This window comes from Novosphingobium sp. UBA6272 (assembly GCF_002440635.1).
GTDB lineage: Bacteria > Pseudomonadota > Alphaproteobacteria > Sphingomonadales > Sphingomonadaceae > Novosphingobium.
The window spans coordinates 1-57,671 of sequence record NZ_DJUW01000016.1 but is presented as its reverse complement, the minus strand read 5'-3'; the positions used below and the strand labels follow the sequence as shown (position 1 = coordinate 57,671).

The following is a 57,671-nucleotide window of genomic DNA, read 5'->3' as shown; positions in this document are numbered from 1 at the left end:
CTCCGGCAATATCGCGCTCAAGGCCGTCGAAGGCACCGCGCGGTTTGTCGCGGACCTGCTGCGCCGCGCCTTTGCCAGCTCGATCCGCTCGAAGTTCGGTTTCCTGGTTTCGCGCCCGGCGACCGAGTTGCTCAAGCATCACCTCGATCCCAACAATCATAACGGTGCGGTATTCCTCGGCCTCAACGGGGTGGTGGTGAAGAGCCACGGCTCGGCCAATGCGATCGGCGTCGCCAATGCCGTGGCGGTTACCGCGCGGCTGCTTGAGGAAAACCTGACAGAACGGATTGCGGCTGACCTGGCCCGGCTGGGCACCGGCAATCTGCGCTCCGTTCCCAAGGCTGCCGAATGACCCGTCGCTCGGTCATGATCGGCACCGGCTCGGCCCTGCCGCAGCGGGTGGTGACCAATCTGGAACTCGCCCAGACCGTCGATACCAGCGACGAATGGATCGTCGAGCGCAGCGGCATCCGCCAGCGTTATGTCGCAGGAGAAGGGGAAACCACTTCGACCCTGGCGATCTCCGCCGCTCGCCGCGCGCTTGAAGCCGCCGGTCTGGAGGGCAAGGACATCGGGCTGATCGTGCTGGCCACGACCACCCCGGACCAGACCTTTCCGGCGACCGCCACGATCGTCCAGGACGCGTTGGGTGCCAATGGCGGGATCGCCTTCGATGTCGCGGCGGTCTGCTCGGGCTTTCTCTATGGCGTTGGCGTAGCAGATTCGATGCTCCGCACCGGCATGGCCACTCGCGCGCTGGTGATCGGCGCCGAAACCATGACCCGCCTGCTCGATTGGGACGATCGCGCCACCTGCGTGCTGTTCGGCGACGGGGCCGGGGCGGTCGTGCTGGAAGCGCGCGAGGTGGAAGAAGACGGCCCCGGCGTACTGGCGACTCATCTTCATGCCGACGGCGCGCATAATGAGCTGCTCTATGTCGATGGCGGCCCCTCGACCACGCAGAGCGTCGGGCACTTAAGGATGAAGGGGCGCGAGGTGTTCCGCCATGCGGTGGTCAACCTTGCCGATGTGCTTTCCAGTATCCTGACCGAATGCGGCCTCAGCCCCGCCGATCTCGATTGGGTCGTGCCGCACCAGGCCAACCAGCGGATCCTTGATGCAACCGCCAAAAAGCTGGGTTTGCCGCCGGAAAAAGTGGTTGTGACGGTAGACCGCCACGCCAACACTTCGGCTGCATCAGTGCCCTTGGCGCTTGATACGGCGGTGCGTGATGGCCGGATCAAGCAAGGCGATCTGATCGTGCTCGAGGCGATGGGCGGTGGCTTCACCTGGGGCGCATGCTTGCTCCGAGTCTGAGCAACAGCGGATAACCTTCCGTAATCGCGCGATTGCGTTGCAATTTGGCGACGAATTTGTAAGCTCTGCGAATCTAGAGGTCGCGTCTCTGGCTATGGAAAGGTGCTGGTGCGCTCCATGACTACTCTTACACGAGCCGATCTGGCTGAAGCCCTCAATCGCAAGCTCGGCCTTTCACGGTCCGAATCGCTTTCGATGGTGGAATCGATTCTCGATCACATGAGCGGCGCGCTTGAAGGCGGCGAAAGTGTGAAGATCTCCGGTTTCGGCACTTTCCTGCTGCGCGACAAGGCCCAGCGGATCGGCCGTAACCCCAAGACCGGGGTCGAAGTGCCGATCACCCCGCGCCGGGTGCTGACCTTCCGGGCCAGCCAGATGCTCAAAGAGCGGATCGCCAAGGGATGAGCGAAGAGGGACTCTTCGACCGACCGGCACAGCCTGCGGGCTATGCCGACGGCAAGGATCCCGAAGCCCTGCGCACGATCGGCGAAGTCGCCAAGGCGCTTGGCATCCGTCAGCATGTCCTGCGCTATTGGGAAGAGCAGTTCCCGATGCTCAAGCCGCTCAAGCGCAGCGGCGGGCGGCGGTATTACCGGACCGAGGATGTCCGGCTGGTCGAAACGATCGACCGGCTGGTCCACCGTGAAGGCTATACCCTGAAAGGCGCCAAGAAGACGCTGCAAACCGGCGGGCGTCAGGCTGCGGCTTCCGTGGACGAGCCTACCCAACAAGCCTCGGTGGCAACCCCGCCGCTTTCGGCAATGAGCGCCAACTTCGCGCTGCGCGCGCGGTTGATTTCGCTGCGGACCACACTGGTCAACGCGCTGCACGAGGCTTAAAGCCTCCCTCACGAGAGTGAGGACCCCTTCCATGACGCAGACATACGACGCCGATCTTGCGCTGTTCATCAACGGCAGCTGGCAAATCGGCGAGGGCCGCGACCTGTTCCCCGTGGTCAATCCCGCCACTGGCGATGCGATTGCCGAAGTGCCGCTGGCTACCCCGGCCGATCTTGATGCCGCCCTGGCCGCCGCCGAAACCGGCTTCTCCCTGTGGAAGGCGACCCCGGTCGAACAGCGGGCAGCGGTGCTGCGCAAGACCGCGGCGCTGCTGCGCGAACGGGCGGATTCGATCGCGACCCTGCTGACCCTGGAGCAGGGCAAGGTCCTGGCCGAGGCCCGGGCCGAAGTGATGGGCAGCGCGCAGATTTTCGACTGGTGCGCCGAAGAGGCCAGCCGGATCTATGGCCGCGTCCTGGTCCGCCCGACGGGGCAGCGCTCGCTGGTTACGCGTCAACCGGTCGGTCCGGTCGCCACCTTCAGCCCCTGGAATTTCCCGGTCTACCTGATGGCCAAAAAGCTGGCTCCGGCCTTGGCAGTCGGTTGCTCGGTGATCGCCAAGCCGCCCGAGGAAACCCCCGGCTGCACCGGCGCGCTGATGCGCTGCCTGATCGATGCCGGTCTGCCGACTGGTGTTGCCCAGCTGGTCCATGGGGTGCCAGACATGGTCAGCCGCCACCTGATCGCCAGCCCGGTGATCCGCAAGGTCAGCTTCACCGGATCGACCCCGGTCGGCAAACACCTGATGCGGCTGGCGGCGGATAGCCTGACGCGGGTGACGATGGAACTGGGCGGCCACGCCCCGGTGCTGGTGTTCGAGGATTGCGATCTGGACAAGACGCTCGACATGGTGGTGCCGCAGAAGTTCCGCAACGCCGGCCAGGTCTGCGTCAGCCCGACCCGGTTCTATGTCCAGGAATCGATTTACCAGCGCTTTGTCGATGGCTTCGCGGCGCGGACGCAAAGCGTCACCCCGGGTTCCGGCCTTGATGCCGACAGCAAGATGGGGCCACTGGCCAATGTCCGCCGCCCGGGCGCGATCGAGGCGCTGGTCGAGGATGCCGCCGCCAAGGGGGCCAAGGTCATGGCTGGGGGCAAGCGCGGAAACGCCGGCTTCTTCTTCCAACCGACCCTGCTGGCCGACGTGCCCGACAGCGCCGATATCATGAACAACGAACCGTTCGGTCCGGTCGCCGTGGCGGCCCCGTTCTCAAACCTGGAAGACGCGCTGACCAAGGCCAACCGGCTGCCTTATGGCCTCGCCGCATTTGCCTTTACCGAGAACCTGCGCACCGCCAACCTGCTGGGCGACGGGATTGAAAGCGGGATGGTCGGGATCAACACCTTCGCGATCAGCGTTGCCGATGCGCCGTTCGGCGGGGTCAAGGATTCCGGCTTTGGCAGCGAAGGCGGGATGGAAGGCATGGACAGCTATCTGGTAACCAAGGCGATCCATCAGGCCTGAACTATCAGCTCGATCCGGGGCCAAGCTCCGGATCGAGATCGCGCGGGCGGGTCAGGTGGACCAGCCGTCCGCAATTGTCCTTGAGGTCAGACCATTTGTCGATGTCGAGTTCCAGCACCGCGAAGCTTGCGGTGGGGAACTTGACCTCGACCACGTCGCGCAGCGGGCTGGAGCCATCGTCGGGGACCAGGTCGAAGATCAGGTCTTCGAGACCCGGATTGTGGCCGACCATCATCACGGACTTGGGATCGCCCTCGGTCTCGCGCAGCAAATCGGCGAGGGTCGCGCTGCTGGCGAGGTAGATCCGCCGGTCCCAGTTGACCGCGACCGGGCGGCCCGCGGCCTCGCAGGCGATCTCGATCGTTTCGGCGCAGCGGATTGCGGGGGAGGAAATCATCCGGTCCCAGCGCACCCCGTGATCGCGCACGTGCCGGCCCATCACCGCCGCGCCCTTGCGTCCGCGCGCGTTGAGCGGGCGATCGAAATCGCGGGCGCGCGGATCTTGCCAATCGGACTTCGCGTGGCGGAACAGGCCGAGGATCTTCAAGTGGCGCTCTCTTGCTTGGCGGGCTGCCCTGAAACACTGGCAGCGACGTGTTGTAAAGCCTGATCGAGTGTCAACCGCGTGACAGGGGTGCCGGCCGGAAAGGCCGAGAGCAGCCGGCTGGGGAAGGCGGCAGACAAGACGACGAAGATCCCGTGATCGTCGCGGCTGCGGATCAGCCGTCCGAAAGCCTGGGCCAGCCGGGCGCGGATGATCCGGTCGTCGAAGGCCTGACCGCCGCCGGCGAGGCGCCGGGCGCGGTGCAGGATCGAAGGCTTGGGCCAGGGCACTTGCTCCATCACCACCAGTCGCAGCGAATGGCCGGGCACGTCGACCCCGTCGCGCAGCGCATCGGTGCCGAGCAGCGAGGCGCGCGGATCGTCGCGGAAAATATCGACCAGGGTGCCGGTATCGATCGGATCGACGTGCTGCGCGAACAGCGGCAGACCGCCGCGCGCCAGCCGGTCGGCGATCCGGCCGTGGACCGCGCGCAGCCGGCGGATTGCCGTGAACAGCCCCAGCGCGCCGCCGCCAGCGGCCTCGATCAGGCGGGCATAGGCCCCGGCCAGCGCGGCAAGATCGCCCTTGGGGACATCGGTCACGATCAGCACTTCGGCCTGGGAACCATAATCGAACGGACTGTCAAAGCTCGACAGGCGGGGAGCAATACCCAGTTCGCCCGCGCCCGAATGGGTCACGGCGCCCTCCCAGTCCGGCCCGTCCTTCAGCGTTGCGCTGGTCAGCATCACCCCGTGCGCGCCATCCAGCACCGTGCGCGCGAACGGCTTCATCGGATCGAGCCAGCGGCGGTGGATCCCGATATCAAACTCGCGCGCCTCGGCCCGCTCGACCGCCAGCCAATCGACGAACAGCGGGTCGGCCGGCCCGCCAAGTCGTTCGAGCAGGGCTTCCCATGCCGCCAGCAGGTCGATCCGCCAGGTCAGCGAATGGCGCGCGCCGTCGATCCGGGCGCGTCCCGGGCCGTCGAGCCAGTCGGGCGGTTCGGCCAGGATCGCTTCGAGCCGCACGCCGAGCCGGATCAACGGGGTGCGCAACTCGGCCAGAGCCTGCTGCGCGGCGCTGGCGCGTTCGATAAAGCTGCCGTCAAGCTGGGCGGCTTCGGTTTCAAGGCCATAGCCTGCTTCCTGCCCGCCGCTTTCATCGCGGGCATAAACCGTGGCACGGACTGCGGTGAGCAGCTCCTCGAGCGGTCCCGAAGGCGCGTTCTCGTTGATCCGTTGCAGCCAGCCATCGCCGGGCAGGGCCTCTGCCGCATGGCGGGCCGCGGCGATTGCCTTGCCGCCGGCCTCATCATAGCTGGCGATATCCGCCAGTCGTGCAGACAGCCCGCGGCGCCGGCCCTTGGATCCGCGTTCCGGGCCGATTACCCAGCGCCGCAGCTCGATCGTTTCGGCCCCGGTCAGGGCGGCGGCGAAGGTCGAATCCGCCGCTTCGAACACGTGGTGTCCTTCGTCGAAAACGATCCGGGTCGGGCGCTGCGCGGCATCGCGGCCGCGCGCGGCGTTGACCATCACCAGCGCGTGGTTGGCGATCACCAGATCGGCCTGGGCGCTGGCCCGCGCGGCGCGTTCGATGAAGCATTTGCGGTAGTGCGGGCAGCCGGCATAGACGCATTCGCCGCGCTGGTCGGTCAGCGCCTTGACCCCGCGCTGGCGGAACAGCGTGCCGAGCCAGCCGGGCAGGTCGCCGCCGATCAGGTCGCCATCCTGGCTATAGGCCGCCCAGCGCGCCACCAGTTGCGCCATGATCGCCGCTCGCCCGGTGAAGCCGCCTTGCAGCGCGTCTTCCAGGTTGAGCAGGCACAGGTAGTTTTCGCGCCCCTTGCGCACCACCACCGGCTGGCTTCCGTCCGCGCGGCGCCCCGGCCAGGCGCGGCTACTCTCGCGGCGGAGCTGGCGTTGCAGCGCCTTGGTATAGGTTGAAACCCAGACCGTGCCGCCCGACTGCGCCGACCAGGTTGAGGCCGGGGCGAGATAGCCCAGCGTCTTGCCGATCCCGGTCCCGGCCTGGGCAAGCAGCAGGTGCGGCTGGCCTTCACGGCGGCGCGGTTCGAACAGATGCGCTGCTTCCTGGGCATAGGCGGCCTGGGCCGGGCGGCTTTCCGCTCCGTCCCCGGTCAGGCGGCCCAATTCCGCCGCGATCGCAGCCGGATCGATCGCAACCTGCGCGGGCTGCGGACGCTCGGGCGCTTCCTCCCATTCGGGCAGGCGCGCGAACAGCCAGCGCTCGGCCTTGGCAGGTGCCGAAATGCGGGCGGTCAGCAATGGAGCCCAGGTCCAGCGCAGCCGGGTCAGGTTCTGGAGTGCAGACCAGGCGCCTTCACGCTCGGCCCAGTCGGGCTGCTGGCAGGTCGCCAGCAACTGCTCGGCGGCTTGCTGGAGCAGGGCAGGAACCGCATCGTCGCCGGTGGGCTCGGCCAGACCCAGCGCATGAGCGAGGCCTTTGGGCGTCGGCACCACAAACCGCGCTGGAAAAACGAAGGCGTAAAGTTCCAGCAGGTCGAGCCCGGACAGGTCGGGATAGCCAAGCCGCGAGGCAATCAGCGGCGCATTGAGCAGCAGCAGCGGGGTATCGGCGGCGGCAACGATTGCCTCACCCTTGGCCACCCCGCGCGTCGCGCCATGGCCATCGCGCAGCCAGCATCCGCCGTGGCTGGCGTGCAAGGCGGGAAGGGGCAGTGCGTCGCTCACGCGGTAGCGTTAGAACGGAAATGGAACACTCCGCAAGCGGTTGACCGGGCCTTTGCCCTGCGCCAGCGTCGCTCCATGACGAATCCCGCCCGCGCCGCGCTGATCGATCGCCTGCCCAAGGCTGAGTTGCACCTTCACATCGAAGGTTCGCTTGAACCGGAGCTGCTATTTGCCCTGGCCGCACGCAACGGCGTGGCGATCCCCTTTGCCAGCGTGGAAGAGGTGCGGGCGGCCTATTCCTTCTCGAACCTGCAGGATTTTCTCGACATCTATTACCAGGGCATGTCGGTGCTGCAGACCGAGCAGGACTTCTTCGATCTGACCTGGGCCTACCTCGAGCGCGCCCATGCCGATACCGTCCGCCACGTCGAGATCTTCTTCGATCCGCAGGGCCATACCGAACGCGGCGTCGCCTTCGAGACCGTGCTGGACGGTATCGAGCGCGCGCTGAAGGCAGGCGAGGTGCAGCTTGGGATCAGCTACCGGCTGGTCATGTGCTTCCTGCGCCACCTCAGCGAAGCCGATGCCGAGGCGACGCTCGACCAGGCTCTGCCGCATCTGGAGCGAATTCACGGTATCGGCCTCGACAGTTCCGAGGTCGGCCACCCGCCCAGCAAGTTCCAGCGCGTCTTCGCCCGCGCCCGTGAACTGGGCCTCCATGTCACCGCCCATGCCGGCGAGGAGGGGCCGCCCGAATATGTCCAAGAGGCTCTCGACCTGCTGGAAGTGGAGCGGATCGACCACGGCAACCGCGCGCTGGAAGATCCGGCGCTGGTCCGGCGGATTGCTGACGAAGGCCTGACACTGACGGTCTGTCCTCTGTCCAACCTGCGGCTCTGCGTGATCGGGGACCTGGCGCAAAGCCCGGTGCGGCGGATGTTGGAGCTTGGCCTCAAGGCGACGGTCAATTCCGACGATCCGGCCTATTTCGGGGGCTACATCAACGCCAATTTCCACGCCGTTGCCGAGGCGCTGGACCTGAGCGAAGCGGAGATCGTCCGGTTGGCGGAAAACAGTTTCACCGGATCGTTCCTGCCGATGGCCGACCAGATCCAGCACCTCGCCGAGATCGCCGAGGTGGCCGGTGGTCGATAAGGTCTATCTCACCGCCGACCGCTTGCTGGAGGACAGCTTCGCGCTGGCCAATCTGGTGCTCGAATCGGGCTTTCGCCCCACCCACATCGTTGGGATCTGGCGCGGCGGCGCGCCGGTCGGGATCGCGGTGCAGGAACTGCTGGCCTATCGCGGGGTCGAAACCGACCACATCGCGATCCGCACCGCCAGCTATTCCGGGATCGACCGGCAAGACAAGGAAGTGCGGGTCTATGCGCTTGGCTATCTGATCGACGTGCTGAACCCGGAAGATCGCCTGCTGGTGATTGACGATGTGTTCGATACCGGCCGTTCGGTCGAGGCGTTCCTCAAGGAGCTGAAGACCCGCTGCCGGCACAACACGCCCGACACGATCCGCATCGCCACAGCCTATTACAAGCCAAGCCGCAACCAGACCGCGCTGAAGCCCGATTATTTCGTCCACCAGACCGAGGAGTGGCTAGTCTTTCCCCATGAAATCTGCGGCTTGACGGAACAAGAGATCCGCGCGCACAAACCGGGGGCAGCGCTGATCCTGAAGGATCACGGCTAGGCAGCGGGAGGGGGCATGAGCGACTACGATCAGGGACTGGAAGAGGAAGCGGCGCACGATCGTCGTGGCAAGGTGCTGCTTCAGGCAGTGCTGGGCCTGCTGGTGGTGGTTGGGGCGGTCACCGGTCTCTATTTCTGGCATGACCGCTACAACATCACCAGCGAGGAGCGCTTCGAGCGCGAAGTGGCCGAGAACAAGGACGCGGCAGTGGTGCTGGTCCCGCTCCGCACGTTGTACCCTTACGAATACCGGCGGCTGCGCCAGGAAACGACCGAGGCTTATAACCTCGAGAAGGAAGGTCTGGTGCTGGACCGCCTGCCGTTCGATTTCCTCGACGGATTTCGCAAGCGCCATGCGGCCGAGGCCTTGATGGGCGGGGATGCGGAATCGCTCGCCTTTGCAGCGGCTTATGCCGCTCTGTTCGAAGAAGCTGCAAAGAACAAGGCGCTGTGCGAGGTGATGTTCGGCAATGAAGACAAGATTTCCGATCCGGCCGTGGTGCTGAAGCAGAAACCGTTCACCCGGATGTATGCCGCCTTCATCACCCTGGCCGCTTCAGGCAAGAAGCAGCAGATCCGGCGAGAGCAAACTAAGTTCGCAGATTTACAGGCCTTCTGGGGTGAGGTCCGCAAACTCAATCCCAAGCCGAAGTACACCTATCCGCTGCAACCGGCGGATCGCTGTCAGCAGGCCAATTTCACCGGAAGGGCGATCATGGCCCAGCCAGAAGAACGGCGGATCAAGCTGATTGCGATTCTGCTGCAGGGCTGGCGTTAGGCCGCGCTAGTTCCGCTGCCAGACGGTGCGCCCTTCCTTGACCGTCTGCATCACCCGGATCGAGCGGATCTGACCGACCGGGGTGGTCAGCGGGTTGCGATCGAGCACCACGAAATCGGCCAGCAGTCCGGCCTTGATCCGGCCCTTGCGGTTTTCCTCGAACGCCTGCCAGGCGGGGCCGGTGGTGAGCATCTGCAAGGCTTCATAGGCGCTCAGCCGCTGGTCGGCTCCCGAAACTATGCCGGTCAGCGAGGTACGCGCCATCGAAGACCAGAGCTGTGTCATCGAATCCAGCCGCGTCACCGGATAGTCCGAATGGTTTGATGCGATCAGCCCGGCGGCGCGGGCCGATTTGAACGGGCTGATGAAATCGACCACGGCGCGCGGGAAGTTGCTGCGGTGGATGTCGGCAAACAGGTACGTGTGGTTTGAGAAATAGGCCGGGCCCACTCCGATCCGCGCGTAGGCCTTGAGCTGGTCCGGGCGCTGGAACTGCGAATGGATCACCACCGGGCGGCGATCGTCCTTGGCCTTGATCCCCAGCGCGTCGAAGCCCTTGATGGCCATGTCGATCGCCGCATCGCCATTGGCATGGACGAACAATTGCCAGCCGCGCTCATGCGCCTGCCTGGCCTTGGTCTCGAACTCGGCCTGGGTCATGTTGGATTCGCCATGCCAGGGATGCGCGCCTTCGGGCGAGCCGAGCTTGTAGTCGCGGGTGAAATAGGCGGTGCGCGCTTGCGGCGAACCGTCCAGCACGAACTTTATGCCCTGCAGCTTTACATGGCCCGAATAGGTTCCGAATTGCAGGTCCTTGCGCTTTAGCAGCTCGGGCAGGGTGCCGTGGTAGGGCAGCAGGGCCAGGTCCAGCTTGAGTCGCTCCTTGGCGGCATCTCCGGTCAGGAAGGCGAGGTCTGGCAGCTGGGTCGCGCCGTCCTGCACGTGGGTATAGCCCTGCGAGGCATAGAGGGTTTGCGCCTTGTCGAGCATGGCCAGCTTGGCCGCTTCGCCCGGCTGCGGAATTTTGAGCGCGAGCGGCATCATCGCGTTTTCGAACAGCACCCCGTTGGGTTTGCCCGCGCTGTCGCGCATGATCACGCCGCCGGCTGGTGCGGGGGTGCTGTCGGTGATCCCGGCAAAGTCCAGCGCCGCACTGTTGCCGACCAGGCCGTGGCCGGTGAAGTGGACCAGCACGACCTTGTACCCCGGCAGCGCCGCATCGAGCTCTGCGCGGGTGATATGCTGCTTCTCGGACAGCGCGGCTTCAGCATAGTTCCAGGCGACAACCCAGTTTCCCGCTGGAATACCTTGCGCGGTCACATGTCGCTTCAGTGCCGCTTGCAGCGAGGCAAAATCCTTCACCCCCAACGCCGGATCGGCCAGGTCGATTCCGCCGGCAACCTGCATCGCCATGGCAAAATGCGAATGGGCATCGACGAACCCTGGCAGCATCGTCTTCCCGCGCAGGTCGTGGTCATCGGCCGGCTTGCCGGCCAGCTTGCGGGCCTGGGCGAGGGGGCCGGCGAAGACGATCCTGCCGTCACGTTCGACTACAGCTTCGACCCTCTGCGGACGCGGCCCGTCCATCGTGATGATCGGCCCGCCGTGCCACAGCGATGCCTTGAGGTCAGGGGAGCGCGCCGTTCCGGCCGTGCCGATCGACAGCAGCGCCGTGGCCGCCGCGACCAGCGCGGCGATGGTTCCCATTTTCCGCAATTTGCCCTCCCGAATCTCCCGCGCAGCACCATGCCTATGGCAGGGCGGGGAGGCAACTTGGCTCTTGCCAGCGCGGCGGCGCTGCCGTTCAATGCGGCATGGCTCTTCGTAACGTCCTGATCGCCGCGCTGGCACTGCTGACCTTGGCTGCCGCTCCGCCCGAATTCCTGCGCGAACAAAAGACCGTGACGGTCAATGGGAAGCCGGAGGTCTGGCAGCTGGTCTGGCAGGGCAAGCCGAAGCCGATCTGCGGGCCGCAGGACGTGGAAACGGCAGTAACCTGCCCTTGTACTGGCTTTGCCTATGGCGAGATGGGCAAGCTCAGCCTGGTGCGCAAGTCAGGCGGCAGGGTAATCGACCGGCTGGCGCTGGGGCCGTTTTTTACCGATCTCCCGGAAAGCAATTCGCAGGGGCTGGCGGCGATGCAGTGGCGCCCGATGGCACCCGGCGATTTCGATCGCGCCGCAGACGGTGCCAACCCGGCCTTTCTGGCCGCGGTTGCGCGCCGCCCGGGGCAGCGGGTGATGCAGACAGCCGACTATGACCGCGATGGCAATGCCTCGGAATTCCTCGTCCAGGTATCGGCGGGACCCTGCGGACACACCGAATACATGCTGTTCGGGGTGAGCAAGGCGCGGCCAAAGCTCCACGCATTCGGCACGGCAGATCATCCCGGCGACGTGCTGGTCATGCCCGGTTCGGCATGGCAGGCGTTGCTGACCAGCCGCGGCGCGGCGCGGGTCACCGCCTGGCCCTGCGGCGATCACGGCAGCGACGTGCGGCAGGAACTTGTGCTCAGCGCGAATGCCGGCGCGATCCGGGTCAAACAACGGACCTGGACCTGTCCGGAAAATGGCGAAGCGGAACGACTGTTGAAGGACGAGTTGCTTTAAGACCGCATTTGATTCCGCCGAACGCGGCTTGCGGGCCGCCGGGCTGCAATTCAGCCTTGCACAAAGCCCGCTCCTCCGCGAAAGCGCGGCGATCATGACCGATACCGAACTTCTCGCCGCCGCACAGGTTTCCAAGGCTTGGCCTTTCGAGGAAGCGCGCAAGCTGCTCAAGCGGTATCCCCAAGGCAAACCCGGCGGCGCTCCGGTGCTGTTCGAGACCGGCTATGGCCCCTCGGGCCTGCCGCATATCGGCACTTTTCAGGAAGTGCTGCGGACCACACTGGTCCGGCGCGCCTATGAAGTGCTGTCGGGCGGTGCGCCGACCCGGCTGGTCGCGTTTTCGGACGACATGGACGGGCTGCGCAAGGTGCCCGACAATGTGCCCAACCAGGGGCTGCTGACAGCCTACCTCGGTCATCCGCTCAGCCGGATCCCCGATCCGTTTGGCAAGTACGAGAGCTTCGCGCATCACAACAACGCGATGCTGCGCGAGTTTCTCGACCGGTTCGGGTTCGAGTACGAATTCGTCTCGTCGAGCGACATGTACAATTCGGGCCAGTTCGACGAAGCCTTGAAGAGCATTCTGCGCAACTGGCAGGCGATCATGGACATCATGCTGCCGACACTGCGCGAAGAGCGCCGGCAGACCTATTCGCCGGTCCTGCCGGTCAGCCCGAAGACGCACCAGGTGCTGCAGGTACCGGTGGAAGTGGTCGATGCCGAAGCCGGGATCGTCCGGTTCGAGGACCACGGCGAAATGGTCGAAAGCTGCATCCTGGGCGGCAATGCCAAGCTGCAGTGGAAGGTCGACTGGGCGATGCGCTGGGTCGCACTGGGCGTCGATTATGAGATGTGCGGCAAGGATCTGACCGATTCCGTGCGCGAAAGCGGCCGGATTACCCGCGCGTTGGGGGCCGTGCCGCCTGAGGGCCTGATCTATGAACTGTTCCTCGATGAAGAGGGCCAGAAGATCTCCAAGTCCAAGGGCAACGGGCTGACCATCGACCAGTGGCTGACCTATGGTAGCGAAGAAAGCCTGGGGCTGTTCCTCTATCGCGAGCCCAAGAGCGCCAAGAGCCTGCACACCGGGATCATCCCCAAGAACGTCGACGAATACTGGCAGTTCCGCGAAAAGCTGGCGAGCCAGCCGATTGAGCAGCAGCTCGGCAACCCGGTCTGGCACTTGCTGCGCGCCAATGGCTATCACGGCGGCGATGGCGACAGGCTGCCGGTGACCTACAGCCTGTTGCTCAATCTGGTCGGGGTGCTCGGCGCCGGGGCAACTCGCGAGCAGGTCTGGTCCTACCTGGCCAACTATGTTCCCGATGCCGATGCCGCGCAGCATCCCGAGCTCGACAAGCTGGTCACCAACGCGCTGGCCTATAACCGCGATTTCATCGCCCCGACGTTGCAGCGGCGCAAGCCCGAGGCAGGCGAGGCCGCTGCGCTGGCCGCGCTCGACGAGGAACTGGCCGCGACCAGCGATGATGCCACGCCCGAGCTGCTGCAGAACATCGTCTACGAGATCGGCAAGGATCCGCATTACGGTTTCGAACAGCTGCGCGACTGGTTCAAGTGCCTCTACGAGACCCTGCTCGGATCGAGTCAGGGCCCCCGCATGGGCAGCTTCATCGCGCTCTACGGGATCGCCAACACCCGCAAATTGATCGCCGAAGCGCTGGGCTGATCAGACCCGGCCGGCGGCAATCCAGCGGTCGATCTTGGCTTCCAGGACCGGCAGGGGGAGGGCACCCGAGCCCAGCACCTGATCGTGGAAGGCGCGGATGTCGAAGCGCGGGCCCAGCGCGGTGCGGGCCTTGTCGCGCAGCCGCTGGATCGTCAGCGCCCCGATCTTGTAGCCCAGCGCCTGACCCGGCCAGACGATATAGCGCTCCACCTCCGCGGTCGCATCGCTGCGGCCCATGCCGCTGTTGGCCAGCATGTATTCGATCGCCTGCTCGCGGTTCCAGCCCTTGGCGTGCAGCCCGGTATCGACTACCAGCCGCATCGCCCGCAGCATCTCGTCGTCGAGCGTGCCCCAATGCTGCATCGGGTCCCTGTAGAAGCCCATGTCGTAGCCCAGCGTCTCGGCATAGAGCGCCCAGCCTTCGACGTAGGCGGTATTGCCGCCAAAGCGCTGGAAATCGGGCAGGCTTTCGTCTTCCTGGGCCAGGCTGATCTGGAAGTGATGCCCGGGTGCGCCCTCGTGCATGTAGAGCGTGACCACCCCGGTCAGGAACCGGCTGGGCAGGTCATAGGTGTTGTAGAAGAAGGTCCCCGGTCGCGATCCGTCGGGCGAACCCTGGTTGTAGGAACCGCCAGCCTCGTACTTTTCGCGGTAGGCCGGGTAGGGTTCGATCAGCAGCTTGGTTTTGGGCACCTTGTTGAAATAGGTCGGAACCTGGGCGTCGACCGCCTTTGCGGCATCGGCAAAAGCCTTGGCGAATTCTGCCTTGGTTTTCGGATGATAGCGGGGGTTGGTGCGAATTTCCTCGAAGAAATCGCGCAAAGGCCCGGCAAAGCCGAGCCGCTGGCGCACCCCGTCCATCTCGCGGTGGATCCGCGCCACTTCGCCCAGGCCCAACTGGTGCACGGCTTCGGGTTCGAGCCGCACCGTCGTCTGGCTTTCGATCGCCTTGCGGTAATAGGCCGGACCGCCCTTCATCGCCGAAATGCCGACTGCTTCGCGCGCAGCGGGCAGGTATTCGTCGTTGAGGAAGGTACGCAGGCGGCGATAGGCGGGATAGACCTCGCGGCTGACCGCAGTCTCGTACAGCGCGGTCAATTCGGCCCGGCTACTGGCCGGAACCGCAGCAGGGAAGTCGCGCACGGCAGACGTAAAGGGCGACTCAGTAAGCGGCTGTGCCAGAATCGCATCGATCTGCGCGACCATGTTGCGGGTGGTCAGTTTCGTTTCGACCACGCCGCTTTCCAGCCCGTCACGGAACCGGGCAACCGCATTGTCGAGCACCTGTGGAAAGGCCCGCATCAGGTCCAGATTACGGCGATAATCCGCTTCGTTGGCATAAGGCAGTGCGCCGCCCTTGTTGATCAACGAGGGGAATTCAACGTGGAGCCCGCCGAAATGGGTCAGCGGGCGCACCGCGTCCAGGGCGACCATATCGGGCTGCAGCCAGGCCTGGGTCTCGCGCAGATCGAGCAGGAACACATCATAGGAAATCTGCCGCTCGGCGCTGAGCCTGGTCCGGTTGATCTTGCCAAGGCCGGCCATGGTCCAGCGCAGCACACCGCGACGCTGGCGGATCGGCAGGTCGGTAAAGATCTGGCGGAATGCCATCAGGTTCGGCTTGCCGCCGCGATAAACCAGGCCGATCGGATCGATCGCATCCTCGCGCCGCGCCGCCTCGCGGAACAAGGCCATCAACCGGGCATCCTCGCTGCCTTCGGGGGCTGCCGCAGCACGCGCGACACCGGCCGGGAGCAGGGCGAGGCCGCTGCCCCAGGCAAGACCGGCGATCATCCGTCGCCGGGAAATCAGGAAATCCATCGTTACCCCCATTTGCGCGACCGGTACCACTTGGTGAGGACGTATTTGACGCCCTGCACCACCGGGGTCCCGGCGTGCATCGTGTCTTCGTTCGGCATGCCGTTCGGCAGGTTGTTGTTCCAGATCAGTAGCGCGCCGCGCTTTGGCTTGACCGAGAGGCCCAGCGTTGTGAAGGCCGTGTCGCCGCCTTCTTCAACATCGTTGAGGTAGGCCATCGCGGTTATCGTGCGTTGGCCGCCGCGCGTGGCTTCTGTCTTCCAATAGTCCGACTTGGTCCAGAATACGTCCAGATGGTACTTGAATTGCTGCCCCACTTCGTAGCGCTGGCCCTGCATCGTCTCGCCGTATTCGTGTGGCAGGTCCAGCAATGCATCGATCTTGGATTCGATGTGCTGGATAAACGGCTCGTAGGGGTCGACGTTGCCCGAACTGCTGGTCCTCCACCCTTCGGTTTCGCCATGAGCGAGCACCTGCGAGGGGACGGCGGTGCGATCGATCATCGCAATCAACTGGCAGCATTCCTGTTCGTCGAACATCTCACCCACCGCCCAGATTTCGGCCTTGTCGGTTTCAAGGCGATAGGCACGCGGATCGGCATTCAGACGGCGACGAACATGTGCGCCTACCTTCAACAGGGCCTTCTTGTCTGGCGCCGGGGCATCGCGGAACGGGCTCATGCCCCAGTGCCTATCCGATTGGCGGGGCGAGGCAAATGGCCAATACGATGCCGTTTGTCGAATTGCCCGGGTTTGGCGCGCCGACAGAAGCTGATCTAACCTCTTGCTCTTGGCCCGCCTTTGGGCCAGCTTTGCACCATGGATACGGCACCCAATTCAGCCGCGCGCTACTCGCGCGGCGCCATCGCCCTGCATTGGATCATCGCCTTGCTGATCGTGCTGAATTTCGTCGTCGCCTGGCTGTCGGAAGACATGCCTAAGGAAGACGCAGCGATAATGATGGGCAATCACAAGGCGATCGGTATCACCATCCTGGCGCTCACTGCGGTCCGAATTATCTGGAAACTGACCCACAAGACCCCGCCTCTGGTCGAAACGCTGAAGGCGTGGGAAGCCGCGCTTGCCAAAGTGACCCACGGGTTGATGTATCTGCTGATGCTGGCAATCCCGCTTGCCGGTTGGGGCCTCTCGTCGGCCTGGGGCAAGGGCAAGCCGGTTTCGATGTTCGGGCTGTTTGATGTACCCGCGCTGCCGGTCGGGTCCGACAAGCCGACCGTCGGCATGTTCCACGAACTGCACGAGATTACCGCCACGCTGATGCTGGTGCTGTTCGCCCTGCATGTCGGCGCGGCGCTGAAGCATCACCTGGTCGACAAGGACAGTACTCTGCGGCGGATGGTGCCGTGGATGAAGTGATCGGCCATTTCGCCGTCAAAAGGAAACGGGCCCCGCGCATCGCTGCCGGGGCCCGTTCCGTTTGCTCTTCCGGGGATTACCAGAAGAAGTCGTAGATCACGTCTTCCACTTCGCCGGTGTAGATGTTCACCAGCACCGCGTCGTCGTAGTAGCGCACCCAGCGATATGGACCATAGGCGTCCGGCAGGCGGTAATACGACGGATCAGCGATCCAGTAGTCCTCACCGAAGAACAGCGAGTCGAGGAAGTATCCCACGCTGAGCCGCTGATACGAATAGTTGCGGTAGGGCGCATAGTAGTATCCGACCTGGAAGTAGCTGGGGCGGTAGCTGCGCCAGCCGTACCAGTCATAGCGGCTGTTGCTGCGCCAGCGGGTGTTCCAACGGTTGTAATGGTGGCCCCAACTCCAGTTCCAGCCGTTGTTCCAGCCCGACCAGTTGCGGTGGCGCGAGCGGTCCCAGTGGCCCGACCAGTTGCGGTTGGACCAATAGCTGCGATCACCGCCATAATTGTGCTCGCCGCGCCGCACCCGGTCGCGCCAGCTATCCGAATCGCGCCTGGAGACACCATCGCGGCGGCGGTCCCAGTCGCTGACGCCATTGGCCTGACGGCGGCGATGCGCGTCGCCCCAGGTCTGCGGGGTATCGCCATCGGCGCGCCGCTCACCTTGCCAATTGCCGCCCTGGCTACGCCGACCGCGCCATTCGCCGTCGCGCGATCCGAACTGCCCGTTGTCGGTCCGCGTCGTCCGGCCACGCCATTCGCTTCCACGGCGATCGTCACCGTCCCGGCCACCGGCCTGAACCGGCGGCTGCTGCGGAGACTGCGGAACGGCTTGCGGCTGGCCTCTACGCCCGGCCCAGCCGGGATTTGGATTGCCATCGCGATTGCCGCCATTCCAACCTTCACGGCGGCCGCCATCGCCGGCCCGGCGAGTTTCGCCATCCCAGGCTTCGCGGCGGCCATTGTCGCCACCACGGCGACCCTCGCCGCCGTTCCAGCGCGACTGCGGGGCGGCATTTTCACCGCCACGCGCCTGCGGTGGAGGCGACCAGCTGCGCGGTGCCTGCGGCTGCGGGGCTTGCGCCTGCGGAGGAGGGGACCAATTGCGCGGGGCCTGCTGCTGCGGGGCCTGAGCCTGCGGCGGCGGAGCCTGGCGTTGCGGACGCGGCGAATCCTCGCTGCGTGCAACCCGCTCGCCCCAATCGCGACCACGTCCTTCTTGCGCTTCGGCAATCGTGGGCAAGGAAAGCGCCGCGATCGCCAGCGCAAGCAGGCTGGTCCGGCGCAAATTGGTGTTCGACTTGACGGCCATGGCCGCATCTCCATCGTTCAGCGCCGCACCATCGGCGGCGATCATGACATGGGACTAGGCGAGTCGTGCTGTCGGCAGGGTGAATGATTTGGTAAGGTTTGCGTTCAGGTTTGAGAGGCTGAGGATGAATGTTTGCGTCATGCATGACTTGACAGTTTGGCTGTCATGCGATACATGACAATGTGTGGAGATCGAGAGTATCCGGCACAAGGCGTTGCGACGGTTTGCTGAGACCGGCAACGCAAAAGGATTGATTGAACCCGCGCGCCTGGCCCGAATGCTGGCGTACATTTCGTTGACGGCTGGTTTTGACGAATTCGCGGTTCCGCCGAACTACGGTTTTCATGCGCTGACCGGGGACCGCAAAGGCAGCTTCGCCATGACCGTGACCCGCAATTGGCGCCTGACTTTTACCAAGATTGACGATCTGACCATCGCCGATCTCGATCTGGAGGACTACCATGGCGATTAAGCTGCATCCTTCGCTCTACCCGCATCCGGGGCAGTGGCTGAAGCTCGACGTAGTCGAGCCTCACGGCATGACCGTAACCGAACTCGCCGCCCATCTGGGGGTAAGCCGCCAGAACATGTCGATGCTGCTCAACGGCCACGCGGCGTTGAGTGCGATGATGGCGCTGCGGTTTGAGAAGGCTTTCGGGATTTCGGCGGATACGCTGCTGCGGATGCAGGCGGCGTGGGATTTGGCGCAGGCACGAACGCGGGAAGGGGAGCTGAAGGTGACGAGGGTGCGGGAGGCGGCTTAGAAGTGAGAAATAAACACGAGAATGTTTGCATCCTTGGGATCAACCCGATGCCGATCAAACTGCTGCCATAGGAAAGCGTGAAAGTCTTCCATCTCCTGAAAGTGGATTGTTCCTCGAACCCGAGGTGAGGAAATCTGCTTCTCAAAGTTTCGTTCGCACCACTGCGTCGCAAAACCTCTTAGTTCCTCGTCGGTGCCAATTAAGATTGAAAGGGACTGCGCGAACGATCGCTTTATCTGCGCAAATTTCCCCTTCAACAATGCTTCAGTACATAGTCGCGCATACTCTCGGCAGCAAATCAGTGTATGTGCCTGCCGTTGCGTTATTTCTGGAAATTCAAATTCATAAAATGACTTAACCGCCGAAATTTGTCGATCTGTGGCTCTAACTTGCTCCGAATCGAACGGCAGAGTTACCTTTCCTCGAACGTAAAAGTATCTCGATACTTGATCAAATTCGATCGAGATCGAATTCCGCCAGGTAATCACCTAGTCAGCTTTTTATACGCCAGCCTTGTCGGCCGATCCGCTGCATCACCAAGGCGGCGGCGCTTGTCTTCCTCGTACATCGCGAAGTTGCCTTCGAACCATTCGACGTGGCTGTTGCCTTCGAAGGCCAGGATGTGGGTGGCGAGGCGATCGAGGAAGAAACGGTCGTGCGAGATGACCACGGCGCAGCCGGCGAAGTTCTCGATCGCGTCTTCCAGCGCGGCGAGGGTTTCGACGTCAAGATCGTTGGTCGGTTCGTCGAGCAGCAGGACGTTGCCGCCCTCTTTCAGCATCTTGGCCATGTGAACGCGGTTGCGTTCACCGCCCGATAGCTTGCCGACGTTCTTCTGCTGGTCCGCGCCCTTGAAGTTGAACGCACCGACATAGGCCCGGGTGCTCATCTCCTGCTTGTTGACGGTCATGTAGTCATGCCCGCCGCTGATTTCCTGCCAGACATTGTTGGCTGGGTTCAAATCGTCGCGGCTCTGGTCGACGAAGCCGAGGTGGACCGTGCTGCCGATCTCGACCGTACCGCTGTCGGGCTGTTCCTTGCCGGTGAGGATCCGGAACAGGGTGGACTTACCCGCGCCGTTGGGGCCGATGATCCCGACGATCCCGCCCGGGGGCAGCATGAACGACAGGTCTTCGAACAGCAGCTTGTCGCCATAGGCCTTCGAGATGTTCTTCACCTCGATCACCTTGCCGCCCAGCCGCTCGGGCACCTGGATGACGATCTGGGCCTTGCCGACCGGGCGGTTATCCTGCGCGTTCTGCAGTTCCTCGAACTTGCGGATACGGGCCTTGGACTTGGTCTGGCGCGCGGCCGGGGTCTGCCGGATCCATTCCAGTTCGCGCTGCAGCGCCTTCTGCTTGCCGCTTTCCTCGCGGTCTTCCTGCTCGAGCCGCTTGGCCTTCTTTTCGAGGTAGGTCGAATAGTTGCCCTCGTAGGGGAAGTACTTGCCGCGATCGAGTTCGAGGATCCAGCCGACCACATTGTCGAGGAAGTAGCGGTCGTGGGTGATCATCAGCACCGCGCCGTGATAATCCTTGAGGTGGTTTTCCAGCCATTCGACAGACTCGGCATCGAGGTGGTTGGTCGGTTCGTCGAGCAGCAGGATGTCCGGCTTCTGGATCAGCAGGCGGGTCAGCGCGATGCGGCGCTTTTCACCGCCCGAGAGGTTCTCGACCGACCAGTCCCCCGGCGGGCAGCGCAGCGCTTCCATCGCCACTTCAAGCTGGTTGTCGAGCGTCCAGCCGTCGACCGCGTCGATCTTGTCCTGCAGCTCGCTCATCTCCGCGCCCAGGGCGTCGAAGTCTGCATCTTCCTCGGCCATTTCCATGCCGATCGCGTTGAACCGCTCGACCATGTCGGCAATTCCGCGCGCGCCGTCCTTGACGTTTTCCAGCACGGTCTTGGACTTGTCGAGCTCGGGCTCCTGCGGAAGGTAGCCGACGGTGATGTTCTCACCCGGCCAGGCTTCACCGGTGAAATCGGTGTCGATCCCGCCCATGATCTTCATCAGGGTCGATTTGCCGGCGCCGTTGGGGCCGACGATGCCGATCTTGGCACCCTGATAGAACTGCAGGCTGATGTTCGACAGCACCGGCTTTTGCGCACCGGGGAAAGTCTTGGTCATGTCCTTCATCACGAAGGCGTATTGCGCGGCCATCTGGAGTCCCTTTGGGTATGCTGGAGTTTCGTTTGGCGCGCCTCTACAGGGGGCGCAACGCCGGGGCAAGCGGATCGAACAGGGGAAGCAGGTGGGGCTGACAATCACGATCCGCATGGCGCTGCGCCGCATGGTGCCCGAAGCCCCGCGCCGCGCTCTGGCGCTGGCTCGACGCGGGCTCCGCGACCGATCAGATGGAACCGCCAGGCGCTTCGCGGCGCGGCGCGCTGACAGCCCCGATTGGCCGACGCTTGTCGAGCTGGAGCAACCGATCCGGCAGGGTCCGTTCTGGGAGGGCAAGCTGATCAACCTGCAGCTAGGCTCTGCGCTGGTCGACGGCGTTGTGATTGCGCCGGGGCAAGTGCTCTCGTTTTGGGCACTAGTGGACCGGCCGGATCCGGGCCGGGGCTTTGCCATGGGGCGGGGTATCCGTGCCAATGCCGAGCAGGGCGACATTGGCGGCGGACTGTGCCAGCTTGCCGGGATCATCTACGAACTGGGGCTGCGCAGCGGGCTGCACATTGCCGAGCGACATCCGCATTCGCGCGATCTGTACCTGACCGAGGCGGAACGCTTCACGCAGCTTGGCCTCGATGCCACCGTGGTCTGGCCGTGGAAGGACCTGCGGCTTGAGAACCGCTCGGCGCAGGCTGTGGCGCTGATTCTGGCGGTTGATGGACTGGTCCTGCGGGCCCGGCTTCTTGCTGCCCAGCCAGTCGCATTGCCGCGGATCGAGATCGAACGGCACGACCATGCCGATCAGCGGCTTGTCACGGTGCGCCGCGATTCAGAGCTGGTCAGCCACGACAGCTACGCAATTGGCTCAAGACAGTAGTCGCACTGTTGACGATGCCGGTCTTGGTGTCCTGATCTGCCTGCACTTTGATATCCGTTAGCACCGGCCTTTGTGCGCCGTGAAAAATCCTGACCTTGCCTTCAGCGCGAACGCGCGCTGCGCAGGCCTTGCGGAGCGCGCGGGCAGGGAGCAAGCTGCCGGCAAGACAATGGGGGGAGTGCCAATGCGCCTGATCGATCTGACCGTCCTGCTTGATCCCGCCAACCGCGATCGGTTGCCGCCGCCGCTGCAAAGTGCCGCCGGTGTCGTCGCCCCCAGGATCGACTATCTGCGGCCCGGCGAGGCGGCCGGCAAGGATGAGTTCTGCGCGCACCTGGGCTGCAACCACGACGAACTGCCCGACGGCGAGGGCTGGGGCAGCGAGCACCTCAACGATTTCAGCTCGCACTGCGGCACCCATGTCGACGCGCCGCTGCATTCAGGATCGCTGTGTGAAGGCAAACCTGCGCGCACGATCGATCAGATCGATCTGGGCGAACTCTTTCGCCCCGGTATGGTGCTCGATCTGCGGCCCTGGGCCAAAGGCGGCGAATATGTCACCATCGAGATGCTCGATCTGGCGATCGCAGCGGTTGGCCGCGCGGTGGAGCCGGGCGATGCGGTGCTGATGCGCACCGGGCAGGAAGCGTTCACCATGGACGATCCCCAATTTTACAACCAGCCCGGCATGTCGGCCGAGGCAACCCTTCATCTCACCCGGATGGGTGCGACGATCCTGGGCACCGATGCGGTTGGCTGGGACCTGCCGTTCCGCCTGATGAACGCCAAGTTCCGCGAAAGCGGCGACAAGGCGCTGCTGTGGGATGGGCACAAGGCGATCACCCGGCGCGAGGCCTTCATCGTTCAGCAAATGTGCAACCTTGCGGCGCTGCCGCCGACGGGTTTTCATGTCGGGTTCTTCCCGATCAAGCTGGCAGGTTGCAGCGCGGCTCCGGCACGGGTGGTGGCGTTCGTGCCGGATTGAGGGAGTGCGGTTGCCAAGCAGCGCAGCACGGCTACAAGACGCCGCCATGCGAAACACCCTCCGCGCTGCCGCGCTTTCCGCCTTGCTCGTTTCCTCAGCCGTACTGGCCCAGCCTGACGAGACTGCCTGGGACATTACCGCCGATCTCTCCACCGAAGTCGGCGCTCGGCCGGCCGGATCGACCGCAGAGGCCAAGGCGCGCGATTGGGCGGTGCAGCGGTTGAATGCACTGGGGTTCCAGAATGTCCGGATCGAGCCATTCACCGTGACCGGGTTCGTGCGCGGGGCTGAAACTGCGCAGCTGACCGCGCCCTATCCGCACAAGCTGCATATTACCGCGCTCGGCTATTCGGTGCCGACTCCCAAAGGCGGGTTAAATGCCGAACTGGTCTACTTCCCCAATCTCGACGCGCTCAAGGCAGCGCCGGAAGGCTCGCTCAAGGGCAAGGTCGCCTTTGTGGATCACGCCTTTGTCGCCAGCCAGGACGGCGCGGGATACGGGCCGTTCGGCAACGTCCGCCGCCAAGGTCCGTCGATCGCCGCCAGCAAGGGCGCTGCCGCCATCGTGATCCGCTCGGTCGGGACCGATCTGCACCGCAATCCGCACACCGGGGCGACCAATTTTGCCGATCCAGCCAAGGCGATCCCGGCCGGAGCGGTCTCGGTGCCCGATGCCATGCTGATCGCGCGGATTGCCAAGACCGGCAAGCCGATGAAGATCAATCTGGTGCTGGAAGGCCGCCCGCAAAAGGACATGCCTTCGGGCAACGTCATCGGCGAACTGCCGGGCCGTGATCCCTCGCTGCCGCCGATCCTGGTTGCCTGCCATCTTGACAGCTGGGATCTGGGCACCGGGGTGATCGACGATGCCGCCGGCTGCGGGATTGTGACGGCGGCGGCGCTGCGGGCGCAGCGCGGCGGCAAGCCGCTGCGGACGATCCGGGTGCTGTGGGCCGGGAGTGAGGAAATCGGCGTGTTCGGCGGCGCAGCTTATGCCCGCGCGCATGAGAAAGAGCCGCACGCGTTGGCGATGGAAAGCGACTTCGGGGCGGACCGGGTCTGGCGGGTGCAGTTCAACCTGTCAGCCGCGAACAAGCCCGCCAAGGACCGGATCATTACCGCGCTCGCACCCTTCGGGATCGTGCCGGGCGGGGACCGGGCCGGGGGCGGGGCCGATGTCGGCGCGATCATTGGCGTGCAGAAGCTGGCAGTGATCGACCTCGATCAGGACGGCACACGCTATTTCGATCTGCATCACACCCCTGACGACACGCTCGACAAGGTCGATCCCGCTCAGTTGGAGCAGAACGTTGCGGTCTGGACCGCAGTGCTTGAAGTGGTCGCCAACGAACCAGGGCCACTGGCTCCCGCCGAATAGCGCCTAGGCCCGGATCAGTCCCGAAATCGGCTTCCCCGCGCCGCCGGGGAACAGTTGCGGTGCAGCCTGGGCCGGGTCGATCCGGAAATGCTCGGCCAGGGCACCGGCCAGTAGGGCGTCGATCGACAGGGTCGGCTTGAGGTCTCGCCCCTCGTAGAGCTGGCTTGGCCCGAGGCCCGGCCAATCGGACAGGATCCGCCCGCCTGCCACGGTGCCGCCAAGCAACATGGCGAGACTGCCGGTGCCGTGGTCGGTTCCCCCGGTGCCGTTTACCGCAGCGGTGCGGCCGAACTCGGTCGCGACAACGACCAGCGTTTCGCTCCAGGCCGGACCCAAGCCCTCGCGCAGCGAGGCCAACATTGCATCAAGCCCGGTCAGCTGGTTGTTCAGCCGGGCGCGCTGGCCGGCGTGGGTATCCCAGCCGTTGCTTTCGGCCATGACGATCCGCGCGCCCTCGGCCCCGGTCATCAGCGAAGCGATCAGTTGGCCTGCCGCAGCCGCGCCGCGCACATTGCCGGTGGACAGGTCGGCCGCCATGGCGCGGGTCTGCAAAGCCTCATTCCACAACCCGTGAAGCTGCGGATCGCCTTCATAGAGCATGGTTACGCGCTGCAGCAGGTCCTGCGGAGCGTCGGGCAGATTGGATGGCGCATAACTCGCCACCTGCACGTCGCCGCGCAGCGCGGTCGGCACGGTGGCAGAGATCGCCAGCCCGCGCGGGCCCCCAGGAAGCAGCCCGATCAGCCGGTTCATCCAGCCGTCCTTGCGGTCATAGGGCAGGGCCCCGCCGGTCTCGAGCACGTTCTGCCCATCGAAATGCGAACGATCGCGATAGGGCGAGGCGACAGCATGGGCGAATAACGCCTGATTTGACCCGTACATTGCGCCGAGCTGCTTCAGCGCCGGGTGGAGCGCAAACAGCCCGCCCAGTTTCGGCTGGCTCATCAGATCGGCGGCGAGATCGCCGCGCAGCCCGGCATAGGCAGGATCCCCGGTCGGCGCGAGTGTGGCGAGGCCATCGGCGGCGCCGCGCTGGATCAGGAAGACCAGGCGGCGTTCGGTCTCGGCCCTGGCAAAGGCGATGCGCGGGGCAAACAGCGTGGCGGCCGCGCCGCCGATCAGGATCTGGCGTCGATCAAACATCGTTACCTCCGCATCATTTCGGGCGAGACCAGAAGCAGCGCCAGCGCCTGTTCGCCGCTCTCAGCCCGGGCGAGCGCCTCGCTGGTCGCAGCGGACAGCGCACCGGGGAAGATCTGGCCGGCCAGCTTGCGGGCATCGATCGCCGGAGCGGTGCGCTGGGCGATCCGTTGCGCCACCTCGACCCGGCGATACAGCGCATCGGGTCCGGCCCAGCTGGGCGCGGTATCGTCATAACCTGCTGGAGAACCCGGCTTCCACACCGACTGGCCGAGCTGGTTGAAGGCTCCGGCGGCGTTGGGGCCGGGCAGCGCCCTGACCCCGGTCGCGCGCAGTGCGGCGATCGACCATTCCCACGGGGTGCGGAATTTGGCCGGGCCGGTCCATGTCTCAGGGGAATCGATCAGCACGCGGTACAGCGTCGGCAAGTCACCGCCCGATTTGAGGAAGGCCTGCTCCAGCCGCGCCACCAGCGCGGGCGGGGGATCGTCCGCCGCAAAGTGACGCGCCAGCTTGGTCGCGATGTGTCTGGCGGTGGCGGGATGCATTGCCAGATCGTCTAGCACGGCCTGGGCCTGGGCTTCGCCGCTCTGGCCATAGCGCTTGCCCATGATCGTGCGCGCGCCGGGCTGGTGGATCGGGGCGGCGAACCAGAAACCGGGTCCGGGGCCGCGCAAGGCCGGTTGGCGCGCCAGCCCGCCAATGGTCCAGCCGGTTAGCGCGCGGGCGAATTCGGTGACGTCCTCCTGGCCATAACCACTACGCACCCCCAGCGTATGCAGCTCGAGGATTTCGCGCGCGAGGTTCTCGTTAAGCCCGCGCGTCCGACCGCGATTGGCGGCGCGCTGGGCGAGCGGACTGTCAGGGCCGATCGATTCGGCTTGATCGAGGTAGAGCAGCATGGCTGGATGGCGCTCGACCACCCTCAGCAGATCGGCGAACCTGCCGAGCACATGCGGGCGGATCGCCTCGAACTCGAACGCCCCGGCAAAGCCCAGCACCGAAACCTTGTCGATCGATATGGCGAAATGGTTCGACCAGAAGTGGACCAGCCGCTCGACGAAGGGGGTGTCGGTGCCAAGCGCGATCTGGGTGCGGGCGCCAACAGCAGCGGTATAGGCATCGCGCAGGTCGCGGAACGGGCCCGGCATATCGCGGCTGCGGGCCATCGGATCGGTGCCACCCTGCTCGGCCGCGGCATTGCGATCGCGCCGGTCGTCACGGGCTTCGACCAGCATCTCGATCAGACGGGGCGTTCCGGGCAGCGCTGAAAGTGCCGCAGGCTTGGCTTCATAGCGAACCAGCTGCGCTTTCAACCAGGCCTTGGGATCGCCCGGCGGGGCCTCTGTCCCGCTGGCACCAAGGCCGAACCGGTGCAAGGCGATTGCCGTTTCGCGCATGCTGAACTCCCATGCCGATTTGTCTGGACGCAACGATGCAACATGCCGCCCAGCCTGTCATGCCGCGAATTGTATCGGATTGTCGCTGAGGACGAAAATGGTCGGGGAGACAGGATTCGAGTATCCCGATCAAAATATTGATAAAAAATCAAAAACGTATTCGACAGAATTGGCAGTTACCCGCACCGTTACCAACACGAAGATGCGCTGAAAATGGTTGCAGTGCAGCTCGAGATGTCTCCCACTGCGACCGCGCAGCGGTACCATCAAAGACGGCACCCTTGCAACGGTGCGAAGCAGTCGGACGCCCTGCGCCCGGACCTGTGGGTCAGCGGGCGCCCGGCAATGAGAGAGGAAAGAGTGCCAGCGGGTCAGCACAAAGACACCGCACCCTCAGGAGCGCGCCAGCGCGGGACAGAGTGCGTCCCTTACAATTCCCGCTCAACTTTCCTGCTCCTGATCGTCACCCGTATGGGCCGGGACTCCAGGCCCGGTCCGCGCCAGCGGATAGAGCAGGTCGCCCGAAGGGCAGCAATCGCTGACATTGCGGTCGTTCATTTGAACCAACTGGCTCGCCAATAGCCGCCGTCCATTCACCGACTCATGTTTTAAAGAATGATGGCAACAACTGGGCCCAGAGCGGGTAGGCAGTATATGATCGCCTCTCTGATGAAAGTTGCCACTCGTTGCCTGCGATATAAGCGGCAAACCATCATCTTATAGTGGAAGGTGTTTGCGCAGATTAGATCTAAGTCATGCTGACGGCTGCATGTAATTGAAAATACGCCGAAATGATGCTATGCCGCCTGACCTTGCACCTCTTCAACTGTCCGGCCGTCACGAATATTGTAAAGCCGCTTGAAGGTCGGGATGATCTTTTCGTCATGGGTGACGATAATGATCGCCGTATCAAATTGCCTCGCCATGTCATTGAGCAGGCCCACCACGGCTAGCGCGCGCTGGCCATCCAGCGGCGCGGTGGGTTCATCGGCAAGGATAACCGGCGGGCGATTGATCAGAGCGCGGGCAATCGCCACGCGCTGCTGTTCCCCACCGGAAAGCTGTGAGGGCATCCCGGCTGCACGGTGGCCGACATCCAGCGCATCAAGCAGATCGCGGGCCATCTTTCGAGCCTCTGCATTTGCCTTTCCGGCAAGCATGGGCAGCAGCGCGACATTGTCGGTTACATCGAGAAACGGGATCAGATAGGGCGCCTGAAATATAAAACCGATCATATCACGGCGTAGCGCGCGCAGATCGCGCACTTTCCAGCCATTGTCATAAATGCACTGGTCACCGATTGTCATCTTGCCTGATGTCGGCTCGATCACCGCACCGAGGCATTTGAGCAGGGTGCTCTTGCCCGAACCCGATGGCCCGATCAGCCCTACGACTTCACCTTTGGCTACGGCCATGTCTACCCCGCGCAGGGCATGAACCGCCGTATCCCCGCTGCCGTAGGTTTTGACGACATTCTCAAGGATGATGCCTTCAGCCACCGATCGCCTCCGCCGGATCGACCTTGATCGCGGCCTGGATAGCCAGGAAGCTGGCCAATGTGCAGATCAGCATCACCGCCACGAAGCCCAGGATCGAATCCGATGGCAGCAGCAGGACGTATTTGGGGAAGAAGGGCGCCCATAGGCTGGCCGCGATCTTGCCAACGATGAAGCCGATCAATCCCAGCCCCAGCGCCTGTTGCAGGATCATCCAAGAGATCGTGCGATTGCGGGTGCCGATGAGCTTCAGCACTGCAATTTCGCGGATCTTGCCGATGGTCATGGTGTAGATGATGAAGGCCACGATGGCTGCGCTGACAATCGACAGGATGACCAGAAACATAGCAATTTGCCGGGCCGAGTTGGCAATCAGCTTCTGCACCAGAATCTCTTCCATTTCTGCGCGTGTATAAACTGTCAGGCGTTGCCAGCGGCGGATGTCGGCGGCGACTTCATCGGGATTGGCATCCGGCGTGATGGTGACCAGAATGGCATTGACGTTGGTATTGCCCGATTGAACGGCGTTCACGGCTTGCGCCACCGCCGGATTGCCTGGCGGGTTCAGTTGCGGATTCGCAGCCGTGCGCGCCCGCTGGCGGACAATGGCGTCGCTGTCCTTCTGGAACTGGGCAGTCTGGGCATCCTTCAGCGAAAGGAACAGCATCGGGTCACCACCCGACGACACCATTCTGCTTGTTAGTCCGACGATGGTGTAAAGGTTGCGGCGCACTCTGACGTGGTCGCCGATCGCGAAGCCGGTCTTCACATCGGCCACAGCTTCATAATGACCGCGCACGATCTGGCGTCCGGAAATCAGATGAGTGGGTTGGCCGGGCAATCCCGGTTCGCCCATTTCCGCCCCGACGACCATCACCCGCACATCCTTGTCACCATGAGCGATCTGCATGGTGAGATAGGTGACGCCCGCTGCCTGAGCGACACCGCGCATCGCCTGAATCGGCCGCTCGCTATCCTCGGTCAGGCTGGAGGGCTCGGCATAGGGGCCAAGCGTGTCCTTTTGCACAACCCACAAGTCAGCCCTGCTGTTGTCGAGCAAGGCCTGCGCGTCATCGACCATTCCGCGATAAACCCCGGCCATCGACAGGGTGACGCCGATCAACAATCCCAATCCCATGCCGGTGAGCACAAATTTTCCCCAGCCATGCAGGATGTCGCGCCCGGCCAGGCTGATCATGGCAGCGCATCGACAATGCTGAACCGGCTGTTAGCCGAGAGTGCCTTCGCGCTATGCAGCACGATCCTTTCGCCCTTTGAAAGGCCGCCCAAGACCTGCACCCAGCCGCCGAAATCCTCGGCACCCAACTTGACTGGTGCAAATACAAGATCACCATCACGGATCACCCAGACGCCAACGTGACCATCGATCCGGTGAACGGCTGCATTGGGAATGGCCAATGTTTTTGGTTGCGCTGGCAACGCCACTGTTACTTCGGCCAGTTCACCAATTGATGGTAAGTTTCCGGTGATAGCGAACCGCGCCTTTGCCAGCACTTCTTCCGTCAAAGCATCCGCCATGGGTTCGACGCGTTCGATTGTCCCTGTTAGGGGCGCGTCTGGCCTTGACCGCAAAGCGATCCGCACCGCTTGACCCGTAGCCAGTCCGGCCGATTGGGTTTGGTCAAAGCGCACATTGATCCACAATTGCGCAGGATCGATGATCTCAATCACCGCCTGGCCGGCGACGACGGTCGTGCCCGGTTCGGCCGTCCTGCGGACCACGAGGCCGGCATGTGGTGCGACAAGGCGCAGGTTGGCGCGTTGTTCGACTAGCGCCGCGCGCTCAGAGCCCAAACGTCCACGATCCATTGCGGCGGCACTGCGATTGGCTTGTGCAGCGGCAAGCCCTGCCTGTGCTGCAGCCAACTCCTGTCGGCGCTGATCGACCATCGCATCGGTGACCCAGCCCCCCCGTTTCAGATGTTCCGTCCGTGCTAGTACGGATCGGGTGAGAACGACCCGGGCGTTCGCATCCGCAATCTGCGCGATGGCGGCCTGTTCCAGCGCGGCAGACCGAGCGGTCCCGCCAGCTGCAGCATCAATCCGCTGGTCGAGGTCGATGGGATCGATTTGCGCCAGCAATTGCCCTGCCACCACTGTATCGCCCACATCCACGGCGACCATTGTCACCCGGCCCGCAGCAGTCGGCCCGACCTTTTGCGTGTAGCGCGCTTCGACGGTGCCGATGCCGAACATGGCCGGGGAAACGTTACGCTCTTCCACTTGGGTGACTGTCACGTTGATCGGTGCCAACGGGCCGGATCGAAGGGCGACCCAGGCAAACAGCAACAGCAAGGGCACCAGCACTGCCAGCATTGTCCATCCACGGCGGCTCATGGTGAACGGCAAGGTCATTTGGCTCCTCGCAGCCCATCCAGGAAGACTTCGAAAAGCCTCGCCGATGTCGCAGGCATTGTGGTGAAATCATCGGCCGCCATCGCCTGCATCACCAGCCCTTGCACCATGCCAAGGAACATAGTGGCGGCTGCGGCGCAGTCAGCCTTTTCGTCTATCTGGCCTTGCGCCTTGGCAAGTTCGAGCAGGCCAAGCACACGACTACGATAACCGCTCATCAGCGCCCGCACCCTCACCTTACCGGGGGCGTCAGCATCGCGCTGCAACTCACCGAACAGGATTCGGGGGACTCCGACATGCTCTACAACGAACTCGACATGGGCAGCGAAGATGGCCTGCAATCTATCCTTCGGCGTTGCTCCAGCAACTCCATCAATTCGCGCTAGGAGGGTATCGCTCGTCCAGTCCATCACGGCCAACCAGACAGCTTCCTTGTCGGAAAAATGGCGAAACAGCGCTCCTTGGGTCACGCCCATAAATGCCGCAATCTGTGCAGTTGTGATGTCGGCGGGATTGGTCGCAGCCGCTAGGGCGATCACCGCTTCAACGGTTGCGGCCCGGCGCACATCGGCAGGGAGCTTTTTTCGGGTCATAGGCTACGATAACGTAAAGATAGTAATTAGTCACTACCTTAGTGCAGGCCTCTTTTTCACAGTCATGCGATCGGCAATTCAGGTTGCGAAAATCAAAATTTCAAGGCGCGCGCAAAACCGCTGGCAACTTTCTGCCCTGTGCCAGGTTCGAGCCGGATAAGGTATTCCGCCTGTGACAGAGCACTCTGCGCACCCGAATCCTGATTGGTGACGGGCAACAATCCGCCCGGGGATTGGCTAGCCCGTATGAAGCAAGTCCTTTCGCTTGTGACTTTGACTGTTGCTGCAAGCTTGTGGTCTTCCCAAAGTAACACATCCGATGGGGCACGCCCCTGCAGGCCTGCAAGCAAAGGCGCCAGGAACAGACGCGCTGTAACCATTGCCGAACTGGGATTGCCTGGCAGACCCAGCACCCAGCGCCCTTGTGCTTGCCCCAGCCAGACAGGCTTGCCGGGCTTGATCGCGACCTTCGGGAACAGCAATTCCAGCTCGTGCTCGGCGAACATCGCTTTGGCGTAATCACGTTCACCCACTGATGCACCGCCGGTAACGATAACCAGATTGGCTGCGGCCAAGGCCTCGTCGGCCAACCGCTTTAGGGCCAGCAACTCATCGCCACCGGTATAACGGGCAACGATAGCTGCGCCGAATTGTTCGGCCATCGCTGCGATACCGAATGACACTGACTCCGGAATTGTCAACGGATTGGCGCGCGCGGTTCCTGGCGGTGCCAGTTCATCTCCGGTCGCGATGATCGCGACTGTTGGGCGGCGATAGACAGCGGCTTTAGCTTGGTCTGCCCCCGCCAGCACCATCATTGCGCGCGGATCAAGCAACCGGCCCGCAGGCAGCAGCAAGTCGCCTTCAGCGAAGTCGCTGGCTGCTTTGCGGACATGCCAGCCGGGACCATACCCGCAAGTGATCGTCATGGATTGGCCGTCAAACAAGCAATTCTCTTGCATGACAACTCGGTCCGCGCCTTCCGGCATTGCCGCGCCAGTGAAGATCCGAACGGCTTCGCCTGCTCCGACAGCTGGCGGCAGGGCCGCGCCAGCAAAGCTATGGCCCACGACCCGAAACTGCGCGCCGATCGCTGCGTCGGAATTACGCAAAGCAAAGCCATCCATTGCCGACACGTCACGGCGCGGTGATGGCAGCGCAGCAAAGATTGGTTTAGCCAGCACCCTGCCATACGCATCGATCAAGGCCACATCTTCGCTGGCCAGGGGCCGCAATGCTGCGACCAAAAGCGCCTGAGCCTCATCAAACCCGATCATGTACAGACATCCCGCAATCGCGGCAGGGCTCCGGCGATTGAACAGGGCTTGTGCCGACTGTCGAATTCTAACTCGAGCAGGCCATCCCAGGCATCGCGGCAGGCACCGGTCGACCCCGGGACACAAAAGATGAAGGCATCCCCGGCCTGTCCGGCGAAAGCTCTGGATTGCATCGAGGCAACACCTACGCTTTGCAGGCTCTTCTGATGGAAGGCGACAGAGAAACCGTCCATCTCGCGCCTTAGTAGCGGCCTAACCGCCTCCGGCGTGTTGTCACGCGGCGAAAAGCCAGTGCCGCCGGTGGTCAGGATCACTTCCACTTCGGGACGGAGCAGCCATTGCCGAAGCTGAGCACGGATTACGTCGATATCGTCAACCACGATGGCGCGGCCGTGCAAGGTATGGCCCGCTGAAACCAGGCGCTCGGCAAGCAATGCTCCGGATGTATCGGTGGCCAGGGTCCGCGTATCGGAAATGGTCAGAACAGCCATGCCCAGTGGATGGAATGGCAAAGTGGGATCGATTCCGAGCACTGACGCTACCCTCCAATCGAAGCCAGGTGCGGCGTTGTTCCGCTGTTGCCCTGGTGAAGCCGGTGTTCGGGCGCCTTGGTTGCGGTGAGCGCAGTGATCCGGTCGGTCAGCTCTTCCAATTGTGTGTCGTGCTGAAGCAGCGGGCGCAGATCGATGCCGAAATCCCCGAACAGACACAGGTGCAGCTTGCCCTTTGCCGACACCCGTAGCCGGTTGCAGCTGGCGCAGAAATCTCTCGAATAGGGCGCGATGATGCCGATCCGGCCGCGCCCATATGGGCTGGCATAGTCAATCGCCGGACCCGCCCCAGTTTCGCGCGGCAGGCGCCGCCAACCAGCCTGTTCGAGCTTTTCGGTGATTGCCACACCGGCGAGATGGTGCTGGTCAAAGAAGCCGGGATTGTCATTGGTGCGCATCACTTCGATGAAGCGCAGCGACAGGTCGTGTTCAGTGACAAAGGCGGAAAAGCTGTCCAGCTCGTCGTCGTTCACGCCGCGCATAAGCACCGAGTTGAGCTTGACCGATGCAATCCCAGCAGCGCGGGCGGCGGCAATTCCGTCGAGGACTTCACCCAGCCTGTCATGTCCAGTGATCGCCGCAAACCGCTCTGGCACCAGCGAATCGGCGCTGATATTGAGCGCCGTGATACCAGCCCGGGCATAGTCTGCCGCGCGTTCTGCAAGGCGGTAGCCGTTGGTGGTCATTGCCAGCTTGCTGATCCCCGGCACTGCGGCAACGGTCCGCGCAATCTCGAGCAGTTCGCGGCGCAGGCTGGGCTCTCCGCCAGTCAGTCGCACTTTCCACAAGCCCAGCCGGGCAAAGGCCGTGACCAATCGGCGAATTTCATCGACCGAAAGATTGGCGGACTGGCCGTCCACCTTGCGATAGCCATCGGGCAAGCAATAGCTGCAGCGGAAGTTGCAGACATCGGTCAGCGACAGGCGCAGGTATTCAAAGCGGCGGCCGTGCCCATCGTGAAGTCTGCCGGGCATTCTAGGCGGCCAGTTCCACGCCGCTGACTCCGGCCTGTTCGGCTAGCACCGCGATATATTGCGCCACAGCGCGGCGATAGCTGGCTTCCTCTAGGTATTCTGCAATCAGCGCCTGGGCGGCTTCGAACGGCAACTGCCAGCCTTCGGCGCGCCGTCCCGAGCGGATCACGTGAACCCCGAAACGGGTCCGGACCGGGTTGGGGCACAGCGTTTCTTCGGCCAGCGCGAACAGCGCCTCCTCGAACGGCTTGACCATCTGCCCAGGCTGGACCTGTCCAAGATTGCCGCCCTGTTCGCGCGATGGGCAAGCCGAATGGCTGCGGGCGAGCTCTTCGAAGCGTGAAGGATCGGTCTGAATCTGGCGGATCAGGGTGCGGGCATCGCCCGTCGCCAATCCCATCGCAAAGTCATCAGCGGGATCGGCCTCGATTAGGATATGTGCGGCCTCGACCAGCGGCGGGGTAACGAAGCGTTCCGGGTGGTTGTCATAGAACCGGCGGCAGGTTTCGGGATCGGCCTTGGGCGTCTGGATTTCTTGTGCAAGCAGTGCGTCGATCAGCGCGTCTTCGCGGGTTAAAGCCAGCCCTTCCGCATCGTGGGTATCTCCTGGATCAAGTTCGAGACGAAGCGCTTCATCGAGCAGCAACTGGCGGATCGCCAAGGCCTCAGCTGCTGCAGCCCATGCCGCTTCAGCGCTCGGTGCGGGGTGGTTCTGCGCTTCGGCAGCGATATCGGTAGCCGAGATTTCGCGCCCGCCGACCAGCACGGGATCGGCCATCATGACGCGAGCTTCCGCGAACGCACCACCTGATATCCCGAACGCCAGACGTAACGGACAGGCGCACTCAGCATATGAACCAAGCGCGTGAAGGGGAATAGGAACAGGATCGTCAGGCCCAGCACAAGGTGCAGCTTGAACACCAGCGCGACATCGCGGATCTGCTCAGCCGCGCCGACACGGAAGGTGAAGATGCCTTGGGCCCAGTTCATGAACTTGACCATTTCGTGACCATCAAGATGCTGGGCCGAGATCGGAATGGTGGAGAGGCCGAGTGCAAGCTGCAGCCACAGCAACAGGATGACCATGTTGTCGCTGAAGCTGGATGCAGCGCGAACCCGGGGATCGAAAAAGCGGCGATGGATCAGCAAGGTGGCACCGATGATCGCAATCACCCCGGCCACGCCGCCAGCTACGATCGCCAGCAACTGCTTGGCACCATGCGAAATGCCCAAGGTATCGAACAGAACTATCGGGGTCAGCAATCCAACCAGATGCCCGGCGAAGATCATCAGTACGCCCAGATGGAACAGCACCGATCCGACCATCAGTTGCTTGCGGCGCAGCAACTGGCTTGATCCGGCTCGCCACGAATAGGGTTCACGATCGTAACGAATGACCGATCCCACGGCGAGGACGGCGAGCGCGATGTAGGGAAAGATCGCAAACAGCAGGTGGTGGATGAAATCAGCCATGGATCGAGCTCCGGACAGGTTCAGGGATGAGCATGCGGTCAACCATCGCGGCAACTTGTGGGCATTCGCCAGTGCTAGGGGCAGCCGGGGCGTCGAAGCGGATTTGCTCTTCCGCCCAGGCCGCATCGAGCGCGGCAAGGTCATCGGGATCATCAGCTGGGGCGATTTCGAATGCTTCGCCTCCTGCCCCAGCCAGATCGGCCAGAATTCGCATCGGTGCCGCATAAGGCGTGCCCTTTTCCTCAAGCCGCTCGGCCAGCGCAGACAAGATCACACCCGGCTGCGCCAGTTCGTCCGCCGCTTGTGCGGCCGGCAGGACTGACAAGTATTCAAGCATCAAGGGGAGATAATCGGGCAATTCCTTTGCTGCGATCTCCAGTCCTTGCGCTTCATACCGATCCCGCAGGTCAACCATCGCCTGCCCGCGATCGCGGCTTTCACCGTGAACGTGTTCAAACAGATGCAGCGACAGCGCCCGCCCCCGATCAAACAAGCCGACATAGCGCTCCTGCAGATCGAGCAAGTCGGTACTGGCCAAATCATCCAGCAGTGGCTGCAATCGGGCACGCTGCTCGGCCGAAAGCAGGCCGTCACTTGCTAGCGCACCAGCCAGTTCTGGCGCGGCTTGCTGCACGGCGACATCAGGATAGCGCAGCAGCGCTGACAAGACGCGAAGGGTCAGGCGCATCAGAACACCTCCGTCGGGGTTTGGAGCTTCTTGCGGGCCGGGGCACCGAACAGGTTAGTGTCGTTGGACCCGCCCGAGCAGCCATTGCCGAACGAGAAACCGCATCCGCCCTTTTCGTCGTACATGTCCTCGGCGTCCTCGCGGTGGCCTGTGGGGATCACGAAGCGGTCTTCGTAGTTGGCGATGGCCATGATCTGGTACATCTCTTCGATCTGCCCTGCGGTCAGACCCACTTCCGTGGCAATGCCTTCGTTGATAACGCCGTCCACGGTCTTGCCGCGCATATAGGCGCGCATCGCCAGCATCCGTTCGAGCGCGTCGATCACCGGGGCCTCCTTGCCCGCAGTGAGCAGGTTGGCGAGGTATTTGACCGGGATACGCAAGCTGCGGACATCGGGCATGCCGTTACGGGCAGATATCTTGCCCGCACTGGCCGCATTGTTGATTGGCGAAAGCGGTGGAACGTACCACACCATTGGTAGAGTGCGGTATTCGGGGTGGAGTGGGAAGGCGACCTTCCATTCCATCGCCATCTTCCACACCGGCGAGCGCCGCGCAGCCTCAAGCCAGGCTTCGGGAACGCCGTCCTTACGGGCCTGCGCAATCACGTTCGGATCATTGGGATCCAAGAAGATGTCGAGTTGGGCCTGATAGAGGTCCTCGACATTTTCAGCGCTGGCCGCTTCCTCAATCCGGTCCGCATCGTACAGCATCACACCAAGGTAGCGGATCCGTCCAACGCAGGTTTCGCTGCAGACCGTCGGCTCGCCCGCCTCAATCCGGGGGTAGCAGAATATGCACTTCTCGCTCTTGCCGCTCTTCCAGTTGAAATAAATCTTCTTGTAAGGGCAACCCGAGATGCACATCCGCCATCCGCGGCACTTCTCCTGATCAATCAGGACAATCCCGTCTTCCTCGCGCTTGTAGATCGAGCCTGAAGGACAGGCTGCGACGCAAGTGGGGTTCAGGCAGTGTTCGCACAGCCTTGGCAGGTACATCATGAACGTGTTTTCGAACTCGCCGTAGATTTCCTTCTGGACGCCTTCGAAGTTGTAATCGGCGCTACGTTTGGAAAATTCACCGCCGAGGATTTCCTCCCAGTTGGGGCCGCCTTCGATCTTTTCCATGCGTTTGCCCGTGATCAGGCTGCGCGGGCGCGCGCTGGGGAATGCCTTGCTTTCCGGCGCCGATTGCAGGTGGCCGTAATCGAAGGTGAAGGGTTCATAGTAATCGTCGATCTCGGGCAGATCGGGATTGGCGAAAATCTTTGCCAGCAGCCGCCATTTGCCGCCCATCTTCGGGCGGATCGAACCCGTCGTGGAGCGTTCCCAGCCCCCGTTCCAGCGCTTCTGGTTTTCCCAATCCTTGGGATAGCCGATGCCGGGCTTGCTCTCGACATTGTTGAACCAGGCGTATTCCATCCCTTCGCGGCTGGTCCAGACGTTCTTGCAGGTGACCGAACAGGTGTGGCAGCCAATGCATTTGTCGAGGTTGAGCACTTTGCCGATTTGCGCGCGGACCTTCATGCTACAATCTCCCCTGCGCCAAGAGGGCCCTCGAGCCATTCGACCTTGCTAAGCTTGCGAACGATCACAAATTCATCGCGGTTCGATCCGACGGTGCCGTAATAATTGAAGCCATAGGCCTGCTGGACGTAGCCACCGATCATGTGGGTCGGCTTCAGGATCGCGCGGGTCACCGAATTGTGGATCCCCCCGCGCTGTCCGGTCAGCACCGAGCCCGGCACATTCACGTGCTTTTCCTGGGCGTGGTACATGAACAGCGTGCCTTCCTTCATCCGCTGGGATACGACCACCCGGGCAACCAGCGCGCCGTTGGCGTTGAAAGTCTCCACCCAGTCATTATCGACCAGATCGGCCTTGGCGGCGTCCACCTCGCTCATCCAGACGATCGGTCCGCCGCGCGACAGGGTCAGCATCAGCTGGTTGTCGGTATAGGTCGAGTGGATCCCCCACTTCTGGTGCGGAGTGATGAAGTTCAGCACCACGTGCTTCTGCCCCTCGGCTTCGGCCAGCATCGGGGCGACCGCCTTGGTGTCGATCGGCGGGCGGTAGACGCACAGCGCTTCGCCAAACGCCAGCATCCACTTGTGGTCCTGATACAGTTGTTGCCGCCCGGTCAGGGTGCGCCAGGGGATCAGTTCGTGAACGTTGGTATAGCCAGCGTTGTAGCAGACGTGCTCGCTTTCAATTCCGGACCAGGTCGGCGAAGAGATGATCTTCCTTGGCTGGGCCTGAATGTCGCGGAAGCGGATCTTCTCGTCTTCCTTGGGCTTGGCCAGATGGGTGTGATCGATCCCGGTAAATTCCGACAGCGCCTCCCACGCCTTTACCGCAACTTCGCCGTTGGTTTCGGGCGCCAGCATCAGCAGCACCTCGGCCGCGTCGATCGCGGTTTCGATTCTGGGCATACCCTTGGTCGGGCCGTCTTCGGTCACCCGTCCGTTGAGATCGCGCAGGTTTTCAACCTCGACGTTGGTGTTCCAGCTGATCCCCTTGCCACCATTGCCGAGCTTGTCGAGCAGGGGACCCAGCGCGGTGAAACGCTTGTAGAGGTTCGGGTAGTCCCGCTCGACCAGCGCAACATTGGCCATGGTCTTGCCGGGGATCGGTTCAACCTGGCCCTCGCCCCTGTCGGCCACGTCGAACGGTTGGGCCAGTTCGTTCGCGGTATCGTGCTGGATCGGCACCAGCACCACGTCCTGTTCAACGCCCAACACTTCGGACGCCACTTCGGAAAAGGTCTTGGCCAGGCCTTTGTAGATGTCCCAATCGCTGCGCGATTCCCAAACCGGATCGACCGCAGCCGACAAGGGGTGGATGAAAGGATGCATGTCGGACGTATTGAGATCGTCCTTCTCATACCAGCTGGCGGTCGGCAGAACGATGTCGGAATAGACGCAGGTGGTCGACATCCGGAAGTCGAGCGTGACCAGCAGGTCGAGCTTCCCTTTGGGCGCCTCATCGTGCCATTTCACATCCTTGGGCTTTTGCAGCCCCATTTCACCCAGATCCTTGCCCTGAACGCCGTGGGCGGTACCGAGAAGGTGCTTGAGGAAATATTCGTGACCCTTGCCCGAAGATCCGAGCAGGTTCGAGCGCCAGACAAACATATTGCGCGGCCAGTTGGCCGGATCGTCAGGATCGAAGCACGACATTTCTAGCTCGCCCGATTTGAGCGCGGCCGAAACATAGTCTGCGGCGCTCTTACCCGAGGCTTTGATCGCCTTGCCCACTTCGAGCGGATTGGTCTTGAGCTGCGGCGCTGACGGCAGCCAGCCCATCCGTTCAGACCGGGCGTTGTAATCGATCAGGCTGGCATCCCAATCTCCGTCTGGCGCAGTGGGAGAAAGGATCTCGCTGACCCCAAGCGTTTCGTAACGCCACTGATCGGTGTGGGCATAGAAGAAGCTAGTGGAATTCATCTGGCGCGGCGGACGGCTCCAATCGAGCCCGAAGGCCAATGGCAGCCAACCGGTCTGCGGGCGTAACTTCTCTTGGCCAACATAATGTGCCCAGCCGCCGCCCGACTGGCCGACGCAGCCGCACATCACCAGGAGGTTGATGATCCCCCGGTAGTTCATGTCCATGTGGTACCAATGGTTGAGGCCTGCCCCCAAGATCACCATCGACTTGCCATTTGTGGCTTCGGCATTGGCGGCAAATTCACGCGCCACGGTGATGATGTGATCAGCCGGAATGCCGGTGATCGTCTCGGCCCATGCCGGAGTATAGGGGCTGGCATCGCCGTAATCGCGCGCGACGTGTTCGCCGCCAAGGCCGCGATCGAGGCCGTAGTTGGCGCAAAGCAAATCGAACACCGTGGCGACGTAAGTCCGGCCCTCGGTCAGCTCCAGTTCGCGCACCGGCACGCGTTTCAGCAGCACGTCGGGGTGATCGGTGCCCTGGAAGAAGTCGTGTTCGCGGTTGCCGAAATAGGGGAAGGCAACGTCCAACACTTCATCATGGTCCTTGTCGAGGATCGCGGTCATCCGCAGCTTTACGTCGCTGCCTTGCCCATCCTTCTCCTCAAGGTTCCACTTGCCTTTTTCGCCCCAACGGAAGCCAGCCGTGCCAGACGGGGCAACCACTTCATCGCGAGCATCGTCGATCGCGACGGTCTTCCATTCGGGGTTGTTGGCCTCGCCCAGGTTGCCCGCAAAATCGGACGTGCGCAGCAACCGGTCAGGCACGAAGCGGCCGTCTTTTTCAACCAACCGGACCAGCATAGGCATATCGGAATAGCGGCGGCAGTAGTCCTCAAAATAGGGCACTTGCCGGTCGAGGTGGAACTCGCGCAGGATCACATGACCCATCGCCAGCGCCAGTGCGGCATCGGTGCCAGCCTTTGGGTTCAGCCAGATATCGGCGAACTTTGTCGCTTCGGCATAGTCGGGCGAAACAACCGCCACCTTGGCCCCGCGATAGCGCGCCTCGGTCATGAAGTGGGCGTCGGGTGTGCGGGTTTGCGGCACGTTGCTGCCCCACAGCATCAGAAAGCCGGAATTGTACCAGTCGGCGCTTTCGGGAACGTCGGTCTGTTCACCCCAGGTCATCGGGCTGGCGGGCGGCAGATCACAGTACCAGTCATAGAACGACATGCAGGTCCCGCCGAGCAGTGAGAGATAGCGCGATCCCGCCGCATAACTAACCATCGACATCGCCGGGATCGGGCTGAATCCGATCACCCGGTCGGGGCCATAGGTTTTGGCGGTAAAGGCATTGGCGGCCGCGATGATCTCGTTGACCTCGTCCCAGGTCGAACGGACGAAACCGCCGTGGCCGCGGATCGCGGTGTAGCTCTTGCGCTGCTCGGGGTTGTTCTGGATCGAAGCCCAGGCTGCGACCGGAGGCAAAGTAGCCCGCGCCGCACGCCAAAATTTGACCAACCTCTTACGGATCAGTGGGTACTTCAGCCGGTGGGCTGAATAGATGTACCAGCTATAGCTCGCCCCCCGCGGGCAGCCGCGGGGTTCGTGGTTGGGCAGCTCGGGCCGGGTGCGCGGATAGTCGGTCTGCTGGGTTTCCCAGGTGATGATCCCGCCTTTGACGTAGATCTTCCAACTGCACGATCCAGTGCAGTTCACCCCGTGGGTTGAGCGCACGATCTTGTCGTGCTGCCAGCGCTTGCGATAGCCGTCCTCCCAATCGCGGGCCTCGGCGGTAGTCACGCCATGGCCGTCAGAAAATGTCTCTTTCTTCTGGGCGAAGAAAGTCAGGCGGTCGAGCAGATGGCTCATGCGGTGGCTCCTTGGGCAATCGGGGCAGTGGCGGTTAACCCACGTTCAACATCGTGCAGCAGGCCACCCTTGCGGGTGTAGGCCCACCAGGTCAGCGCAGCGCAGCTGGCGTAAAAGACGATGAAGCCATAGAGCGCCGCCATTGGCGTACCCGTGGCTGAAATCGACATCCCGAAGGCGCGCGGGATGAAGAAGGCCCCGTAGGCCGCAATCGCCGAAGTGAAGCCGACGATCGCCGCCGATTCCTTTTCGGCCTGGCGGGTGCGCTGGGCAGCGTCCAGCTCGGGCATCAGCCGCGGCACTTCCTGGCGCATGATCTGAGGGATCATCTGGAAGGTCGAAGCATTGCCTACCCCGGTCACGAAGAACAGGAAGACGAACATGCTGAGGAAGCCGTTGAAGTCCTTGGCCTCAAGGAAGTGGATCACGCCCAGCGCGCCCACGATCATGCCGATGAACACCCAGAAAGTGACTCGTCCGCCGCCCCAGCGATCGGCGACCCAGCCGGTGGCGGCGCGGCTGATTGCGCCCACCAATGGCCCCAGGAACACGTATTTCAGCACGTTCACATCGGGGAACTGGCTCTTGGCGAGCAGCGGCAGGCCTGCAGAAAAGCCGATGAACGAACCAAAGGTCCCGGTGTAGAGCCAGCACATCAGCCAATTGTGCTTGCGCTGGAAGATCACCGACTGTTCGGCGAAGCTGGCCTTGGCATCGGCAATGTCATGCATCCCGAACCAGGCGAGCAGCGTGCTGGCGATGATGAACGGCACCCAGATGAAACCGGCGTTCTGCAACCACAACTGGCCGCCGTCCTTGGTTGCGATTGGTTCACCGCCCAAGGCACCAAACACACTAGCCGTGATCACCAGCGGAACGGCGAATTGCATCACCGACACACCAAGGTTGCCGAGGCCTGCATTGAGCGCCAACGCGTTGCCCTTTTGCGCCTTGGGGAAGAAGAACCCGATGTTCGACATCGAACTAGCAAAGTTGCCCCCGCCAAAACCGCACAGCAGTGCCAGGACCAGAAAGATGAAATAGGGCGTATCCGGGTTCTGCACCGCATAGCCGATCCCGAATGCCGGGATCAGCAGGGTAGCGGTGCTGAGCGTGGTCCATAGCCGCCCACCAAAGATCGGAACCATGAAGGAGTAGAATATCCGGAAGGTCGCGCCGGAAAGGCCCGGCAGCGCGGCCAGCCAGAACAGCTGGTCGGTGGTATAAGCAAAGCCAATGAGGGGAAGCTTTGCGACCACCACCGACCAGACCATCCACACGCTGAAAGCCAAGAGCAGCGCGGGGATCGAGATGTAGAGATTGCGATTTGCGATGCGCTGGCCGGTTTCCTCCCAGAACTGGGAATCCTCGGGTCGCCAGTCGGTCAGAACCTTGCCTTTGACTTCATGCGCCGCATGCGTCTCGGCATCGTGCAGACCGGCCATTTCTGGGAATTGCGGCAGCGAACGGGTATCGATGCCTGCCGCCTTCTGTTCCATCTGACGGATCGCCATGTGCATCCAGGCGAGCGCCACCGCGACCAGCGCGAACAGCACCATGAAGCAACTGGTCCAGATGCCCGTCAGGTCACTGACTGCACCGAACACGATCGGCAGCACGAAACCGCCCAGCCCGCCGACCAGCCCGACCAGGCCGCCGACCGAACCGACATGATCGGGGTAGTAGACCGGGATGTGCTTGTAGACCGCAGCCTTGCCCAGCGACATGAAGAAGCCCAGCACGAACACCGCGATTACGAAGGGCACCAGGCTCATCGACGTCGCGAAGTGTAGATCGCCCTTCACCCCGTGGATCGTGTAGTCGGTGGAAGGGTAGGACAGCATGAACAACAGCAGCATCGACACGCCGAAAGTGGCGTACATGATCCGCCGCGCGCCGTAGCGATCCGATAGCACGCCGCCATAGGCGCGGAACAGCGAAGCCGAAAGCGAGAAGGTTGCCGCGAGCATCCCCGCAACCTTGATGTCGACGCCATAGACCCCGATCAGATATTTCGGCAGCCACAGCGCCAGGGCAACGAAGGCCCCAAACACAAAGAAATAGTAGAGCGAAAAGCGCCAGACTTGTTCGTTCTTGAGCGGCTCAAGCTGCTCTTTCAGGCCCTTGGGCTTGTCGCCGCTGATCTTCCGCGCGGCCAGATCGGGATCGTCGTTTGCGAAGATGAAGAAGAGCACGGCGGTAACCGCCAGCACCGACGCCCAGATCAGCGCCACAGCCTGCCAGCCCATTGCTACCATGATCCATGGAGCAACGAATTTGGTCACCGCCGCGCCGACATTGCCCATTCCGAAGAAGCCGAGCGCAGAACCTTGCTTTTCTTGAGGATACCACTTGGAAACATAAGCCACGCCAACCGCGAAGCCGCCCCCGGCCATTCCCAGCCCGAGAGCTGCGACCAGCATCAGGGCGTAACTATCGGCAAAGGTAAGCAAATAGGTGGAAAGCGCCGAGGCCAGCATGGTCAGCGGAAAGACCAACCGTCCGCCGTATTGGTCGGTCCAGACCCCCAGCATCAGGCGGACCAAGGATCCGGTCAGGATCGGCGTGCCGACCAGCAGGCCGAACTGGGTGTCGTTGAGGCCTAGGTCCTGCTTGATCTGGATTCCGATGATCGCAAAGATCGTCCAGACTGCAAAGCAGACGGTGAAGGCGAATGTGCTGAGCCCGAGGGCCCGGTTCTGTTCACCTGAGCTGGCCGTTTGCTGGAGTGGCATAGTGATTTCCCGCCTGTTTGGGTTTGTTGCAGCAGGGCATGGCCCGATATACGCGAACAGGCTTGATCCGGATCAAATTGGCTCGATCCAGGCTAGGAAAGCGAAATTGCCCTGATCCGCAGCTGATCTAGGCCTGCGGTAGATCAAGTCGATGATTGATGAACATCAATTCTAACGCTAGAGGAGCCTAAGTTCCCAAGGAGTGTCCCGATCCGTGAGAGTTGCTGAAAGGCCAGAGATTGCCAGGTTGCCATTGTTCCGGGAAATGCAGGAGGAACAGCGCGAGCGGATTTTTTCGGGGTCGTTCCTGCAGGTATTTCCGCCGCAATTGACTCTGTTTGAGCTCGGCCAACATCCTGACTTCCTGCACGTGTTGGTCGATGGCCTGGCTGAACTCTATGCAACCAGCGCTGGCCGCGACACGACTATGCGGATTGTCGAACCGGTGACCAGTTTCATCTTGGCCGCGGTGGTAACTGACATGCCTTACCTGATGTCAGCCCGCACCTTAACCGCCTCGCGCATTCTGCTGGTCCCAGCCGCTTTGGTTCGAGAGGTGGTCAAGCAGGACTGCGCCTTGATGCAGGCGACAATGCGCGAACTGGCTTTGGCATATCGCGACATGGTTCGCGCATTGACTGATATGAAGCTGCGCCAGTCGGCCGAGCGACTTGGCAATCTTGTTCTCGATCAGGAGCGCAGGCAGGGCGGCACCGGCCGGGCTCAGCTGCGCGCTGAAAAGCGCCTGATCGCATCGCTACTGGGAATGACACCGGAAAATCTCTCGCGTGCCTTTGGCGTTCTTGGCCAGCACGGGCTCGAAATCGATGGCGCGACAGTGCGGATTGCCGACCGCGCCGCGCTGGAGGCGTTCTCTCGCCCGGATCCGGTGCGGGACTGATCGGGTCAGAACTTCGCTTCGATCGCAAACCAGAACTTGGTGGTATCGGTGGCGAAGGTATCTGCATAGTAGCGCGCCGCCTTGGCCAGCACGGTGAAGTGCTGGTCGATCGGATAACTGACCTGGCCGTTCCATTCCTGACCATAATCCAGGCCACCAGCGGTCGAGTTGTAATCATGCCAAGACGCGCGCAGCGTCATCCCCTTGAGCGGTCCTTTGGCCACCTTCCAACTGGCATCAATGTAGACATCGCGCAGGCCACTAGCCGGCGTGGTCAGAAACTTGTCGGACCAGCCGTTGAACGCATGGAGCGTGGCGAGCGGCGTTTGCACCGCCGCGCTGCCATTGCCTTCCAGCCGCTCGAAACCGCCCTTCAGCGTGAACGGGCCTTGGGCAATCCCAGGCTCGGCCAGGAAATAGGACAAGTCATAACTGGCCGGATTGGGTCCGAAATCCTGCTGGCGAGCGTATTCGACGGCGTAAAGCACCTTGGTTTGCTTGCCGACCTTCCGCTCGCCAGCCATCCGCACGCCCAGGGTCCGCGAACTGCTGGCGGCGGAGGAGGGAACATCCAGCCAGAGTCCGTAGGCCGACAGCGTGCCGACGTCCTTGATTGTATAAGCGGCGCGCACCGAATGGATGTCGGTGTCACGCCAGATACCCTGCGGTGAATCCGGCCCGAACACCCGGTTGACCCGCCAGGCGTAGAAATAGTCGATCGACAAGTCCTTGACTGGCTTCACGGTGAGGCGCGCCGCGTCAAGGGTCTGATCATTCTGTCGCCAGTTCACCGAACCAACCCAGCGCTGATTTTCGAGATTGATCGCCTGCCTGCCCCCAGTCAGTTCCACTTGGGCGGATGGTTTCCAGCGCAGATAGGCTTGATTGAGCAGCACATCGGAGGGATCAGTAACGACCGGATAAGCGGTCTTGCCGTTGACGGTATCATTGTAATTCGTCCCACCGATCGGCACGATTGCCTCGCCTTCGACCACGGCGCTGAAGCCATGCCATTCGCTCGTTTTTACGCCTGCACGAATCCGCAGGGTCGATGCTGTGGCATCGTTGGGCAGGCCCGTCTGATCAACCACCTCAAGCCGGTATCGGATATCGGCATAGAGTATGACATCGGCAGGCTTGGTTTCGGCATGCGCGGCCATGGCGGGGACAAGGGCAAAGGTTGCCGATGCGAGAAGGAGTTTGAATTGATTCATATTGCTCTGATAGGTGAAAGTTCGGCATCGTAATTGATGAAGATCAAGCAATATGCCGCCCTCTCACTCTAAGGAGCGCGACATGCCCAGACCTTCTATTTTGTTTGCTGCACCTCACCGCCTGGCATTCCTGACTGGAAGTCTGGGTCTCTTGTCGGTGGCGGCATGGTGGCTGGTCAGCCTGATGGGTATGCAATCCGGTCTGATCGCGCTTGGTCCGGGGTCACTCCCGGCGGCGCTGATGCACGGCCCGGCGATGATATTCCTGAGCTATTCCCCCTTCATTTTTGGATTCCTGCTGACAGTGTTCCCTCGCTGGATGGGCCTGTCCGATCTGACTCTGCGCCAGTTCGGGCCGATCGCGGCATTGCTTGCCGCGGGCAGTGGCGTGGCGCAGGTTGGACTTTGGACTTCGGCCGTATGGGCCGTGCAGGCCGGGTTTGCTCTATTCTCCATTGGCTGGACTGTGGGACTGGTCGTACTTGCCATGGCCTTGTGGAGCGCCCGCCGGGCAGGGAAGCCGCCCTGCTGGCATGCCGCTTCTGCGATTGCGGCATTGTTGTCCGGACTTCTTGCGCTGCTGCTTGTCCAGCAGTTCGTTTACAGCGACGATCCGCGTCTGCTGCGGGCGGCCAACCAACTGGCCATGAATGCCTGCCTGCTGCCGATCTTTCTAACCGTTGCGCACCGGATGGTGCCGTTCTTCGCTGCCAGCGCCGTCACAGGCTACCACCCCTGGCGGCCGAACTGGCTGCTGCCTGCGCTCTGGGTATTGCTGCTGGCCCGTTTGCTCGGCGGACTGGTTCTGCTCGACGACCTCATCGCACTTGGTTCGTTCGGCTTGGCTGTGCTTGGTACTCTTATGCTCTGGCGCTGGTGGCCCCGTGCTGCGGCGCCCGGCTTGCTCAAGGTCCTGATCTGGGGCTTTGCTTGGGCACCGGTTGGTTTTGGCCTGTCCGGGCTAGCTTCAATCGGCCTGCCTTTTGGCCTGGCCCCGACCCATGCGCTGATGATCGGATTTTCGGGAAGCCTGCTGGTGGCCATGGTGACGCGGGTTACGCAGGGGCATTCCGGTCGGCCCTTGGAGATGTTCGCTCTCGGCTGGTTGGCCTTCGTGGCCGTCCAAGTGGCGGCTGTGCTGCGGGTGTGGGCGGCGCTCCGCTTTGAGCACCCCGCACTGCTTTCGGTGGCTGCGCTGGTGTTTCTTATAGGGCTGATGCCTTGGTTGCTGCGCAATGCCGCCATATATGTCCGGCCCCGGATCGATGGCCGCAATGGATGACACGCCATGACAGTCCCGGTTTACCCTCGGTCCCCTGCCGAAGCACTCGAACTGCTGAAGGAAGGCAACCGGCGCTTCTTGGCCGACGCCCCCTATAATCCGCCGATGGACCGGCTGCACCGCTTGAACCTCGCCGTCGCCCAGCAGCCCTTTGCAGCCTATCTCAGTTGCTCAGATTCGCGGGTTCCGCCTGAACTGCTGTTCGAGCGCGGATTGGGCGAACTGTTCATTGTCCGCAACGCCGGTAACGCGCTTTGTGCAAGTGCATTGGGCAGTCTTGAATTCGCGGTAACCCAGCTGGGAGTGCCGTTGATCGTGGTTATGGGGCATGAGGCTTGCGGCGCATTGCGTGCTGCCGTTTCCGTGGCGCGTGGGCATACCACATATACCGGAAACGTCGGCAAAGTTCTGCAGTCCCTGCTCCCAGCAGTACTCGAAGCGGATCCCTGGTCCGAAAGCCTCGCCGATGCCGCAGCGTTGTGCAACGTAAAGCGGGTCGTTCGGGAACTTCAGCTGGAGGCATCCCCGGCCTTGCTGGAACCGCAGCAGGATGGGAGGCTGAGAGTGGTCGGGGCCTATTATCATCTAAACTCAGGTAGGGTCGATTTTCTCGATTAGGCGAACGTCTTGGCTGTGGTTACGCCCAAAGAGCGGGATGCCGACGGAATTGAAGTTACTGTCGTCAACACTGCAGTCTTTGAATGCGGTCCCAAATCAACCAATCAGGATTGTTGGTTGTGCCAGACCCGAATCGCACCTTTGCAGTAGCTGCCAATCATCAACCCATGCGCAAGCTAAGAGTTGATGCGCACAACACAGCTGACCGAAGCGTTCGTCTTCCTCGCGGTCTGCTTGCAGCGGTTGATTGCCTCGCGATTATCGCGCTCGAACCTAGCCGCATCTGCAATGGCATCCCATTGCGCCGGATTTTCCGAGCGGATCAGAAGAATACCAGCCTCGACGATCGAGGGCTGACGGAGCATTCTCGTTGCCATGCTTTCGGGCCAGCGCCAGCTGTCTGGTACTGTTCGCGCGACAATGCCGGGTAGGATCGCCCAAAGCAGCAAACCAGAAACCAGGCACGCTCCGCCAACCTTGTACAGAACCCGCTGTTGCTCGCCGCGGGTCCGCGCCAGGGCAACGACATCAAGCAAAGCCTGCGTCGAATGGCGGAGTTCCTGTTGCGCGCTGGACAGCCTGTCATGATCGAGCCGGCGCATGGACTCTGCCGCTCGAGTAATCTGGTCGGAAATGCCGCTGGGCGTGAGCGCCAGCGCCGGCTGCGCTGCCAGACTGCCAAGGCTCTGGGTAACAGCCTCCAGCTGCCCAACCATCTGCCCAAGCGTCGGGCTGTAATCCGGAATGACAATATCGGCGCGCTCGGCGGCGAGATGCTCGACAGCCCGCCGGACCAGCGCGATCTGACCTTCGAGGCGACCGAACGCTTCGGCCGCTGGATCAGCTTCGCCGGGTTGCGGCGCGGCTACAGTTTCGACTGGTACTGCCTCGCCCTCGCTCTCGGCATCGAGGTCTAGATAGACTTCATCATCTTCATTCTGGTTCATTGCACTTCTCCTTAGAGTCCAAAGTCCATGCTGCGGGTGCGCCCGAGCCCGAGGCTGGCGGTAAGTTCGCGTTCAAGGCTGCGTTCGAGCTTGAGGTCGAGGCCAAGCTCGCGAGTGCGCTTGGTGAGGCGTTCCGTGAGCTGCGGATCGCGTTCGAGGCCATTGGCCAGTTCGGCCATCTGCTTCGCAACACCGCGCGCGCCAGCGGTGTCGCCGCCGCGCTGCAAGGTTTCGCGGGTCTCGGCCATCTGACGCCAGTCATTGACGAAGCGGTCAGCCCGCTTGCCGGGATCGGCGCGCAGTTCGGCTTCAAACCTCATCGCCTGGTGTGCGGCTTGCGATCGCCCGGCGGCAGCTGCGACGGCCAGGTCTGGGGCACGCTCGAACGCCTTGGAGAGATCGGTGCCGCCGCTTGGACGAAGTGCATCAAGCGCCTTGCTAGCGCGGTCCAACGCCTCGATCTGGTGCGGCAAGAATGGCAATCCGCGGGCTTGCATTTGCGCAATTTCGACGTGCGCCTTGGCGTATCTCTCGATCGCACGGAACTGGGGATTGGCAGCAGAACCAGTGGCCGGGACCGCCTCAAGCTTGCTCTTGCCAGGCCGGAACCCGTCAAAGATGCCGCGCACCTTGGCCGGAATCTGCCGCACCATCTCGGCGACCTTCTCGCGGAAGGTGATCCCGCGCCGCTCGGCAAAATCACGCGCCGGATCGCGCTCGGCATAGTCACCTGCCATGTCCTTGGCGCGGTCGCGACCCAGCAGCCGGACAAGTTTCAACTGGTCGGCAAAGTCATCCTTGCTGTAATGCAGATCGATCTGCTCGCGGTGCCGCGAGAGCGCGACGTAGGTGCCGTGGCTGTCCATGCCTGGTGTCGCCAACACATGGGTGCGATCGACGGTTACGCCTTGCGCTTTGTGGATCGTCGCGGCGTAGCCGTGATCGAAATGGGTATAGTCCTTGGTGTCGAACGCAACCTTGCGGCCATCATCAGTGCGTACCGTCATGCGACCGGATTTGACCGTGTCGATGGTGCCGAGCGTGCCATTTTTGATCCCGAGACCGCGCTCGTTGCGCAGGAACATTAGCCGGTCGCCAGAGGCGAACAGGCGCTCGCCACGCTCGGCTCTGATTTCGACATCGGGACCGAGTTCTCCCGTCGCTCGCATCCGCTCACGCCCCATCTGGTTGAGCGCGCGGACCTCGTCGTTGGTGTGGGTGAGGATGATCCGGCTTGCCTCGGGATTGGCTCGCCGATCCCCGTCCCAACGCGCGATCAACTGTTCGCGCGCGATCTCGCGAGTGGTCTCAGCATGGACCATACCCCGATCGGCATAGGTCCCGATCGCTTCCCCGGTCCGTCCAGTCGCTAGGTGACGCGTGGCATCGCGCTGCCAGTCGGCATGCTGGCGGCGGATCTCGGTGATCTCGACCCCGCCGTGGCATTCGTGCAGCGCGCGGAAGGCCGCGCCAGCCTCGATCGCCTGAAGCTGCTGCGGATCGCCAACCAGCACGACCTTAGCCCCGGCATCGGCAGCTCGGCTGAGTACGCGTTCGAGTTGCCGCGTGCCGACCATCCCGGCCTCGTCGATCACCAGCACGTCACGGCGCCCAAGCAGTTCGCGGCCCTGGCTCCACTGGTAGTCGAGACTAGCGAGAGTGCGTGAGGCAATCCCCGATCCGCTCTCGAGATTCTCCGCAGCGATCCCTGAAAGCGCTGCGCCGTGGACGGTGTAACCGGCACTTTCCCAGGCCTCGCGCGCGACGCCAAGCATCGCGCTCTTGCCGGTGCCGGCAAAGCCGATGACGATCGCCAGACCCTTGGCACCGGTAACATGCTCGAACGCCGCACGCTGCTCGCCAGAGAGCAGCAAGTTGCGCTCCTCGCCGCGGCAGATGGCATGATCGATGTGCTTGCCCGCGACTGCATGCCGGTCCCGCGCAGCCATGCTGTCGCCCGCCAGATGGAGCCGCTGCTCGGTCTCGATCATTGCGCGCGAGGTGTACCGCTCAGTGCCCCGACCATCCTTGCCGAGTGCGACCAGTTCGGGGGCATGGCGCACCGCACCGAGAGCCGCATCGAACTGCTCCTTGCCGTCGCTGTGCCGGTGAATGAACGCCGCCAGATCGCGCGCGGTGAAGGTGGCTTGGCTGTGGGTGATAGCGTCCAGGGCGAGCGCGGGATTGGCGATGATCCGTGTCCCATTCCCTTGCGCAATCGTGCGATGCTCCTCGATCCGCTCGGCCTCCAATCCGCGCGTGCCGATCCGCGATGCGGCGGGGCCAATCTTGTCCTGCGGCTCAAGCGCAATGCCCTGCTCGGCGAGGCTGCGGTGGTCGACCCGCGCATCGATATCGCGTTCGGCTAACGCCAAATTGACGTGCTCGGCCCAGCGTTCGCGCCACTGCTCGATCAACTCGGAGCGGTTCCAGTCGCGGACCTTCGCGCCGAACCCATCGGGCCCCACTTCACGCATTGTCAGCATGACATGGGCGTGCGGCTTGGGCTGGCCGTCCTCACCGATATCCCAATGGACATTAAGGTCGGCGATCATCCCTTCTGTGACAAACTCGGCCTCGACGAACTCGCGGGCAAGGTCGATCGCATCTTCCTTGCTGAGCTCGCGGGGGAGGGCGAACTCGACCTCGCGGGCAAGCTGGGCGTCCTTGCGCTTCTCGGCCTTCTCGACCGCATTCCACAGCTTTTCGCGGTCGGCAAATTCCTCGGGCGCGCCTTCGGGCAGCATCACTTCGGAATGAATGACACCGGTCTTGTCGGTGAAGTCATGAGCGCGGTCGAGTCGCTCGTCCTGGAGCTTCTCACCCGCGCGATAAGCCGCAGCCGCGACCGAACTGCGCCCGCTCGAGCGGCCAATGACTTTCGCGCTGAAGTGGAAGATTGCCATGTGGCCATCCAGTTACGCCATCAAAGCCACGTCGGCACGACGTATAAGCGCGCCCTCTCTCGAAAATTTCTCGTTCGGGACTCAGCCGTATCAGAGCGTCCCGGTGACCTTGCTGCATTGGACAAAGCACAGCCGTACATTGGGCGCATCAACTCCAGGCGGAGACGAGGCCATGCGCAAACCGCGCGATTTTGATTCGGAACTGAAGGCGCTGGCAGACAAGGCCAAGGCGCTCAAGGAACGCCGCGTACGGCACCTTGGCGAGCTGGTGATCGCGACCGGCGGCGACACGCTCGAGCCCGATGTGCTGGCGGGTGCATTACTCAATGCAGCGAGCAGCAACGACAGCACAATAAAGGAGGGCTGGCGCGCACGCGGCGCGGCGTTCTTTCAGGGGAAGGCAGTCGATCAAGGCCGAGCTAACAACAAGCCGGATCGCGATCGCGCGGGCGACCGCGGCGAAGCACCGGCTTGAAGCAGCGAAGGCGCGAACCGACATGCGCGACTGGCAGGTCAAACGCCGCGAACGCACCCACCAGCTGATCGAGCTGGGCGGTCTGGTGGTGAAGGCAGGCCTGGTAGAACTGACCGATGACGACCGCGCGACGATCTACGGCGCGCTGCTCACGGTCGCGGCCAAGTTGCGCGGGGAGGAGGGGGCACACGCGTTGGCGCTGTGGAAGCGTAAAGGCAAGCGGGCGTTCGAAGCCGAGGCCGAACAGAAAGGCCCCGGCGGAATCACCGCCGGGGCCTGAGCGGTGCGCTACTTGGCGCGCCGCTTCCTGGGTTCATCCGCAGTCGCTTCCTTGGCCTTGGCGAGGAAATCGACCTGCTCGGCGATGATCTCGCAGCCGTAGCGGGTTTGGCCTTCACTGTCGGTCCAGCGCGAGTAGTGGATCCGTCCAGTGACCATCACCATCGCACCCTTGGTGACGTGCTCGGCGACGCACTTGCCGACGCCATTGAAGCAGGTGATCCGGTGCCATTCGGTCTCGGTCTGGCGACCCCCATCGGCGTCCTTGAAGCTGCGGGTAGTGGCGAGGGAGAGGTTGGTGATCGAGGCTCCTGACTGGGCGGTGCGGACTTCGGGATTGTTGCCAACGAAGCCGACGAGAGTGACGGTGTTCTTCATGAGAGTGACCTTTCGAAGCTCTAGTTCGTCCAAGGGACCATCCCTTTGACTGAGCCCCGAAGAGGCCGGGCACGGACAGGTCTGCACCGAATGCAATGAGGGAAACGTCGCTCGAAGGAGTGGTGCGGGCAGCCGACCGAAGGACGGCAACACGGTCCGCATGAGCGCACGTTGCAGCGCCTGGCCGGGTTCGGTCAGGGGCGTGGATTAGTCATGAAAGGGGAGGTGTTCTTGGACTGTATCGAGGTGCAAAGCGCTAACTATGGAGGATGGCGTCTTCGTCGGGTTTCGCCAACATTTCTGCCGTTCACCCGACCTGAACGCGACACCGAAATTTGACGTTCGTTCACCACGCTATTGGACCGAGGTGACTTAGCCGCCATCGGCAGAATAATTGCTTGTTCAACTACATGCCGCAGGCTGCTAACTGAGCCGACAAGGGGCTAGTCGACGTTCGAAATCCCGAGTTAGCTTGCGAGGTAGTATTTGGAACCTTTGTCCACAGGTATAGCGAAAACGGGGGTTTCAGCCGGTGCGAAACCGACGCTGGAGTTTTTCCGCACCCAATGGGCAAGGCGCGGGGCGGCCTGTGCCGATCTAAGCACATTGGGCACCGCAGACAGAGAAATGGATGAAGCTCTTGCCGTCTTGAAGGGCGATGCGGCGAAGCTGCCTCAAACGATTTGGGTTAAGCTGAAAGGGTATTTCTCGGATCGCCCAGCGAGCTTTGACACAGAAAACGCCAGTCATTTCATTTCAGATGATCGCGTAGTTCAACTCGTCAAAGACGCAACCCGCAAGACATTTGCGAACGAAGACATCTCGAAAGAATGCCAATCGGCACGCGTGCTTTATGCAAGTCTGTTTGACGATGCAGAGCTGTATGAAGGTGCAGCACCTTTTGGTGAGAGATTGCTGGAAGATGCTGTCGCCTTCACTTTCGCAACCCTGGTGGCGTATCTAACTCCCGGTGATAGAATTCTGCTTGAGACGCTAACTAGCCAGATTTCAGATGCCAAGGCTGAGTTGGCGCAAAACATGGATGTCGGTTTTGCAGACATAAGCAACAAGATAGCGGAAATTTCCAAAAAGGGATTTGCATCCGATAGCATAGACATTCGCAGTCAGGTTGATGAAGGCGCTATCGACAAAGCAGTATTGGAGGAAACCAAGCGCTTCAAACGACGCCGATTCATCCAAGATGATAAGCTGATAGATGATGGTCGATCATTTGCAGGCCGCCTTCAGAAAGGCCTTAGCTTCGGGACACCCTCAATCAGGGCGGAAGCCTTCAGGGAACTGGCTATCATATTCGCCAGAGTTGAATTGATTGATGACGCTACCGCTGCACTCGAAAGAGCCACTTCCATCTGCGACATCGACGTGACGCCTGAGCATGCCCGGCTGCTAATGGTGCAAAATGACTTCGACTCAGCCCTCAAGCTGCTTCGTTGTAGACACGATCCAGCGTCGATTAGCATGTTCATCCAGGCCATCTACCTGCGTGACGGCAACGAAGCGGCAATCGCATACTACACTGAGCATCATAGCGAAAACGATCTGACCGGTCATGCTCTGCATTGGCTTTCATTGCGAATGTCTGAACTAGCGCGGCTTGCCGAAGCTAAAGATCTCCTGCATCGCGCCACTCCCGACCAGATAGGTGAGAATCCTCTTATCCTGTTCGAACGAGGGCGGCTCTGCATGGCGTTGGCGATGGCTCCCGATGTAGCCGCTCGTTTTCTAAAAACACATGGCTTAATCCCCCGACCGGACGATTATCGAAATGATCAAACTGGCCAGCAACTCCTCTCAGAAGCAATATCAGATTTCCGAGACTTGATAGCCGCCGCCGCAGATTTGGACGCCGATGATCTGCAAGCGATTCTTGACCAGCAGATATTAGGACTGAGACTTTCCCTCCAGGATGCCGCTGAACGACAACGTGCTGAGAAAGATTTGAAAGCTAGACTTTCTGATCCCAACGAGGCCATCGACATTGCCCCATTAGCGCTACTTTACAAAGTCGATTTCGATTGGTCTGGCCTCAAGGCGCAGCTTGATCACGCTGAGAGGTTTGGCGGGCTGGATACGCGGCAACTTCGGACCGCCTTTGCGTTAGCGATGCGAAGCGACAATCCTGCAAAGGTGGCCGAATTTGTCGAACGACATGAAACTGGCCTCATTGCTTTCATGAAGATCGAGGAGGTTATCGGGATTCGGATCGAGGCGCTGGCAAAATCCGATCGTGTCAATGAGGCCCTTGAGCTTTTGGAGCAAAGCCAGTCATCTGTTGAACCCGATTTTTATGATTTTTTGAAAACCACGATAGACGAGCATCAAGGTGCTAATTCGATTTCTGCCAGACTGACTCTCTTTGAACAAAGCGATAAAACGCATGATCTGGAAATCCTGATATCTTCACTCTCCGAGAAGAAGGACTCGCGATTAGGGCACTTTCTTGCGCTGCTTTGGCAGCGAAAGCACCAGCTGGGCGATGCAGCGAAGGCTTGCGATGCTTTCCTGTGGAATGGCCAAACTGAGGCGCTAGATGAGTTTCTGCATACGTTGGCTGATTACATTCCGCAGCATCATCACCTAGGCATTCATGAGGCTTGGAAATTTCAAAGGCAGGGCGAGTTATCGAAAGCCTTGGCCGTATTGGACAGGCTTAACGCTGAAGGGGCCGACAATCACAACATCCGACAGCTTCGAGTGAGCATATTGCTTGAACTCGGGCGATGGAGCGAGCTTGAGCCATTTCTGCAATCAGAGCTTGCCGCAAGAGATAGTCGCAGCTCGAGGACATTGATGAGCGCGGCTCAGCTTGCAACCGCGTTGGAAAGTCCATCGGCGCTTCCGCTGGTAAAGGCTTCGCTGGATAAAGAGGATCAAAGCCCTCACCTATTTTTGGCTGCCTATCACGCGGCACTAAACATGGGGGCGGAGCGCACGCCGGAGGTAAACGGCTGGCTCAAAGCTGCCATAGACGGGTCTGAAGAGAATGGGCCTGTTTGGACGAAGGATATCGACGACGCCGTCGAGTTAATGCGTGAAAGCCAAGAACGGAGCGAAAAGCTAAACGCAATGATCATGGCGGCTGAGCTTCCACTTTCCTTAGCTGCGAAGCCATTGAACGTGACATTGAGTGCGATCTATCTCGGGCAGGCATGGGAAAATCGCCAGAATACAGACCCACGGAAACACAACCTCATTCCCGCCTATGCAGGAAATCGCCTTTTCTGGAACCTGCCAGATGATCCCGTCATTTCGTTTGATGTCACCTCATTGCTCACCCTTCAATCAATCGGGATTTTAGACAAGACACTCAGCGCGATTAGTCAGGTTGTTCTCCCCGCAGGCACGATGTCTCAGATTTTTCAGGACTACTCAGAGGCGCGACATACCCAGCCAAGCAGAGTGCAGCAGGCGCAAGAGATCAAAAGGCTTATCGCCGCACAAACACTAACCGTCGAAAAATGCGACCGAGCGGGCGAGGAGTTGGAAAGTGAAGTCGGAAAAGAGTTTGCAAGGCTCTATCAAGCTGCGGCGAGAACAGATGGTTATGTAGTTTATACGGCCCCTCTACACCCGCCCGGCAAGCTGAAAGAAACCATCGACCCTAGTCGGTTTGCAGACAGGCTAGTGAGTCCCAAAGGGCTAATTGCGAAACTGAGAGACAACGGCGATCTGAGCGACACAGTTGCCAACGACGCTTTGGCGGCGATCTTTGGCAGTGGTGAGGATTGGCCTAACGAACCAATCTTGGCATCCGGCAAGCCGTTATATTTGTCCATGACCGCTTCGCACTATCTGGCGGATGCGGAGATCTTGCCCCGTCTAAAGAGTGTGTTTGGGCAACTGGTTATCCTTCCTGACGTTGAGGAGCTGGCGAACCGTGAAATTGCAGACAGCACAAGGGCTGCGGCAGTTCGAGATCAAATTAAGCAGTTAAGGGCTTCAGTGGCGGCGGCTATCGAAAATGGCACGATTAGGATCGGAAAACTTACTTCTGAGGATACTACGGAATCCGAGGACGAAGGCACCCGACGCGAGATAGGGCCGCTGATCAATGCGCTTCAGGATATCAGCGGAGCAACCCTCTTTGTCTGCGACGACCGAGGACTGAACAAGAACGGCACTTTCACTGACAAAACGGAAGCGACGGTAAACACAGCTATTTCGCTTGATGTTTTGAGACACCTAGAGGCGAAAGGTGCAATCACTAACGACGAGTTTCAACGCGCGATTGAGAAGTTATATGAGGGCGGGTTCGCGCTGGTGCCAGTGGACTTTCAAGAGTTGATAAAGGCTGCTTGCTCCAGCAATTGGAATGTCGGTCCGAACGCCAAATTGCGCCATATTCGAAATTCGATCCACCTCCCGCTCATAAGAGGGCTGGTAAAGCTGCCCGAAGAAAGGCACTGGTTTCGATCTTCCGTGCTTTCTATAGCTATCGCTATTTGGCCTGCTGCCGGTTTGGCG

48 protein-coding genes (1 of these 48 running past the window's edge) are annotated in these 57,671 nt (G+C 62.0%); 22 read left to right on the top strand and 26 right to left on the bottom strand.

Annotation, left to right across the window (positions count from 1 at the left end; translation table 11 throughout):
• From plsX to B2V17_RS08250, 5 genes are all read left to right on the top strand, one after another.
• Positions 1 to 352, top strand: the 3' end of a protein-coding gene (gene plsX, locus B2V17_RS08270; protein ID WP_292996867.1) for a phosphate acyltransferase PlsX. It extends 704 nt beyond the left edge of the window; 352 of the gene's 1,056 nt are visible here — the last part of the coding sequence; the start codon falls outside the window, past its left edge; it ends in the stop codon at positions 350 to 352.
• Positions 349 to 1,317, top strand: a complete 969-nt coding sequence (locus B2V17_RS08265) for a beta-ketoacyl-ACP synthase III (protein ID WP_292996866.1) — start codon at positions 349 to 351, stop codon at positions 1,315 to 1,317. The genes plsX and B2V17_RS08265 overlap by 4 nt, the downstream gene beginning before the upstream one ends.
• A 117-nt stretch (positions 1,318 to 1,434) precedes the next feature.
• Positions 1,435 to 1,722 carry an integration host factor subunit alpha gene (locus tag B2V17_RS08260; protein ID WP_292996865.1) on the top strand — a complete coding sequence of 96 codons (288 nt, stop codon included), beginning with the start codon at positions 1,435 to 1,437 and terminating at the stop codon, positions 1,720 to 1,722.
• Positions 1,719 to 2,156 (top strand): MerR family transcriptional regulator, encoded by a 438-nt coding sequence (locus B2V17_RS08255; RefSeq protein WP_292996864.1) that lies wholly within the window; start codon positions 1,719 to 1,721, stop codon positions 2,154 to 2,156. Before B2V17_RS08260 ends, B2V17_RS08255 begins: the two co-directional genes overlap by 4 nt.
• A gap of 31 nt (positions 2,157 to 2,187) precedes the next feature.
• Positions 2,188 to 3,621: an NAD-dependent succinate-semialdehyde dehydrogenase gene (locus tag B2V17_RS08250; protein ID WP_292996863.1), complete on the top strand. Its 1,434-nt coding sequence runs from the start codon at positions 2,188 to 2,190 to the stop codon at positions 3,619 to 3,621.
• Positions 3,622 to 3,625: 4 nt separating this feature from the next.
• Here B2V17_RS08250 and B2V17_RS08245 read toward each other — a convergent pair whose 3' ends face one another.
• Together B2V17_RS08245 and B2V17_RS08240 are read right to left on the bottom strand one after the other, a co-directional pair.
• Positions 3,626 to 4,168, bottom strand: a complete 543-nt coding sequence (locus B2V17_RS08245) for a SixA phosphatase family protein (RefSeq protein ID WP_292996862.1) — start codon at positions 4,166 to 4,168, stop codon at positions 3,626 to 3,628.
• Positions 4,165 to 6,876: an ATP-dependent DNA helicase gene (locus tag B2V17_RS08240; protein ID WP_292996861.1), complete on the bottom strand. Its 2,712-nt coding sequence runs from the start codon at positions 6,874 to 6,876 to the stop codon at positions 4,165 to 4,167. The genes B2V17_RS08245 and B2V17_RS08240 overlap by 4 nt, the downstream gene beginning before the upstream one ends.
• Positions 6,877 to 6,951: 75 nt before the next feature.
• On the opposite strand from B2V17_RS08240, the gene B2V17_RS08235 reads away from it, so the two are divergent.
• From B2V17_RS08235 to B2V17_RS08225, 3 genes are read left to right on the top strand one after another with little or no spacing between them, the layout of a single operon-like run.
• Complete coding sequence (locus B2V17_RS08235) at positions 6,952 to 7,971, top strand: adenosine deaminase (RefSeq protein ID WP_292996860.1); 1,020 nt, start codon at positions 6,952 to 6,954, stop codon at positions 7,969 to 7,971.
• Positions 7,961 to 8,521 carry a phosphoribosyltransferase gene (locus tag B2V17_RS08230; protein ID WP_292996859.1) on the top strand — a complete coding sequence of 187 codons (561 nt, stop codon included), beginning with the start codon at positions 7,961 to 7,963 and terminating at the stop codon, positions 8,519 to 8,521. The genes B2V17_RS08235 and B2V17_RS08230 overlap by 11 nt, the downstream gene beginning before the upstream one ends.
• A gap of 15 nt (positions 8,522 to 8,536) precedes the next feature.
• Positions 8,537 to 9,298 (top strand): hypothetical protein, encoded by a 762-nt coding sequence (locus B2V17_RS08225; protein WP_292996858.1) that lies wholly within the window; start codon positions 8,537 to 8,539, stop codon positions 9,296 to 9,298.
• 6 nt (positions 9,299 to 9,304) lie between these two features.
• On the opposite strand, the gene B2V17_RS08220 is transcribed toward B2V17_RS08225, so the two are convergent.
• Positions 9,305 to 11,005, bottom strand: a complete 1,701-nt coding sequence (locus B2V17_RS08220; RefSeq protein WP_292996857.1) for an amidohydrolase — start codon at positions 11,003 to 11,005, stop codon at positions 9,305 to 9,307.
• Positions 11,006 to 11,112: 107 nt separating this feature from the next.
• On the opposite strand from B2V17_RS08220, the gene B2V17_RS08215 reads away from it, so the two are divergent.
• Together B2V17_RS08215 and B2V17_RS08210 are read left to right on the top strand one after the other, a co-directional pair.
• The gene (locus B2V17_RS08215) at positions 11,113 to 11,907 is read left to right on the top strand and encodes a hypothetical protein (protein ID WP_292996856.1); all 795 of its coding nucleotides are present in this window, start codon (positions 11,113 to 11,115) and stop codon (positions 11,905 to 11,907) included.
• Between the two features lie 94 nt (positions 11,908 to 12,001).
• Positions 12,002 to 13,594, top strand: a complete 1,593-nt coding sequence (locus tag B2V17_RS08210) for a lysine--tRNA ligase (RefSeq protein ID WP_292996855.1) — start codon at positions 12,002 to 12,004, stop codon at positions 13,592 to 13,594.
• Here the strand turns inward: B2V17_RS08210 and B2V17_RS08205 are convergent, their stop codons facing one another.
• The gene (locus tag B2V17_RS08205; RefSeq protein ID WP_292996854.1) at positions 13,595 to 15,415 is read right to left on the bottom strand and encodes a DUF885 domain-containing protein; all 1,821 of its coding nucleotides are present in this window, start codon (positions 15,413 to 15,415) and stop codon (positions 13,595 to 13,597) included.
• A 2-nt stretch (positions 15,416 to 15,417) separates the two neighbouring features.
• A complete protein-coding gene (locus B2V17_RS08200) occupies positions 15,418 to 16,092 on the bottom strand; it encodes a prolyl hydroxylase family protein (protein WP_292996853.1) in 675 nt (224 codons plus the stop codon).
• Positions 16,093 to 16,230: 138 nt separating this feature from the next.
• Here B2V17_RS08200 and B2V17_RS08195 point away from each other — a divergent pair, with 138 nt between their 5' ends.
• Positions 16,231 to 16,788, top strand: coding sequence for a cytochrome b (locus B2V17_RS08195; RefSeq protein WP_292996852.1), 558 nt, complete (start codon positions 16,231 to 16,233; stop codon positions 16,786 to 16,788).
• Positions 16,789 to 16,864: 76 nt separating this feature from the next.
• Here B2V17_RS08195 and B2V17_RS08190 read toward each other — a convergent pair whose 3' ends face one another.
• Entirely contained in the window at positions 16,865 to 18,148 is a 1,284-nt protein-coding gene (locus B2V17_RS08190; protein WP_292996851.1) for an RcnB family protein, read from the bottom strand.
• Positions 18,149 to 18,287: 139 nt separating this feature from the next.
• On the opposite strand from B2V17_RS08190, the gene B2V17_RS08185 reads away from it, so the two are divergent.
• Complete coding sequence (locus B2V17_RS08185; protein WP_292996850.1) at positions 18,288 to 18,575, top strand: type II toxin-antitoxin system RelE/ParE family toxin; 288 nt, start codon at positions 18,288 to 18,290, stop codon at positions 18,573 to 18,575.
• Positions 18,565 to 18,867, top strand: a complete 303-nt coding sequence (locus tag B2V17_RS08180; RefSeq protein WP_292996849.1) for a HigA family addiction module antitoxin — start codon at positions 18,565 to 18,567, stop codon at positions 18,865 to 18,867. The genes B2V17_RS08185 and B2V17_RS08180 overlap by 11 nt, the downstream gene beginning before the upstream one ends.
• A gap of 484 nt (positions 18,868 to 19,351) precedes the next feature.
• Here the strand turns inward: B2V17_RS08180 and ettA are convergent, their stop codons facing one another.
• A complete protein-coding gene (gene ettA, locus B2V17_RS08175; RefSeq protein WP_292996848.1) occupies positions 19,352 to 21,025 on the bottom strand; it encodes an energy-dependent translational throttle protein EttA in 1,674 nt (557 codons plus the stop codon).
• 91 nt (positions 21,026 to 21,116) lie between these two features.
• Here ettA and B2V17_RS08170 point away from each other — a divergent pair, with 91 nt between their 5' ends.
• The 3 genes from B2V17_RS08170 to B2V17_RS08160 all read left to right on the top strand — a co-directional run bounded on the left by B2V17_RS08170 (position 21,117) and on the right by B2V17_RS08160 (position 24,223).
• Complete coding sequence (locus tag B2V17_RS08170; protein WP_292996847.1) at positions 21,117 to 21,860, top strand: VanW family protein; 744 nt, start codon at positions 21,117 to 21,119, stop codon at positions 21,858 to 21,860.
• A 184-nt stretch (positions 21,861 to 22,044) separates the two neighbouring features.
• Positions 22,045 to 22,845, top strand: a complete 801-nt coding sequence (locus tag B2V17_RS08165; protein WP_292996846.1) for a cyclase family protein — start codon at positions 22,045 to 22,047, stop codon at positions 22,843 to 22,845.
• Between the two features lie 46 nt (positions 22,846 to 22,891).
• Positions 22,892 to 24,223 carry a M28 family peptidase gene (locus B2V17_RS08160; protein ID WP_292996845.1) on the top strand — a complete coding sequence of 444 codons (1,332 nt, stop codon included), beginning with the start codon at positions 22,892 to 22,894 and terminating at the stop codon, positions 24,221 to 24,223.
• A 3-nt stretch (positions 24,224 to 24,226) separates the two neighbouring features.
• Here the strand turns inward: B2V17_RS08160 and B2V17_RS08155 are convergent, their stop codons facing one another.
• From B2V17_RS08155 to B2V17_RS08085, 15 genes are all read right to left on the bottom strand, one after another.
• Positions 24,227 to 25,366: a DUF1501 domain-containing protein gene (locus B2V17_RS08155; RefSeq protein ID WP_292996844.1), complete on the bottom strand. Its 1,140-nt coding sequence runs from the start codon at positions 25,364 to 25,366 to the stop codon at positions 24,227 to 24,229.
• Positions 25,367 to 25,368: 2 nt separating this feature from the next.
• On the bottom strand, positions 25,369 to 26,763 hold the full coding sequence (locus B2V17_RS08150) for a DUF1800 domain-containing protein (RefSeq protein ID WP_292996843.1): 1,395 nt from the start codon (positions 26,761 to 26,763) through the stop codon (positions 25,369 to 25,371).
• A gap of 797 nt (positions 26,764 to 27,560) precedes the next feature.
• The gene (locus tag B2V17_RS08145; protein ID WP_292996842.1) at positions 27,561 to 28,262 is read right to left on the bottom strand and encodes an ABC transporter ATP-binding protein; all 702 of its coding nucleotides are present in this window, start codon (positions 28,260 to 28,262) and stop codon (positions 27,561 to 27,563) included.
• Positions 28,255 to 29,457, bottom strand: a complete 1,203-nt coding sequence (locus B2V17_RS08140; RefSeq protein WP_292996841.1) for an ABC transporter permease — start codon at positions 29,455 to 29,457, stop codon at positions 28,255 to 28,257. Before B2V17_RS08140 ends, B2V17_RS08145 begins: the two co-directional genes overlap by 8 nt.
• The gene (locus tag B2V17_RS08135; RefSeq protein ID WP_292996840.1) at positions 29,454 to 30,635 is read right to left on the bottom strand and encodes an efflux RND transporter periplasmic adaptor subunit; all 1,182 of its coding nucleotides are present in this window, start codon (positions 30,633 to 30,635) and stop codon (positions 29,454 to 29,456) included. Before B2V17_RS08135 ends, B2V17_RS08140 begins: the two co-directional genes overlap by 4 nt.
• On the bottom strand, positions 30,632 to 31,228 hold the full coding sequence (locus B2V17_RS08130; RefSeq protein ID WP_292996839.1) for a TetR/AcrR family transcriptional regulator: 597 nt from the start codon (positions 31,226 to 31,228) through the stop codon (positions 30,632 to 30,634). Before B2V17_RS08130 ends, B2V17_RS08135 begins: the two co-directional genes overlap by 4 nt.
• Positions 31,229 to 31,320: 92 nt before the next feature.
• The gene (locus B2V17_RS08125; protein WP_292996838.1) at positions 31,321 to 32,505 is read right to left on the bottom strand and encodes a molybdopterin molybdotransferase MoeA; all 1,185 of its coding nucleotides are present in this window, start codon (positions 32,503 to 32,505) and stop codon (positions 31,321 to 31,323) included.
• Positions 32,502 to 32,996, bottom strand: a complete 495-nt coding sequence (locus tag B2V17_RS08120) for a molybdenum cofactor synthesis domain-containing protein (RefSeq protein ID WP_292996837.1) — start codon at positions 32,994 to 32,996, stop codon at positions 32,502 to 32,504. The genes B2V17_RS08125 and B2V17_RS08120 overlap by 4 nt, the downstream gene beginning before the upstream one ends.
• A gap of 47 nt (positions 32,997 to 33,043) precedes the next feature.
• The gene (moaA, locus tag B2V17_RS08115; protein ID WP_292996836.1) at positions 33,044 to 34,030 is read right to left on the bottom strand and encodes a GTP 3',8-cyclase MoaA; all 987 of its coding nucleotides are present in this window, start codon (positions 34,028 to 34,030) and stop codon (positions 33,044 to 33,046) included.
• A 1-nt stretch (position 34,031) separates the two neighbouring features.
• Positions 34,032 to 34,811 carry a peptidylprolyl isomerase gene (locus tag B2V17_RS08110; RefSeq protein WP_292996835.1) on the bottom strand — a complete coding sequence of 260 codons (780 nt, stop codon included), beginning with the start codon at positions 34,809 to 34,811 and terminating at the stop codon, positions 34,032 to 34,034.
• A complete protein-coding gene (narI, locus tag B2V17_RS08105; RefSeq protein ID WP_292996834.1) occupies positions 34,808 to 35,503 on the bottom strand; it encodes a respiratory nitrate reductase subunit gamma in 696 nt (231 codons plus the stop codon). The genes B2V17_RS08110 and narI overlap by 4 nt, the downstream gene beginning before the upstream one ends.
• Positions 35,496 to 36,191: a nitrate reductase molybdenum cofactor assembly chaperone gene (gene narJ, locus B2V17_RS08100; protein ID WP_292996833.1), complete on the bottom strand. Its 696-nt coding sequence runs from the start codon at positions 36,189 to 36,191 to the stop codon at positions 35,496 to 35,498. The genes narI and narJ overlap by 8 nt, the downstream gene beginning before the upstream one ends.
• On the bottom strand, positions 36,191 to 37,717 hold the full coding sequence (gene narH, locus B2V17_RS08095) for a nitrate reductase subunit beta (RefSeq protein ID WP_292996832.1): 1,527 nt from the start codon (positions 37,715 to 37,717) through the stop codon (positions 36,191 to 36,193). Before narH ends, narJ begins: the two co-directional genes overlap by 1 nt.
• A complete protein-coding gene (locus B2V17_RS08090; RefSeq protein ID WP_292996831.1) occupies positions 37,714 to 41,451 on the bottom strand; it encodes a nitrate reductase subunit alpha in 3,738 nt (1,245 codons plus the stop codon). Before B2V17_RS08090 ends, narH begins: the two co-directional genes overlap by 4 nt.
• Entirely contained in the window at positions 41,448 to 44,186 is a 2,739-nt protein-coding gene (locus B2V17_RS08085) for a nitrate/nitrite transporter (protein WP_292996830.1), read from the bottom strand. Before B2V17_RS08085 ends, B2V17_RS08090 begins: the two co-directional genes overlap by 4 nt.
• 202 nt (positions 44,187 to 44,388) lie before the next feature.
• Here B2V17_RS08085 and B2V17_RS08080 point away from each other — a divergent pair, with 202 nt between their 5' ends.
• Positions 44,389 to 45,087, top strand: coding sequence for a cyclic nucleotide-binding domain-containing protein (locus tag B2V17_RS08080; RefSeq protein ID WP_324475589.1), 699 nt, complete (start codon positions 44,389 to 44,391; stop codon positions 45,085 to 45,087).
• Between the two features lie 5 nt (positions 45,088 to 45,092).
• On the opposite strand, the gene B2V17_RS08075 is transcribed toward B2V17_RS08080, so the two are convergent.
• Positions 45,093 to 46,247 (bottom strand): alginate export family protein, encoded by a 1,155-nt coding sequence (locus B2V17_RS08075; RefSeq protein ID WP_292996829.1) that lies wholly within the window; start codon positions 46,245 to 46,247, stop codon positions 45,093 to 45,095.
• 106 nt (positions 46,248 to 46,353) lie between these two features.
• Here B2V17_RS08075 and B2V17_RS08070 point away from each other — a divergent pair, with 106 nt between their 5' ends.
• Complete coding sequence (locus tag B2V17_RS08070; protein ID WP_349679975.1) at positions 46,354 to 47,583, top strand: NnrS family protein; 1,230 nt, start codon at positions 46,354 to 46,356, stop codon at positions 47,581 to 47,583.
• Between the two features lie 6 nt (positions 47,584 to 47,589).
• On the top strand, positions 47,590 to 48,201 hold the full coding sequence (locus tag B2V17_RS08065) for a carbonic anhydrase (RefSeq protein WP_292996827.1): 612 nt from the start codon (positions 47,590 to 47,592) through the stop codon (positions 48,199 to 48,201).
• A gap of 176 nt (positions 48,202 to 48,377) precedes the next feature.
• On the opposite strand, the gene B2V17_RS08060 is transcribed toward B2V17_RS08065, so the two are convergent.
• Both B2V17_RS08060 and traA read right to left on the bottom strand, forming a co-directional pair.
• Positions 48,378 to 49,148 (bottom strand): DUF6118 family protein, encoded by a 771-nt coding sequence (locus B2V17_RS08060; protein ID WP_292996826.1) that lies wholly within the window; start codon positions 49,146 to 49,148, stop codon positions 48,378 to 48,380.
• Between the two features lie 11 nt (positions 49,149 to 49,159).
• Entirely contained in the window at positions 49,160 to 52,054 is a 2,895-nt protein-coding gene (gene traA, locus B2V17_RS08055) for a Ti-type conjugative transfer relaxase TraA (protein ID WP_292996825.1), read from the bottom strand.
• Positions 52,055 to 52,226: 172 nt separating this feature from the next.
• Here traA and B2V17_RS08050 point away from each other — a divergent pair, with 172 nt between their 5' ends.
• Entirely contained in the window at positions 52,227 to 52,529 is a 303-nt protein-coding gene (locus tag B2V17_RS08050) for a conjugal transfer protein TraD (protein ID WP_292996994.1), read from the top strand.
• Positions 52,530 to 52,551: 22 nt separating this feature from the next.
• On the top strand, positions 52,552 to 52,809 hold the full coding sequence (locus B2V17_RS08045) for a conjugal transfer protein TraD (RefSeq protein ID WP_292996824.1): 258 nt from the start codon (positions 52,552 to 52,554) through the stop codon (positions 52,807 to 52,809).
• Positions 52,810 to 52,817: 8 nt separating this feature from the next.
• Here B2V17_RS08045 and B2V17_RS08040 read toward each other — a convergent pair whose 3' ends face one another.
• Positions 52,818 to 53,186, bottom strand: a complete 369-nt coding sequence (locus tag B2V17_RS08040; RefSeq protein WP_292996823.1) for a single-stranded DNA-binding protein — start codon at positions 53,184 to 53,186, stop codon at positions 52,818 to 52,820.
• A gap of 627 nt (positions 53,187 to 53,813) precedes the next feature.
• Between B2V17_RS08040 and B2V17_RS08035 the strand changes: the two genes are divergently transcribed.
• Positions 53,814 to 57,671 (top strand): hypothetical protein (locus tag B2V17_RS08035; RefSeq protein ID WP_292996822.1); only part of this gene is annotated, 3,858 nt, incomplete at its 3' end.

Excerpts from the sequence above, each read along its gene's own strand:
- B2V17_RS08265 (WP_292996866.1), top strand. The coding sequence starts at position 349 with ATGACCCGTCGCTCGGTCATGATCGGCACCGGCTCGGCCCTGCCGCAG.
- B2V17_RS08260 (WP_292996865.1), top strand. The coding sequence starts at position 1,435 with ATGACTACTCTTACACGAGCCGATCTGGCTGAAGCCCTCAATCGCAAG.
- B2V17_RS08255 (WP_292996864.1), top strand. The coding sequence starts at position 1,719 with ATGAGCGAAGAGGGACTCTTCGACCGACCGGCACAGCCTGCGGGCTAT.
- B2V17_RS08250 (WP_292996863.1), top strand. The coding sequence starts at position 2,188 with ATGACGCAGACATACGACGCCGATCTTGCGCTGTTCATCAACGGCAGC.
- B2V17_RS08235 (WP_292996860.1), top strand. The coding sequence starts at position 6,952 with ATGACGAATCCCGCCCGCGCCGCGCTGATCGATCGCCTGCCCAAGGCT.
- B2V17_RS08225 (WP_292996858.1), top strand. The coding sequence starts at position 8,537 with ATGAGCGACTACGATCAGGGACTGGAAGAGGAAGCGGCGCACGATCGT.
- B2V17_RS08220 (WP_292996857.1), bottom strand. The coding sequence starts at position 11,005 with ATGGGAACCATCGCCGCGCTGGTCGCGGCGGCCACGGCGCTGCTGTCG.
- B2V17_RS08215 (WP_292996856.1), top strand. The coding sequence starts at position 11,113 with ATGGCTCTTCGTAACGTCCTGATCGCCGCGCTGGCACTGCTGACCTTG.
- B2V17_RS08210 (WP_292996855.1), top strand. The coding sequence starts at position 12,002 with ATGACCGATACCGAACTTCTCGCCGCCGCACAGGTTTCCAAGGCTTGG.
- B2V17_RS08205 (WP_292996854.1), bottom strand. The coding sequence starts at position 15,415 with ATGGATTTCCTGATTTCCCGGCGACGGATGATCGCCGGTCTTGCCTGG.
- B2V17_RS08200 (WP_292996853.1), bottom strand. The coding sequence starts at position 16,092 with ATGAGCCCGTTCCGCGATGCCCCGGCGCCAGACAAGAAGGCCCTGTTG.
- B2V17_RS08195 (WP_292996852.1), top strand. The coding sequence starts at position 16,231 with ATGGATACGGCACCCAATTCAGCCGCGCGCTACTCGCGCGGCGCCATC.
- B2V17_RS08190 (WP_292996851.1), bottom strand. The coding sequence starts at position 18,148 with ATGATCGCCGCCGATGGTGCGGCGCTGAACGATGGAGATGCGGCCATG.
- B2V17_RS08180 (WP_292996849.1), top strand. The coding sequence starts at position 18,565 with ATGGCGATTAAGCTGCATCCTTCGCTCTACCCGCATCCGGGGCAGTGG.
- ettA (WP_292996848.1), bottom strand. The coding sequence starts at position 21,025 with ATGGCCGCGCAATACGCCTTCGTGATGAAGGACATGACCAAGACTTTC.
- B2V17_RS08165 (WP_292996846.1), top strand. The coding sequence starts at position 22,045 with ATGCGCCTGATCGATCTGACCGTCCTGCTTGATCCCGCCAACCGCGAT.
- B2V17_RS08160 (WP_292996845.1), top strand. The coding sequence starts at position 22,892 with ATGCGAAACACCCTCCGCGCTGCCGCGCTTTCCGCCTTGCTCGTTTCC.
- B2V17_RS08155 (WP_292996844.1), bottom strand. The coding sequence starts at position 25,366 with ATGTTTGATCGACGCCAGATCCTGATCGGCGGCGCGGCCGCCACGCTG.
- B2V17_RS08150 (WP_292996843.1), bottom strand. The coding sequence starts at position 26,763 with ATGCGCGAAACGGCAATCGCCTTGCACCGGTTCGGCCTTGGTGCCAGC.
- B2V17_RS08140 (WP_292996841.1), bottom strand. The coding sequence starts at position 29,457 with ATGATCAGCCTGGCCGGGCGCGACATCCTGCATGGCTGGGGAAAATTT.
- B2V17_RS08135 (WP_292996840.1), bottom strand. The coding sequence starts at position 30,635 with ATGACCTTGCCGTTCACCATGAGCCGCCGTGGATGGACAATGCTGGCA.
- B2V17_RS08130 (WP_292996839.1), bottom strand. The coding sequence starts at position 31,228 with ATGACCCGAAAAAAGCTCCCTGCCGATGTGCGCCGGGCCGCAACCGTT.
- B2V17_RS08125 (WP_292996838.1), bottom strand. The coding sequence starts at position 32,505 with ATGATCGGGTTTGATGAGGCTCAGGCGCTTTTGGTCGCAGCATTGCGG.
- B2V17_RS08120 (WP_292996837.1), bottom strand. The coding sequence starts at position 32,996 with ATGGCTGTTCTGACCATTTCCGATACGCGGACCCTGGCCACCGATACA.
- moaA (WP_292996836.1), bottom strand. The coding sequence starts at position 34,030 with ATGCCCGGCAGACTTCACGATGGGCACGGCCGCCGCTTTGAATACCTG.
- B2V17_RS08110 (WP_292996835.1), bottom strand. The coding sequence starts at position 34,811 with ATGATGGCCGATCCCGTGCTGGTCGGCGGGCGCGAAATCTCGGCTACC.
- narI (WP_292996834.1), bottom strand. The coding sequence starts at position 35,503 with ATGGCTGATTTCATCCACCACCTGCTGTTTGCGATCTTTCCCTACATC.
- narJ (WP_292996833.1), bottom strand. The coding sequence starts at position 36,191 with ATGCGCCTGACCCTTCGCGTCTTGTCAGCGCTGCTGCGCTATCCTGAT.
- narH (WP_292996832.1), bottom strand. The coding sequence starts at position 37,717 with ATGAAGGTCCGCGCGCAAATCGGCAAAGTGCTCAACCTCGACAAATGC.
- B2V17_RS08090 (WP_292996831.1), bottom strand. The coding sequence starts at position 41,451 with ATGAGCCATCTGCTCGACCGCCTGACTTTCTTCGCCCAGAAGAAAGAG.
- B2V17_RS08085 (WP_292996830.1), bottom strand. The coding sequence starts at position 44,186 with ATGCCACTCCAGCAAACGGCCAGCTCAGGTGAACAGAACCGGGCCCTC.
- B2V17_RS08075 (WP_292996829.1), bottom strand. The coding sequence starts at position 46,247 with ATGGCCGCGCATGCCGAAACCAAGCCTGCCGATGTCATACTCTATGCC.
- B2V17_RS08070 (WP_349679975.1), top strand. The coding sequence starts at position 46,354 with ATGCCGCCCTCTCACTCTAAGGAGCGCGACATGCCCAGACCTTCTATT.
- B2V17_RS08065 (WP_292996827.1), top strand. The coding sequence starts at position 47,590 with ATGACAGTCCCGGTTTACCCTCGGTCCCCTGCCGAAGCACTCGAACTG.
- B2V17_RS08060 (WP_292996826.1), bottom strand. The coding sequence starts at position 49,148 with ATGAACCAGAATGAAGATGATGAAGTCTATCTAGACCTCGATGCCGAG.
- traA (WP_292996825.1), bottom strand. The coding sequence starts at position 52,054 with ATGGCAATCTTCCACTTCAGCGCGAAAGTCATTGGCCGCTCGAGCGGG.
- B2V17_RS08050 (WP_292996994.1), top strand. The coding sequence starts at position 52,227 with ATGCGCAAACCGCGCGATTTTGATTCGGAACTGAAGGCGCTGGCAGAC.
- B2V17_RS08045 (WP_292996824.1), top strand. The coding sequence starts at position 52,552 with ATGCGCGACTGGCAGGTCAAACGCCGCGAACGCACCCACCAGCTGATC.
- B2V17_RS08040 (WP_292996823.1), bottom strand. The coding sequence starts at position 53,186 with ATGAAGAACACCGTCACTCTCGTCGGCTTCGTTGGCAACAATCCCGAA.